At 66.8% G+C, this 56,772-nt stretch carries 55 protein-coding genes and 4 tRNA genes (1 of these 59 only partly in view); 44 read left to right on the top strand and 15 right to left on the bottom strand.

Features of this window, described 5'->3' with window-relative positions:
- A protein-coding gene (locus AC1M0F_RS14740; protein WP_480239016.1) for a malate dehydrogenase crosses the window boundary here: on the bottom strand, positions 1–342 show its 5' portion. Its footprint begins 645 nt before the window's first position; only the first 342 of its 987 coding nucleotides appear in the window; the start codon lies at positions 340–342; its stop codon lies off the left edge, out of view.
- Between the two features lie 79 nt (positions 343–421).
- Here AC1M0F_RS14740 and pip point away from each other — a divergent pair, with 79 nt between their 5' ends.
- The 13 genes from pip to AC1M0F_RS14675 all read left to right on the top strand — a co-directional run bounded on the left by pip (position 422) and on the right by AC1M0F_RS14675 (position 15,773).
- The gene (gene pip / locus AC1M0F_RS14735; RefSeq protein WP_480239015.1) at positions 422–1,378 is read left to right on the top strand and encodes a prolyl aminopeptidase; all 957 of its coding nucleotides are present in this window, start codon (positions 422–424) and stop codon (positions 1,376–1,378) included.
- 65 nt (positions 1,379–1,443) lie between these two features.
- Positions 1,444–2,331 (top strand): KPN_02809 family neutral zinc metallopeptidase, encoded by an 888-nt coding sequence (ypfJ, locus tag AC1M0F_RS14730; RefSeq protein WP_480239014.1) that lies wholly within the window; start codon positions 1,444–1,446, stop codon positions 2,329–2,331.
- 99 nt (positions 2,332–2,430) lie between these two features.
- Positions 2,431–3,363 carry an ABC transporter ATP-binding protein gene (locus AC1M0F_RS14725; protein WP_480239013.1) on the top strand — a complete coding sequence of 311 codons (933 nt, stop codon included), beginning with the start codon at positions 2,431–2,433 and terminating at the stop codon, positions 3,361–3,363.
- Positions 3,360–4,196, top strand: a complete 837-nt coding sequence (locus tag AC1M0F_RS14720) for an ABC transporter permease (protein WP_480239012.1) — start codon at positions 3,360–3,362, stop codon at positions 4,194–4,196. The genes AC1M0F_RS14725 and AC1M0F_RS14720 overlap by 4 nt, the downstream gene beginning before the upstream one ends.
- A gap of 77 nt (positions 4,197–4,273) precedes the next feature.
- Positions 4,274–5,446, top strand: a complete 1,173-nt coding sequence (locus tag AC1M0F_RS14715) for a sensor histidine kinase (RefSeq protein ID WP_480239011.1) — start codon at positions 4,274–4,276, stop codon at positions 5,444–5,446.
- Complete coding sequence (locus AC1M0F_RS14710) at positions 5,443–6,096, top strand: response regulator (protein WP_480239010.1); 654 nt, start codon at positions 5,443–5,445, stop codon at positions 6,094–6,096. The genes AC1M0F_RS14715 and AC1M0F_RS14710 overlap by 4 nt, the downstream gene beginning before the upstream one ends.
- A gap of 257 nt (positions 6,097–6,353) precedes the next feature.
- Positions 6,354–7,871: a sugar transferase gene (locus AC1M0F_RS14705; protein ID WP_480239009.1), complete on the top strand. Its 1,518-nt coding sequence runs from the start codon at positions 6,354–6,356 to the stop codon at positions 7,869–7,871.
- Positions 7,871–8,362: an FAD synthase family protein gene (locus tag AC1M0F_RS14700; RefSeq protein WP_480239008.1), complete on the top strand. Its 492-nt coding sequence runs from the start codon at positions 7,871–7,873 to the stop codon at positions 8,360–8,362. Before AC1M0F_RS14705 ends, AC1M0F_RS14700 begins: the two co-directional genes overlap by 1 nt.
- Positions 8,359–9,024, top strand: coding sequence for a hypothetical protein (locus AC1M0F_RS14695; protein ID WP_480239007.1), 666 nt, complete (start codon positions 8,359–8,361; stop codon positions 9,022–9,024). Before AC1M0F_RS14700 ends, AC1M0F_RS14695 begins: the two co-directional genes overlap by 4 nt.
- Positions 9,021–12,209 (top strand): fibrinogen-like YCDxxxxGGGW domain-containing protein, encoded by a 3,189-nt coding sequence (locus AC1M0F_RS14690; RefSeq protein WP_480239006.1) that lies wholly within the window; start codon positions 9,021–9,023, stop codon positions 12,207–12,209. The genes AC1M0F_RS14695 and AC1M0F_RS14690 overlap by 4 nt, the downstream gene beginning before the upstream one ends.
- On the top strand, positions 12,209–12,940 hold the full coding sequence (locus tag AC1M0F_RS14685; protein WP_480239005.1) for a CDP-alcohol phosphatidyltransferase family protein: 732 nt from the start codon (positions 12,209–12,211) through the stop codon (positions 12,938–12,940). The genes AC1M0F_RS14690 and AC1M0F_RS14685 overlap by 1 nt, the downstream gene beginning before the upstream one ends.
- 3 nt (positions 12,941–12,943) lie before the next feature.
- Positions 12,944–14,275, top strand: coding sequence for an O-antigen ligase family protein (locus AC1M0F_RS14680; RefSeq protein WP_480239004.1), 1,332 nt, complete (start codon positions 12,944–12,946; stop codon positions 14,273–14,275).
- On the top strand, positions 14,265–15,773 hold the full coding sequence (locus AC1M0F_RS14675) for an MATE family efflux transporter (protein ID WP_480239003.1): 1,509 nt from the start codon (positions 14,265–14,267) through the stop codon (positions 15,771–15,773). Before AC1M0F_RS14680 ends, AC1M0F_RS14675 begins: the two co-directional genes overlap by 11 nt.
- Before the next feature lie 15 nt (positions 15,774–15,788).
- Here the strand turns inward: AC1M0F_RS14675 and AC1M0F_RS14670 are convergent, their stop codons facing one another.
- Genes AC1M0F_RS14670 through AC1M0F_RS14660 form a run of 3 tightly spaced genes read right to left on the bottom strand, consistent with a single transcriptional unit; the run spans position 15,789 to position 17,719 of the window.
- Positions 15,789–16,355: a glycosyltransferase gene (locus AC1M0F_RS14670; RefSeq protein ID WP_480239002.1), complete on the bottom strand. Its 567-nt coding sequence runs from the start codon at positions 16,353–16,355 to the stop codon at positions 15,789–15,791.
- The gene (locus AC1M0F_RS14665) at positions 16,352–16,801 is read right to left on the bottom strand and encodes a UDP-N-acetylglucosamine--LPS N-acetylglucosamine transferase (protein ID WP_480239001.1); all 450 of its coding nucleotides are present in this window, start codon (positions 16,799–16,801) and stop codon (positions 16,352–16,354) included. Before AC1M0F_RS14665 ends, AC1M0F_RS14670 begins: the two co-directional genes overlap by 4 nt.
- 3 nt (positions 16,802–16,804) lie before the next feature.
- A complete protein-coding gene (locus AC1M0F_RS14660; protein WP_480239000.1) occupies positions 16,805–17,719 on the bottom strand; it encodes a glycosyltransferase family 2 protein in 915 nt (304 codons plus the stop codon).
- A gap of 184 nt (positions 17,720–17,903) precedes the next feature.
- Here AC1M0F_RS14660 and AC1M0F_RS14655 point away from each other — a divergent pair, with 184 nt between their 5' ends.
- Positions 17,904–19,025 carry a Gfo/Idh/MocA family protein gene (locus AC1M0F_RS14655; protein WP_480238999.1) on the top strand — a complete coding sequence of 374 codons (1,122 nt, stop codon included), beginning with the start codon at positions 17,904–17,906 and terminating at the stop codon, positions 19,023–19,025.
- A gap of 29 nt (positions 19,026–19,054) precedes the next feature.
- Positions 19,055–19,954 carry a hypothetical protein gene (locus AC1M0F_RS14650; protein WP_480238998.1) on the top strand — a complete coding sequence of 300 codons (900 nt, stop codon included), beginning with the start codon at positions 19,055–19,057 and terminating at the stop codon, positions 19,952–19,954.
- A 73-nt stretch (positions 19,955–20,027) separates the two neighbouring features.
- Here the strand turns inward: AC1M0F_RS14650 and AC1M0F_RS14645 are convergent, their stop codons facing one another.
- The 6 genes from AC1M0F_RS14645 to AC1M0F_RS14620 form a co-directional block, all read right to left on the bottom strand.
- The gene (locus tag AC1M0F_RS14645; protein WP_480238997.1) at positions 20,028–21,374 is read right to left on the bottom strand and encodes a phenylacetate--CoA ligase family protein; all 1,347 of its coding nucleotides are present in this window, start codon (positions 21,372–21,374) and stop codon (positions 20,028–20,030) included.
- A gap of 41 nt (positions 21,375–21,415) precedes the next feature.
- On the bottom strand, positions 21,416–22,327 hold the full coding sequence (locus tag AC1M0F_RS14640) for a hypothetical protein (RefSeq protein ID WP_480238996.1): 912 nt from the start codon (positions 22,325–22,327) through the stop codon (positions 21,416–21,418).
- Between the two features lie 183 nt (positions 22,328–22,510).
- Positions 22,511–22,583, bottom strand: a tRNA-Phe gene (locus AC1M0F_RS14635).
- A gap of 61 nt (positions 22,584–22,644) precedes the next feature.
- A tRNA-Asp gene (locus tag AC1M0F_RS14630) sits at positions 22,645–22,718 on the bottom strand.
- A gap of 36 nt (positions 22,719–22,754) precedes the next feature.
- A tRNA-Glu gene (locus AC1M0F_RS14625) sits at positions 22,755–22,827 on the bottom strand.
- Between the two features lie 162 nt (positions 22,828–22,989).
- Entirely contained in the window at positions 22,990–23,484 is a 495-nt protein-coding gene (locus tag AC1M0F_RS14620; protein ID WP_480238995.1) for an inorganic diphosphatase, read from the bottom strand.
- Between the two features lie 44 nt (positions 23,485–23,528).
- On the opposite strand from AC1M0F_RS14620, the gene tilS reads away from it, so the two are divergent.
- The 21 genes from tilS (at position 23,529) to cls (ending at position 41,883) form a co-directional block, all read left to right on the top strand.
- Positions 23,529–24,533, top strand: coding sequence for a tRNA lysidine(34) synthetase TilS (gene tilS / locus AC1M0F_RS14615; RefSeq protein ID WP_480238994.1), 1,005 nt, complete (start codon positions 23,529–23,531; stop codon positions 24,531–24,533).
- A gap of 9 nt (positions 24,534–24,542) precedes the next feature.
- Positions 24,543–25,094, top strand: coding sequence for a hypoxanthine phosphoribosyltransferase (gene hpt / locus AC1M0F_RS14610; RefSeq protein ID WP_480238993.1), 552 nt, complete (start codon positions 24,543–24,545; stop codon positions 25,092–25,094).
- 130 nt (positions 25,095–25,224) lie between these two features.
- Positions 25,225–27,225: an ATP-dependent zinc metalloprotease FtsH gene (gene ftsH, locus AC1M0F_RS14605; RefSeq protein ID WP_480238992.1), complete on the top strand. Its 2,001-nt coding sequence runs from the start codon at positions 25,225–25,227 to the stop codon at positions 27,223–27,225.
- Between the two features lie 26 nt (positions 27,226–27,251).
- Positions 27,252–27,833, top strand: coding sequence for a GTP cyclohydrolase I (gene folE / locus AC1M0F_RS14600; RefSeq protein WP_480238991.1), 582 nt, complete (start codon positions 27,252–27,254; stop codon positions 27,831–27,833).
- Positions 27,826–28,638, top strand: coding sequence for a dihydropteroate synthase (gene folP, locus AC1M0F_RS14595; protein ID WP_480238990.1), 813 nt, complete (start codon positions 27,826–27,828; stop codon positions 28,636–28,638). The genes folE and folP overlap by 8 nt, the downstream gene beginning before the upstream one ends.
- A gap of 101 nt (positions 28,639–28,739) precedes the next feature.
- Entirely contained in the window at positions 28,740–29,342 is a 603-nt protein-coding gene (locus tag AC1M0F_RS14590) for a biotin transporter BioY (protein WP_480238989.1), read from the top strand.
- On the top strand, positions 29,339–30,586 hold the full coding sequence (locus AC1M0F_RS14585) for a class I adenylate-forming enzyme family protein (protein WP_480238988.1): 1,248 nt from the start codon (positions 29,339–29,341) through the stop codon (positions 30,584–30,586). Before AC1M0F_RS14590 ends, AC1M0F_RS14585 begins: the two co-directional genes overlap by 4 nt.
- Entirely contained in the window at positions 30,579–31,736 is a 1,158-nt protein-coding gene (locus AC1M0F_RS14580) for a thiolase family protein (protein WP_480238987.1), read from the top strand. The genes AC1M0F_RS14585 and AC1M0F_RS14580 overlap by 8 nt, the downstream gene beginning before the upstream one ends.
- The gene (locus AC1M0F_RS14575; protein ID WP_480238986.1) at positions 31,736–32,419 is read left to right on the top strand and encodes an energy-coupling factor ABC transporter ATP-binding protein; all 684 of its coding nucleotides are present in this window, start codon (positions 31,736–31,738) and stop codon (positions 32,417–32,419) included. The genes AC1M0F_RS14580 and AC1M0F_RS14575 overlap by 1 nt, the downstream gene beginning before the upstream one ends.
- Complete coding sequence (locus tag AC1M0F_RS14570; RefSeq protein WP_480238985.1) at positions 32,419–33,021, top strand: energy-coupling factor transporter transmembrane component T family protein; 603 nt, start codon at positions 32,419–32,421, stop codon at positions 33,019–33,021. The genes AC1M0F_RS14575 and AC1M0F_RS14570 overlap by 1 nt, the downstream gene beginning before the upstream one ends.
- Before the next feature lie 44 nt (positions 33,022–33,065).
- Positions 33,066–33,461, top strand: a complete 396-nt coding sequence (gene folB / locus AC1M0F_RS14565) for a dihydroneopterin aldolase (protein ID WP_480238984.1) — start codon at positions 33,066–33,068, stop codon at positions 33,459–33,461.
- Complete coding sequence (gene folK, locus AC1M0F_RS14560; protein WP_480238983.1) at positions 33,458–33,994, top strand: 2-amino-4-hydroxy-6-hydroxymethyldihydropteridine diphosphokinase; 537 nt, start codon at positions 33,458–33,460, stop codon at positions 33,992–33,994. Before folB ends, folK begins: the two co-directional genes overlap by 4 nt.
- Positions 33,991–34,464 carry a DUF3180 domain-containing protein gene (locus AC1M0F_RS14555; protein ID WP_480238982.1) on the top strand — a complete coding sequence of 158 codons (474 nt, stop codon included), beginning with the start codon at positions 33,991–33,993 and terminating at the stop codon, positions 34,462–34,464. The genes folK and AC1M0F_RS14555 overlap by 4 nt, the downstream gene beginning before the upstream one ends.
- Positions 34,427–35,044, top strand: a complete 618-nt coding sequence (locus AC1M0F_RS14550) for a PH domain-containing protein (protein WP_480238981.1) — start codon at positions 34,427–34,429, stop codon at positions 35,042–35,044. Before AC1M0F_RS14555 ends, AC1M0F_RS14550 begins: the two co-directional genes overlap by 38 nt.
- Entirely contained in the window at positions 35,041–36,762 is a 1,722-nt protein-coding gene (locus AC1M0F_RS14545; protein ID WP_480238980.1) for a PH domain-containing protein, read from the top strand. The genes AC1M0F_RS14550 and AC1M0F_RS14545 overlap by 4 nt, the downstream gene beginning before the upstream one ends.
- Entirely contained in the window at positions 36,759–37,514 is a 756-nt protein-coding gene (locus AC1M0F_RS14540) for a Rossmann-like and DUF2520 domain-containing protein (RefSeq protein WP_480238979.1), read from the top strand. The genes AC1M0F_RS14545 and AC1M0F_RS14540 overlap by 4 nt, the downstream gene beginning before the upstream one ends.
- A complete protein-coding gene (gene panC, locus AC1M0F_RS14535) occupies positions 37,511–38,371 on the top strand; it encodes a pantoate--beta-alanine ligase (protein ID WP_480238978.1) in 861 nt (286 codons plus the stop codon). Before AC1M0F_RS14540 ends, panC begins: the two co-directional genes overlap by 4 nt.
- A 64-nt stretch (positions 38,372–38,435) precedes the next feature.
- Positions 38,436–39,953, top strand: coding sequence for a lysine--tRNA ligase (gene lysS, locus AC1M0F_RS14530; RefSeq protein WP_480238977.1), 1,518 nt, complete (start codon positions 38,436–38,438; stop codon positions 39,951–39,953).
- A gap of 13 nt (positions 39,954–39,966) precedes the next feature.
- Complete coding sequence (locus AC1M0F_RS14525) at positions 39,967–40,116, top strand: hypothetical protein (RefSeq protein ID WP_480238976.1); 150 nt, start codon at positions 39,967–39,969, stop codon at positions 40,114–40,116.
- A 30-nt stretch (positions 40,117–40,146) separates the two neighbouring features.
- Positions 40,147–40,350, top strand: a complete 204-nt coding sequence (locus AC1M0F_RS14520) for a hypothetical protein (protein WP_480238975.1) — start codon at positions 40,147–40,149, stop codon at positions 40,348–40,350.
- Between the two features lie 54 nt (positions 40,351–40,404).
- On the top strand, positions 40,405–41,883 hold the full coding sequence (gene cls / locus AC1M0F_RS14515) for a cardiolipin synthase (protein ID WP_480238974.1): 1,479 nt from the start codon (positions 40,405–40,407) through the stop codon (positions 41,881–41,883).
- Positions 41,884–41,886: 3 nt separating this feature from the next.
- Here cls and AC1M0F_RS14510 read toward each other — a convergent pair whose 3' ends face one another.
- Positions 41,887–42,111, bottom strand: a complete 225-nt coding sequence (locus AC1M0F_RS14510) for a helix-turn-helix domain-containing protein (protein ID WP_480238973.1) — start codon at positions 42,109–42,111, stop codon at positions 41,887–41,889.
- Positions 42,111–42,728 (bottom strand): hypothetical protein, encoded by a 618-nt coding sequence (locus AC1M0F_RS14505; RefSeq protein ID WP_480238972.1) that lies wholly within the window; start codon positions 42,726–42,728, stop codon positions 42,111–42,113. Before AC1M0F_RS14505 ends, AC1M0F_RS14510 begins: the two co-directional genes overlap by 1 nt.
- 161 nt (positions 42,729–42,889) lie before the next feature.
- On the opposite strand from AC1M0F_RS14505, the gene AC1M0F_RS14500 reads away from it, so the two are divergent.
- Together AC1M0F_RS14500 and AC1M0F_RS14495 are read left to right on the top strand one after the other, a co-directional pair.
- Complete coding sequence (locus tag AC1M0F_RS14500) at positions 42,890–43,618, top strand: ZIP family metal transporter (RefSeq protein ID WP_480238971.1); 729 nt, start codon at positions 42,890–42,892, stop codon at positions 43,616–43,618.
- Between the two features lie 123 nt (positions 43,619–43,741).
- Positions 43,742–46,270: an ATP-dependent Clp protease ATP-binding subunit gene (locus AC1M0F_RS14495; protein ID WP_480238970.1), complete on the top strand. Its 2,529-nt coding sequence runs from the start codon at positions 43,742–43,744 to the stop codon at positions 46,268–46,270.
- Between the two features lie 60 nt (positions 46,271–46,330).
- On the opposite strand, the gene AC1M0F_RS14490 is transcribed toward AC1M0F_RS14495, so the two are convergent.
- Positions 46,331–47,257, bottom strand: coding sequence for a Ppx/GppA phosphatase family protein (locus AC1M0F_RS14490; protein ID WP_480238969.1), 927 nt, complete (start codon positions 47,255–47,257; stop codon positions 46,331–46,333).
- A gap of 33 nt (positions 47,258–47,290) precedes the next feature.
- On the opposite strand from AC1M0F_RS14490, the gene AC1M0F_RS14485 reads away from it, so the two are divergent.
- From AC1M0F_RS14485 to AC1M0F_RS14470, 4 genes are all read left to right on the top strand, one after another.
- Positions 47,291–47,809, top strand: a complete 519-nt coding sequence (locus tag AC1M0F_RS14485) for an amino-acid N-acetyltransferase (protein WP_480238968.1) — start codon at positions 47,291–47,293, stop codon at positions 47,807–47,809.
- Positions 47,810–48,005: 196 nt separating this feature from the next.
- Positions 48,006–52,496: an ExeM/NucH family extracellular endonuclease gene (locus AC1M0F_RS14480; RefSeq protein ID WP_480238967.1), complete on the top strand. Its 4,491-nt coding sequence runs from the start codon at positions 48,006–48,008 to the stop codon at positions 52,494–52,496.
- 114 nt (positions 52,497–52,610) lie between these two features.
- On the top strand, positions 52,611–53,231 hold the full coding sequence (locus tag AC1M0F_RS14475) for a hypothetical protein (RefSeq protein WP_480238966.1): 621 nt from the start codon (positions 52,611–52,613) through the stop codon (positions 53,229–53,231).
- A gap of 37 nt (positions 53,232–53,268) precedes the next feature.
- Positions 53,269–53,658 (top strand): SseB family protein, encoded by a 390-nt coding sequence (locus AC1M0F_RS14470; RefSeq protein WP_480238965.1) that lies wholly within the window; start codon positions 53,269–53,271, stop codon positions 53,656–53,658.
- A gap of 7 nt (positions 53,659–53,665) precedes the next feature.
- Here AC1M0F_RS14470 and radA read toward each other — a convergent pair whose 3' ends face one another.
- The gene (radA, locus tag AC1M0F_RS14465; protein WP_480238964.1) at positions 53,666–55,024 is read right to left on the bottom strand and encodes a DNA repair protein RadA; all 1,359 of its coding nucleotides are present in this window, start codon (positions 55,022–55,024) and stop codon (positions 53,666–53,668) included.
- A 102-nt stretch (positions 55,025–55,126) separates the two neighbouring features.
- Here radA and AC1M0F_RS14460 point away from each other — a divergent pair.
- Positions 55,127–55,214, top strand: a tRNA-Ser gene (locus AC1M0F_RS14460).
- A gap of 201 nt (positions 55,215–55,415) precedes the next feature.
- Entirely contained in the window at positions 55,416–56,315 is a 900-nt protein-coding gene (locus AC1M0F_RS14455) for a hypothetical protein (RefSeq protein WP_480238963.1), read from the top strand.
- Between the two features lie 113 nt (positions 56,316–56,428).
- On the opposite strand, the gene AC1M0F_RS14450 is transcribed toward AC1M0F_RS14455, so the two are convergent.
- On the bottom strand, positions 56,429–56,772 hold a 344-nt coding region (locus AC1M0F_RS14450), incomplete at its 5' end, for a hypothetical protein (protein WP_480238962.1).

Raw genomic sequence — 56,772 nt, 5'->3', positions numbered from 1 at the left:
CTGCGGCCCGAAGATCGCGCCGTTCGCCGCCAGAAGGTCTGCGCGTTCCATGCCCGGACCCCGCGGCCGCGATCCGACCAGGAGGGCGACGTTGGCGCCGTCGAAAGCGGTCGCCGCACTGTCGGTGACCGTGACGGCGTCGAGAAGGGGGAACGCGGAATCCTGCAATTCGAGGGCGGCTCCTTCGGCGGCCGCGAGCCCGGCGGGGATCTCGAGGAGATTCAGCCGGATGCGTGTGTCCGGTCCGAGCAGCTGGCCGGACGCGATCCGGAACAGCAGTGCGTAGCCGATTTGTCCTCCCGCCCCTGTCAGTGTCACCGTCGCGGTCGTCGGTGCGGTCATGGCAAGCCTCCTCGGTTCCGATGCGCACAGCATACGCGCGGCAGGTGCCGTGCGGAACGGTCCGCGATACGGTCTATTCATGCGCAGCATGTATCCCGAAATCGATCCGTTCGACTCCGGCCATCTCGACGTCGGAGACGGGCAGTCCGTCTACTGGGAGACGAGCGGCAATCCCGATGGCAAGCCTGTCGTGTTCCTCCACGGCGGCCCGGGTGGAGGAACCACGCCGGCCCACCGCCGCCTGTTCGACCCGGCGAAGTACCGCATCGTCCTGTTCGACCAGCGCGGCTGCGGCCTCAGCACGCCGCACGCCAGTGCGCCGGACGCCGACCTCAGAGCGAACACGACCTGGCACCTCGTCGCCGACATCGAAAGACTCCGGGAGCACCTCGGCATCGATCGGTGGCAGGTGTTCGGAGGGTCGTGGGGGAGCGCACTGGCCCTGGCCTACGCCGAGACCCACACCGATCGCGTGACCGAGCTCGTTCTCCGCGGGATCTTCACCCTCCGTAAGGTCGAACTCGACTGGTTCTACGAGGGCGGAGCATCGGCCCTGTTCCCGGACCTCTGGGAAGGTTTCCTCGCTCCGGTGCCCGAGGACGAGCGCGGCCACCTCATCCGCGCGTACTCGACCCTGCTGAACGACCCGGACCCCGCCGTGCACGGACCCGCCGCCGTCGCCTGGTCGCGCTGGGAGTCATCGACGATCACCCTCCTGCCCAGCGCCGAGACCATCGCCCGGTTCACCGAGCCGGCGTATGCGGTGGCGTTCGCCAGGATCGAGAACCACTACTTCATGAACGGCGGCTGGTGGGAGGACGGTCAGCTGATCCGGGATGCCGGCAGGCTCAGCGGCATCCCCACCGTTCTCGTCCAGGGGCGATACGACATCTGCACGCCGCCGATGACAGCGTGGGCGCTCGCGCAGGCCCTCCCGGAAGCCGAACTGAAGATGATCCCCGATGCCGGCCACGCCTTCGACGAGCCGGGAATCCTCGACGCCCTGATTGAGGCGACCGACCGTTTCGCCTCCTAGCCACAGGGCGGCCGGCTGCGCAAGGCGCTGGCTGAGCGCTGCCGGGTGGGGATAGGTTGTGGCTCGTGACCTTCAATCCTGATTCAGACATCTCCGGTGGCAACGTCAAACGCAGGGGCCGCGGTGTCGCCGTCGGCGGCGGAGTCGGCATCGTCGGAGTGATCGTCGTGTTCGTCATCTCGCAGCTGACCGGAGTCGACCTCGGGGGATTCATCGGCGGAGGGGCGCAGCCTGGCCCTGCGGCCAGCGATGAGGCCATCGCCGAATGCAAGACCGGTGAGGATGCCAACGAGAGCGTCGACTGCCTGATGAAGGGTGCGGCGGCATCGATCGAGGACTACTGGGTCGACGCCTATCCGACGGTCGCGAACAACGAATACGCCACCCCGGAGTTCATCCTGTTCGACGCATCGACGACCACCGGTTGTGGCGCCGCGTCGAGCGCCACAGGGCCGTTCTACTGCCCGCCCGACCAGACCATCTACATCGACACGAGCTTCTTCCAGCAGCTCCGCCAGCCGCCGTTCGACACCACGGGCGGAACGCTCGCGCAGATGTACATCGCCGCCCACGAGTGGGGTCATCACATCCAGAACATCTCAGGGGTCATGGATTCCGCCGACCGCAGCGGGACCGGCCCTGACTCTGACTCGGTCCGCATCGAACTGCAGGCGGACTGCTTCGCCGGCGCGTGGGTGGCTGCGGCGTCGGAGACGGAGGATGCCGAGGGGGCGAACTTCCTCGAGGTGCCGACAAGGGAGCAGGTCGCCGACGCGCTCGACGCCGCTGCCGCCGTCGGAGACGACCGGATCCAGCAGGGTTCAGGGCAGGGCGTGAACTCGGAGGCGTGGACCCACGGGTCGAGCGAACAGCGCCAGCGCTGGTTCACGGCCGGCTACGAGAACGGCGCTGCCTCCTGCGACACCTTCGCGGTCGAGGGCTCACGGTTGTAGGAGGTCAGCGCAGAAGCGGTACCAGGGTACGACCCTGGAGCCAGGAAACCGGCCTCGCGGCCGATGCCGGGCGGTACGCGCCGTCCGTAACCTCGGAGCATGATCGAAGCACACTCCCTGACCAAGACATACGGCCCCAAGACGGCCGTCAACGACATCACCTTCACCGTCCGGCCTGGGGCCGTCACCGGCTTCCTCGGCCCGAACGGCGCTGGCAAGTCCACGACCATGCGAATGATCGTCGGACTCGACCGTCCGACGGCCGGCCACGTCACCGTGAACGGGCGGAACTACCGCGACCACCGGTCGCCGCTGCACGAAGTCGGGATCCTCCTCGACGCGAAAGCCGTGCACACCGGCCGCAGCGCCTACTCGCACCTGCTCGCCATGGCCGCGACCTCCGGGATCGGCAAGCGTCGCGTCGACGAGGTCATCGACCTCACCGGACTCGGATCGGTTGCCAGGAAGCGCGTCGGTGGCTTTTCACTCGGCATGGGCCAGCGGCTGGGCATCGCCGCAGCGCTGCTCGGCGACCCGCAGACCCTCATCCTCGACGAACCCGTGAACGGGCTCGACCCCGAGGGGGTCCGCTGGGTCCGTTCGCTCGTCCGTGGCCTCGCCGCAGAAGGCCGGACGGTCCTGCTCTCCAGCCACCTGATGAGCGAGATGGCGCTGACCGCCGACCACATCATCGTCCTGGGGAAGGGCAGGGTGATCGCAGACGCGCCCGTCGGCGCCATCGTCGACGGTGCTGCCATCAGCACCGTCAGGGTGCGGAGCCCACGGGCATCCGAGCTCGTGGCCGCTCTCGCCCACCAGGACGTCACCATCAGCCAGGTCGAGCAGAACCTGCTCGACGTCGTCGGAGTGGACGCAGCCGCCATCGGCGAGCTGGCCGCTCGCAGCGGCATCCCGCTGCACGAACTCACCCCGATCACAGCCTCCCTCGAAGAGGCCTACATGCAACTGACACAGGACGACGTCGAATACCGCACCGGCGCCGCCGCATTTCCCACGGAGGTTTCACGATGACTGCCCAGCTTCTCGACCGGTCGACGGATTCCGCGGCCTCCGATCCCCGCATCCGGCTCAGCGCCGCCGGAATCCTTCGGTCCGAATGGATCAAACTGATCAGCCTGCGGTCGACCGTCTGGTCGTACGCCGTACTCGTCCTTCTGTCGCTCGGGCTCGCCGCCCTCATGGCGGCCACCCTTGCCCCTGAGGCGGGCGTCGCGATTCCCGACGAGGCGCAGGTCGGCTTCATCTCACAGGTGAGTTCGTTCCCGGTGGTTCTCGGGCAACTCATCGTTGCCGTGCTCGGTGTGCTGCTCATCTCCGGCGAGTACGGAACCGGAATGATCCGGTCGACGTTCAGCGCCGTCCCCCGGAGGCTCCCCGTTCTCTGGGCGAAGAGCGCCGTTCTCTTCGTGAGCACATTCGTCGTCGGGCTCGTCGCCACTGTCGGCAGTTACCTGGTGGCCAGCCCCATCCTCGCGGCGAGCGGCGTGTCGGCTCCGATCACGGATCCGGACGTCCTCCGCGCCATCGTCGGTGGCGCGCTGTACCTGAGCCTCGTCGCCCTGTTCGCCCTCGGTGTCGGGACGATCGTGAGGAGCTCGGCCGGCGGCATCGCCGTCGTGCTCGGTATCATCCTCATCCTGCCGACCGTGCTCCAGCTGATCCCCGCCGACTGGGCGCACGACCTCATCCCCTACCTCCTCTCCGATGCGGGCCTCGGCCTGCTCGGCCTAGAATCGGATGTCCCCGGCGGCCTCGAGCCCTGGCAGCAGCTGACCGTCGTCCTCGGCTGGGTCGTCGCCTCCCTGGCAGCAGGGGCCATCCTGATGAAGCGGAGAGACGCCTGACCGATACGCCAGCGAGCTCCCCGCCGCACCCGGATCAGGGTGCGGACGGGGAGCTTCGCCTGCCGCGGGCGCCCGGTGTGATCCGTCTGTTCTGGGCGAGGCACACGCGCGTGGCCGACACGATCGTCGCCCTGATCTACGCAGTGCCCGAGGGCATTGCTCGCATCCTCGCCTACATCGACGGCGCCGTTCCGCCTGCGCTGAACACCTTCGAGCTCCTGCTCGGTGCCGTGACGGCAGCAGCGCTCTTCGACCGCAGGCGCCGGCCGATCACCGCCCTCGTGCTCGCACTCGCCACGACGGCGCTGTTCCTGTGGAACCCGACCGCGATGGGTGGCATCGCCCTCGTCATCGCGCTCTACTCGGTGGCCGTCCATCACAGCGTCCGGGCATCCTGGATCGGACTCGGAGCCACAGCGGCGGTCCTCACCCTTGCCGGCTTCATGACGGCGGCCCTGTTCGAGGACCCCTGGTTCAACGACGTGCTGACCACCGTCGTCCTCTGCCTCTTCGCCGTCCTCGTCGGCATCAACATCGGCAACCGGGTCCGCTACATCGGCGCCCTCGTCGACCGCGCAGCGCAACTGGCGCGCGAGCGCGATCAGCAGGCGAAGCTCGCCGCGGCATCCGAACGCGCACGGATCGCCCGTGACATGCACGACATCGTCGCCCACAGCCTGTCCGTCATGATCCGCCTTGCCGACGGCGCCGAAGCGATGGTCGACAAGGATCCTGAAGCCTCCCGCGAGGCGATTCAGGCCATCGCCACGACAGGGCGGGCATCCCTCGCCGAGATGCGCCGACTGCTCGGTGTGCTGAGGGATGAGTCTGACAGCGGCGCCGACTGGTCGCCGCAGCCGACGCTCGACAACCTGCCCGAGCTCGTCGAGAGCTATCGCCGGGCCGGTCTGCCGGTGACGCTGCAGACGATCGGCGCCCTCCCGACCGGTTCGGGGGTCCAGCTCGCCATCTATCGCTCCGTGCAGGAGGCCTTGACGAACGCCCTCAGGTACGCCGGCCATCCGACAGAGGTGCTCGTGCGGCTGGATTGCTCAGGCCCAGGCGTCGACCTCACGGTGCGTGATGACGGTACAGGAGGCGCTGCCCAGGCATCGATCGGCGCTGGGCGCGGGCTGATCGGGATGGGTGAGCGCGCCGCGTTGTACGGTGGCATCGTCGAAAGCGGTCCGCTGGGATCCGGCGGCTGGAGAGTACACGTGACGATGCCGCAAGCGGGGGAGGACTCATGACGATCAGGGTCATGCTCGTCGACGACCAGGACCTCCTGCGGATGGGTCTGGCGATGGTGATCGCCGGCGAATCGGACATGGAGGTGGTCGGCGAAGCGGCCGACGGATTCTCCGCAGTAGAGCGGGCGCGCGAATTCCAGCCGGACGTGATCCTCATGGACGTCAGGATGCCGTCGCTCGACGGGATCGAGGCGACCCGGCGCATCGTCCAGGAGCGGCCGGACGCCCGGGTGATCATCCTGACCACCTTCGACCTCGATGAATACGCGTTCGGCGGCCTCAACGCCGGGGCCAGCGGCTTCCTGCTCAAGGACGCCCCGCCGGCGGAGCTGTTCGCCGCGGTGCGCGCCGTCGCCAGCGGGGAGGCCAGCGTGTCTCCGAGAATCACGCGCCGGATGCTCGATCTCTACGGCGGCAAACTTCCCCTTGACGGATCGGCGGCAGGTTCAGGGCGCCTCGACGTACTCACCGAGCGGGAGCGGGAAGTCTTCATCGCCATCGGCAGAGGGCTGTCCAATCCGGAGATCGCGCAATCCCTTTTCTTGTCGGAGTCGACAGTGAAGACGCACGTCGGGCGGATCCTGCAGAAGCTCGACCTCCGCGACCGCGTGCAGGCCGTCATCCTCGCGCACCACGAGGGCCTCGGCTGACCTTCCGTTCGATCCGGCCGACGTCTGGCCGCTGACGCGGCCGCTGTTCCTGGTGTCCTCGCCGACCCCTCTGACGCGAGCTCTGTGCCCCTAAGGGGGGCGCGCAGTCCTCAAACGTGAGGAATACTCTGATACCACCAAACTGAGGAATCATCACATTGCGTGGTGCGGATCAGCCCGCTCGATACGCGGCAGCGATCCGACACCGACCCGGGTATCGAGGGATTTGACGTTATGAAGTTGTTGCAGGGCATGTCATGACGAGAGTCGAACCCCACCCTACGCCGCTGGACGTCCTCCGTGACGTCTCCATTCGCTTCGGCGAACGAGGCAGGCGGGCGCTCTCCGCCCCCGGTGTCGCGTGGACGAGACGGTATCGAGCGAAGCTCCTCGTCACCGACTGCCTGATCGTCTTCGCTGCGATCGCCATCAGCGCGTTTCTCCGGTTCGGCACCGACGAGCACGTCATCTACGTAAGCGGCTTCCCGGTCAACGAGTGGTTCATCGCGCTGGTGATGTCACTGTGCTGGATCGGCGCGCTCGGACTGTACCGCACCAGGGAGAGCCGCGAGCTCGGAGTCGGGGCCGCCGAGTACAAGCGGGTGGTCTCCGCAAGTGCCATCACCTTCGGTCTGCTGGCCATCACCTTCCTCCTCCTCCAGGTCGACATCGCGCGTGGCTTCTTCCTCGTGTCCCTCCCCCTCGGTGTGTCCGCCCTCCTCCTCGGCCGCTGGTCGTGGCGGCGCTGGCTTACCCACCAGCGGCTGTTCGGCAATTACCTCAGCCGCGCGCTCGTCGTCGGGGACCGGGCAGACGTCGGTTACGTGGTGCGTCGCATCCACCACAGCAGCGGGGCTGCATACACGGTCGTCGGCGCCGCCCTGTACGGAGACGCCACCGCCCCGATCGTCGAGGGCCGCACCGTCATCCCTGTCGTCACAACCCCTGACCGCGTCGCCCAGGTCGCCGACGAGATCGGGGCGGACACCGTCATCGTGGCAGGCGGCTACGCGAGCGAATCCACGTACATCCGCGACCTCGGCTGGGAACTCGAGTCGACGGGGGCGGAACTCGTCGTCGCCTCGCGACTCACGAACGTCGCCGGACCGCGGATCCACTTCCGTCCGGTCGAGGGCCTCCCGCTCATGCACGTCGAACTGCCGAACTACGACGGGCCGAAGCACACCTTCAAACGCGTGCTCGACGTGCTCATCTCGGCGTGCGCGCTGATCGTGCTCGCGCCTGTGATGCTCGCGATCGCCGTCGCTGTGAAGCGGGACGGCCCAGGGCCGGTGATCTTCAGCCAGGAACGGGTCGGCCGCAGGGGCGACACCTTCCGGATGCTCAAGTTCCGATCCATGGTGGAGACGGCTGAAAGCGACCTCGCCGCGCTCCTCGACAAGAACGAGGGTTCAGGTCTGCTCTTCAAGATGAAGGACGACCCCAGAGTCACCCGCGTCGGCCGCTTCCTCCGTGCATACTCCCTCGACGAATTGCCGCAGTTGTGGAACGTGCTCGTCGGTGAAATGAGCATCGTCGGACCGCGGCCGCCTCTCCCACGTGAAGTCGCCGACTACGAGGGTCACGTCCGCCGCCGCCTCTACATCAAGCCGGGCCTCACCGGAATGTGGCAGGTGAACGGGCGCTCGGACCTGGACTGGGAGGAGAGCGTGAGGCTCGACCTGTACTACGTCGAGAACTGGTCACTCACTGGCGACCTCATGATCATCTGGCGCACGTTCCGCGTGCTGATCCGACCGGTGGGAGCCTACTGATGTCCGCACACGCACATGGCGCCCTCCGCGTCGGCTACGCGGCCGGGGCGTTCGACCTGTTCCACGTCGGCCACCTCAACATCCTCAAGCACGCGAGAAGCCAGTGCGACTTCCTCATCGCCGGGGTCGTCTCCGATGAGATGCTCGAACTCACCAAGGGCCGCCCGCCGATCGTCCCGCTCTTCGAGCGGCTCGAGATCGTCCGCAACATCCGTTTCGTCGACGACGCCGTCGCGGAGGTCGTCCCTGACAAGCTCGACACCTGGCGATCGCTCCGGTTCGACGTGTTCTTCAAGGGCGACGACTGGCGGGGCACCGAGAAGGGCGAACGGCTCGAAAGGGAGTTCGCCGCTGTCGGTGTCGATGTCGTGTACTTCCCGTACACAGTCAGCACCTCGAGCACCGAGCTGAGACGCGCACTCGATGTTCTCGAATCGGGGCGCCAGTCAGATTCCGCCCACAGCTCACGCGAATCCTCGGTGAACTCATGACGGCGTCAGAGCAGCCCCCGGGCGGGACGCGCATGCGCGGACGGATCCCGCGGCTCGCCGTCGCCGTCGCCGTCTTCGTCGTCGTGGTCGGACTCGTCCTCACCCTCGGTCTCGTCAACGGCTGGTTCACCTTCGGCGGAGCCGACGCCGGAAAGCCGGCGGCCACATCGACACCGACCCCTGCGCCTCCGAAGCCACTCACCCTTCCGACGCCAACCCCTGCACCGATCGGGGACAAGACCGACTCGGTCGAAGCCGTCGACTCGACACTTGACTCCTTCATCCTCGCAACGAACCAGGTGCTCCAACGCGGAGACGGAAGCATCGACGGTGCAGAAACAGTTGCCGCCGGATTCGTCCTCGGCGAACTCCAGGCACTCGCGGCGGAGCGCAAAGCCCTCGGTTACAAGCAGGTGGGCGACGCGAAACTGACGGACGTCACCGTCGGGGCCGTCGACCTGACCGCGAAACCGCCAGCCATGACTCTCAGCGTCTGCGTCGACACGTCCGATGTCGACGTCGTCGATGAGAACGGCAAGTCCCTGAAAGACCGCATGTACACCCCAGACCACCCTGTCCAGCACACTTACGGCGCCCAGTTCCTCAACGGGCTCTGGAAGATCGTCACCCATGAAATACCCGATAAAGGAACGTGCTCATGAACCCCTATGGAGCTCCAGCGATCAGTCGTCCACCGCGTCAACCAGGCGCACGAAATCGCGTCGGGCGGGCGAAAGCGGCCGCCATCCTCGCCACGGTCCTCGCCCTGGGGGCGTCGCTCCTCACCGCGGCGCCGGCAACGGCGGCCGATCCGTTACCGACAGGGCAATCGCTCGCAACAGCGGCCGGTTCCTGCTGGGAGGTCAAGCAGAACGTTCCGTCAGCGACGGACGGCACCTACTGGCTGCTCACCCCTGCGCTCAAGGCACCTGAGCAGTTCTACTGCGACATGACGACGGACGGCGGTGGATGGGTACTCATCGCTCGCGGCCGTGAAGGGTGGAAGGAGCTCTACGGCGGGCTGCGTCCTAACGAGGTCCGCACGACGGTCTCCGGAACAGGGGCGTTCAAAACCGCACAGCTCCAGGCTGTCAAGGTGGATGGACTCCTCAACAACGGCCGCGTCGATGCGCTCACCGACGGCGTCCGCGTCCGTAGGGCGTCGAACGCGACAGGCACCGCATACCAGGAGGTGCGCTTCAAGTACCAGGTTCGTGACCGCTGGGTGTGGACCTTCGCCGCTGAGCACCGGGTCTCGACCTATAGCTTCAACGGCGTCACCGGATCAGGCGGGCAAACCAGGAACTTCGGCAACAACAGCGGCCTGAACCGCTTCGATACGACCTATACGGCCGCGCAGGGGTGGACCGCAGGAATGGCGTACGGTTCGCAGATCACTGGCACCAACAGTGCAACGACCTACCTGTACACCAGCACGAACGGCAACGGCGGAGCCCGCCCGTTCGCTCAGATGTACCTGCGGCCGAAGCTGAAGATCGCCGAGATGAACTTCGGAACGATCCCGGATGCCGGCGCGCCGGCGACCGCGCAGATCCCGCTCGCTGAGAGCGACGCACAGCGCACGGTCTGGGGAGTCTCCGGCCTCGCCAACGGGCGTACCGGTGAACTCAACACCGAGGTCAGCGCCTTCGGCCAGTCAGGCACGAGCTTGTACGTGGGAGGCAACTTCCGTTACGTGCAGCGAGCCGAAGCATCCACAGGCGCGGACAAGGTCGAACGTCCGTATGTGGCCGCATTCAACGTGGCCGACAGCCAGTTCCGCCCCGCATTCGCCCCCGTGCTCAACGACCAGGTGAAGGCCATCGCGGCACTGCCCGACGGTCGGGTCGCGCTCGGCGGAATGTTCAGCGTCGCGAACGGCGACAGTCACACCGGCATCGTCATCGTCGATCCGACTACCGGCGCCACGACCGGTTGGCAGGTCGATGCGGAGAACCGCACAACGGGTGGTGTCGCCCAGATCCGGGGCTTCTCTGTCCAGGGAAACTGGCTCTACATCTCCGGTTCGTACACGCACCTCGTGCGGCAGGGCGGGATCACCGCCTCGAGCTGGAACGGCGGAAGGATCAACCTCACCACGGGCGTGCCAGACGTCAACTGGAACCCGATCATGAACGGGACGAGCGTCGGTGTCGACGCCTCTCCGAGCGGCGACCGGACCTACTTCTCCGGATACTTCCGCCAGACGGAAGAGACGCAGACGCTCAGTGCGAACGCACTGTCGACTGCGGCAGGCGCCGACCCGGTCACCCCGCTGTGGGCGCCGATCTTCTCGAAGCCGGGCGTGAACAACACCGGAAACATCTGGCAGCTCGGTGTCCGCGAAGCGGGCGGCAAAGTCTGGATCGGCGGATCTGAACACAGCCTGTTCAGCTACGACCGGAACAACTTCGTCAGGCAGAGTGGCTCGATCACCAAGGCGGGCGGTGACTTCCAGGTCGTCAGCTCGACCGGGAACGTCGTCTACGCCGGGTGCCACTGCGGCGACTGGGTCTACGAGAACGCGTTCTTCTGGGACGGCGTCGGCACCAACTGGACGCAGGCGGACAAGATCAGCCTCGTCGGGGCATGGGATGTCGCCACCGGTCAGGTCCACGAAGATTGGAGCCCGTTCATCCAGGCCCGCGCAGGGTACGGCGCGTGGGGGCTCTTCACTGACTCGACCGGCGTCCTGTGGACGGGTGGTGACTTCTCACGCACTCTGAGGGCAGGGGAAGTCAGCCAGTGGTCCGGCGGATTCGCCAGGTTCGCTCCGAGGGACGCGGCAGCGCCGAGCAAACCGGGGGCGCTCACCTCCACGCGCCTGGACTCGACGACCGCCCGCCTCAACTGGGGAGCGTCGACCGACAACAAGGCCGTGACCGGCTACGAGGTTCTCCGCGAGAACAAGGTCGTCGCCGTCACCACGTCGGGCGTCAGAACGGTGAACGTCCCGATAGAAGCGGCGGATGTCCGCTACTTCGTCAGGGCCGTCGATGCGGCCGGCAACCGGTCGGCAACCACTGCGGTCGCGCTGGTGTCGCCTCCGGCGGCAGCGCCTGCGGGCGTGACGGTGACGGGTGAAGCCACGGACAGCACCACTGTCCAGCTCACCTGGACGCATCCGTCGGGGTCATCGGCCGTCGAGTATCGCGTGTCCCGAAACGGCACACAGATCGGCACCGTCCCGGCATCCGCTCCCGGATACACCGACTCCGGTCTCTCCGCGTCGACGAGTTATAACTACAGCGTCGTCGGGGCGGATTCGTCCGGCCAGACAGGACCCGCAGGTACCGTGACCGTCACGACACCTGCCGGTCCTCCTGACCCCCAGGTGACCCTGGTGCAGGACTCAAGCAGCTGGAAATGGCGGTTCCACACCGACGCTCTGGCTGCCGGCTGGCAGAACCCGGGATTCGATGACTCGGCCTGGGCGTCAGGCCCAGGTGTGCTCGGGTTCAACACCGCAGGGATCGGAACCGACATCAGTGTCGGGGCGCCGACGCCACGGCCGCTGAGCGCTCAGTTCCGCGGCACGTTCGAGACGCCTGATCCGGGTGAGTTCGAAAGCGTGGCCCTCTCGGTGATCGCGAATGACGGCGTCATCGTCTACGTGAACGGCACCGAAGTGGGCAGGGCGAACCTGCCGGCCGGCGCTATCACGCAGAACAGCTACGCGACAGCTGCACCGCGATCGGCCACGGCCGCTGCGAACCGTGTCACCTTCAATGTCCCTGTGGCTCTGCTGAACGCGGGGACGAACACGATAGCGGCGGAGACGCACGCGAATTATCGGTCGACCCCCGACCTGACGTTTGCGCTCACCGGTGTAGGTACGCGCGGCTGATGAACAGATACAGGGTGGCGACGGCCGAGCTGGCCTCAGCGCAGAAGTCGGGTGCAGGAGTACCCGCCTACCTGCGCTGGGTCAACCGGGGCCTCGGACGACGGGCGGCAGCAGCCGCGTACGTCGTCGGGCTCTCCCCGAACGCCGTCACCCTGATCAGCGGGGTCGTGTCCGCGGGGGGAATGGCCGTCCTGGTCTTCCTCCCGCTCACGCCCGCCGCCGCGTTGGCAGCGATGCTTCTGTTCCTGGCCGGGTACGCACTCGACTCAGCGGACGGGCAGCTCGCCCGGCTGACGAACCGGGGGAGCAAGGCGGGGGAGTGGCTCGACCATGTCGTCGACTCCGTCCGCCTGCCCCTCGTCCACCTCGCCATCGCCGTCTGCCTCTGGCGGGCGGGGCTCCCGCTGTGGTCGGTTGCGGTGGCGCTCCTCTTCCTCGTCCTGTCGTCCGCCTGGTTCTTCGCCCAGACGCTGGCCGGGAAACTCTCGGCCGCCGCTTCCGACGACGGCTCCGCGGCGGAGGGCACGCCCGACTGGGTGTCGTTCGCGAAGATCCCCTACGACGTCGGGACCCTCTACGTGACAATCGCGGCGCTCGCCTACCCTCCACTCTTTCTGGTCCTCTACACGGGGCTCTTCGTCGTGACGGCAGGGGTCGCCGCGCTCTCGCTCCGTCGCAAGTACCAGGCCCTCATCGGGGAACAGCCGCGAGACCGCGTGCGGGAGGGCTGAGGCATGTCCCTCCTCACCAGGCTGACGGGTCCTCGACCGACCGCGTCGGACACCCGCCTGGCCGGCCCGCTCCCTGATCTCCCCGCCTGGCCGGTCCTCATCCTGCTCTGGGGGATGGGCGTCTGGTGGGCTTTCGGCCTGCTGCCGTTCTACACGGCGATCATGGCCGTCGTGATGGTCGCCTTCCTCTTCCAGCGCGGCCGGGTCGAGATCGTTCCAGGCTCGCTGTCGTTCTCGGTCTTCGTGGCGTGGATGCTTCCGTGTGCGCTGATGCTGGACTCCGCTGGCCGGCTGCTGGGCTTCGGCGTCCGGTTCGCTCAATTCGCCGCCGTCGCGGTCATCATCGTCTACGTCGTCAACGCTCGGAAAACGCTGACGGTATCCCGGCTCCTCGCCGGACTCACCGCGATGTGGGTGTTCGTCATCTTCGGAGGCTACCTCGGACTGTTGTGGCCCGAAGGCGAGCTGCGGAACACGATCGGCCTCCTCCTCCCGTCGTCCATCCTGCAGAACGAGTACGTCAGCGACCTGGTGTTCCCCCAGTTCGCCGAGATCCAGACACCGTGGGGAGCTGTCGAACCGTTCCTGCGGCCGTCGGCTCCGTTCGCGTACACGAACGGCTGGGGAGCGGCGATCACCATTCTCACGCCCATCGCCGTCGCGTACGCCATCGCGGTTCGAACAGCGAAGGCAACCATTCTGCTCGTCATCGGCATCGCCCTCTCCATCCCGCCGGCGATCGCGACGAGCAACCGGGGCCTGTTCATCGGAATCGCTGCGGTCGTGGCTTACGTGCTGGTGCGCCTCCTGTTCCGGGGCAAGTGGGTGCCGTTCCTCTGGCTCACCTTCCTCGGAGCGGCCCTCACCGTCATCCTTCTGTTGTCAGGGATGCTCGACCGCATCACCGAGCGCCAGGACACGGTCGACACCACGGAGGGCAGGGGAGATCTCTACGCGGAGACCTTCGAAAGGACGCTCGTCTCGCCACTCTTCGGCTACGGCGCTCCGCGGCCGTCGTTCACGAGCGAGATCACCGTGGGGACCCAGGGCACCCTGTGGAACCTGATGTTCTGTTTCGGCTTCGTCGGGCTCGCGCTCTTCGCCTGGTTCCTCCTCGGCGGAGTAGCTCGAACATGGGCCGCCCCGAATGTTTCAGCGCTGTGGCTGCACGGATCCCTCGTCGGAGCCGTGGTCATGAGCATCTTCTACGGTCTCGACCGGCACCTGCTCGCTATCGGCATCGTGCTCGCTCTGATGCTCAGGGAGCGGTACGCGCCGTCCTCGGACTACTGGACGAGGCATCCGAGGCCGTTCGGGTCGGCCCATGCCGACTGAACGGCTGGCCAGGAGCGGATCGATCAGCCTTTTCGGCTCGGTCTTCGCCGCCGCGGCCGCTTTCGTCCTCACCGCATTCGTCGGCAACGGTGCTGGGGCATATGGCACGGGTATCTTCTTCCAGGCGATCGCCATCTTCACCATCGTCAGCCAGATCCTCCGGCTGGGGACGAGCACGGGGATCGTCCGGTTCCTCGCAGGCCAGAACGCGTTCGAGCGGCGGGGTGAGGCGTGGAGGACGGTCCTCATCGCCGTCGTACCCGTCGCCGTCGTCTCCGCGGTCGCCGGGGTGGCCCTCACCGTCTATTCGCTCCCGATAGCGACCTGGTTGTCCGCACCGGGGGAGGAGGAGGCGCTGGCTTCCCTGCTGCGGACCATGGCACCCTTCATCGTCGTTGCCGCCGTGCTCGGAGTGCTCCAGATGGCGGTGCGGATGGTCCGGGGTGTGAAGACGTTCACCCTGCTGCAGAGCATCCTTCTGCCTGCGTCGAGACTGGTCGCTGTGGCGACCGTGATCTGGCTGGTCGGCACCGTGTCGCAGTACGTCATGGCCTGGATGATCCCCCTCCCTGTCTGGCTCGTCGTGACGTGCGCCGTCCTTGCCGGGCCGCTCCTGCGGGACTGGCGCTCCCGCCGTGAGGCGAGCAGCCGATTCCGGGATGACGCCAGATCGTTCTGGGCGTTCAGCGGTGCGCGCGCCGTCGGCGCCGGGCTGGAGACGGCGCTCGAGTGGTCCGACGTCCTGATCGTCGCCGCGCTGGCCTCTCCCACCGAGGCCGGGATCTACGCGGTTGCGACTCGGACCATCCAGGCCGGCCAGGTCGTCGACCGCTCGATGCGGGTTGCAGTCAGCCCGACGATCTCCGGACTGCTGGCCCAAGGGCGGCTGGAGGAGGCCAGCACCCTCCACACGCGTGTCACGCGGGCCATGATCCTCACCACCTGGCCGTTCTACCTCCTGCTGGCCACTCTCGGTTCCGCCGTGCTCGGGATCTTCGGGCCCGAGTTCCGCGAGGGGGCGATCGTGCTCTCGATCCTCGCGGTTGCGATGATGGTCCAGTCGGCAGCCGGCATGCTGCAGAGCATCATGCTCCAGGGCGGCAGGAGCTCATGGCAGATGTACAACAAGTCCCTCGCGCTCGGCGTGAACATCGGGCTCAACCTGCTGCTGGTCCCGGTCATCGGTATGGTCGGGGCTGCGATCACCTGGGCGGTCGGGATCATCGTCGAGACCCTCGTTGCGTCCTGGCAGGTACACCGACGGATGGGTGTGCGGCTGGCCCCGCGTCGGCTCGCCTTCGCGATGGCGCTGGCTGCCGTCGTCTACGGTGTCGGAGGCCTCGCTGCACGCCTGGCGTTCGGCGATTCGCTGCTCGTGCTGATCGTCGCGGCCACGGGGCTGAGCGTGATCTACGGCGTCATCCTCTGGGCGCTGAGGGCGAGGCTGGACATCAGGGCGTTGTGGGCCGAGTTGCCCGGGCTCAAACGCTTCGCGTAGCCCAGGCGACCTGGCTCAGTGGCGGTGCAGGATCAGCCCGGCGGCCGCGATCTGGCGACGGAACCGTGTGCGGGCACCCAGTTTGTGCGGGGGGCGGGTGAGCAGGTCGCTCACGCCGTCGACCCCAGGCGTCGCCTCAGCGTGATCGACACGGGTCACCAGCGATCCGGCGACGGCTTCGTCCAGACGCGCCCAGAGGTCGTCCCGACTCGTCACACGGTGGATGAGCCCCAGTTCTGCCATCTCCTCGGTGAAGAGGAGCTGGTGGTCGTCGACGACCTCGTCGTCCTTCGGCACCCGGGGAACGACGATGGGCACCCGGCCGAGCGCACGCATGTCCATGATGCCTCCTGCGCCGCCCTGGAGCACGATGGCGTCAGCGGTGGAATAGAGGGCGAGGAGTTGGTCATAGGCGAGGATCTCGTGGTTCTCCGCGCCCCTGACAGGCGTGCCAGGGCCGTGTTGCATGACGATCCTGACTCCCGGATGGGCATCCGCCCACGGCTGGACCCATTCGCTCAGTCGGTGGAAGGGGAGATGGTAGGTGCCGGCGCTCACGACGACGGTGCTCTGCCGAGTCACAGGACCACCCCCGTTCTCGTCGCATCCGGATAGATTTTCGTGAGCTGGGGCCATTGAACGAGGATCTCGTCTGCGAACGGGTAGACAAGCAGGCCGCTCAGCGACGGAGAAGCGATCCTGTCCACCGGTTCGAGAAAAGCTGTTCTGGCACCGAAGTGTCCGGCCTGAAGAAAGAACGGAAGCGCGATGGCCGCACCGGTGCTGAAGACGAGGTCTGGTCGCTCTGCGGCGAGGACGTGCCTGGCCAGACCGAAGTTGCGGATCAGGTTCGGCACGTTGCGAACGGTCGGATAGTGGGCTTCGACCATCCGTTCGTCTGCGAGCCTCGACCGTGCGTCCTCGGTCGGGAGTGTGACCCATGAACGCTCGTGGTTGCCCCACCAGGAGCGAAGCGCCAAGGCCTGGGTCAGGTGCCCGCCCGACGAACACACGATGAGGATGCGCACGAGTCAGATCCCCTTCCCGAAGCGCCGGACAACGCGTATCACCTGAGGAGCCGTGACAAGCCCGGTTGAGATGGCCAGCGCGAGCGCCGCCTTGACCTGCCCGGGGTCGTTCTTGAGAGCCCGTCGTGCCCACGACCTGGCCTCCGTCTTCTGCCCGCTGGCCGCGAGCGAAAAGGCGACCTGCGACTGAATGCGTCCGATGGCCTTCTTGTTCGATGCAAACTCCGGATGTTTCGACAAAAGGTACTGGAGCGCCTCGGCGTACAGCGCCCATTGGCCGAAGAAGTACGACTGTCCCTGCCACGTCACATTGACGAGAGGCCGGTTGACGACGGCGACGGGATGAAGAGCGGACGCGCGGAGGAGGAGGTCGTAGTCCTCTCCGTAGCTCCGCGGCAGCAGTTCGTCGACAAGGCCGAGGTCGCCGAGGAGTCGCTCGCGACGGAAGAGAAGACTGGACGAGTGCAAGCCTGCGAGCCCCTTTTGAACAAGGTCGCTGTGACTGATGACGTCGCCAGACATCAGCCGCTCATGGGTGCGCTGGCCATCGTCCACGACCATCGCTGTCCCGACCAGGATGGCGTCGGGCTGGCGTTGGAGGACCTCCATCTGTGCCGCCAACTTGCCCTGGAGCCAAAAGTCGTCGTCGTCGAGGAACGCGACGTAGTCGGTGCCTGCTTCCATGATCCCCGTGTTGCGCGCCCCCGCGAGCCCTCTGGCCCGCGAATTCTTCACGCCGCGCAGGGTCTGGCCATCGCGGAGGGAGATGTCGGGCAGTTCGACGTCGCATGCATCGAAAACAACCAGGATCTCGAGCGGACCCTCGTAGTTCTGCTCCGCGATACTCGTCACGGCACGTTTCATGAGCTCCGGGCGGTTGTGCGTCGGCACCACCGCGGTCACCGGAGGCGCCGTCATCGTCGACTCCGATGCCAGGCTGCGTGAGCCCGCCGGGGGGACCCTTCCGCCGGCGTTGCGCTGGTCCATCACGCGACCTCCAAGGGTGCGCCCCGAATGGGGCATGCTGTCCGTGTCTCTTGGTGGCTAGCATAATGTGAGGAATCCACACTTTCCAGAACTTGACCCGTCTTGGGGGTAGGCAATGCTCAGAATCGCAATCGTCGGTGTCGGCAAGATGGGGCTGTCCCATCTGGCCATGGTGAACGCGCATCCCGACGTCCAGGTCGTCGGGGTCTGCGACTCCATGGTCTACATCCTGGACGTGCTGTCGAAGTACACGGGTGTGGCGACATTCACCGACTATCGCAAGATGCTCGACCGAGTCGACGCGGATGCCGTCATCATCGCCACCCCGACGTCGTCCCATTACGCACTCGTCTCTGAGGCGCTCGACCGGGGCATCCACGTCTTCTGCGAGAAGCCGCTGACGCTCTCGTCCCAACAGTCGGAGGAGCTCGCCGCCAGAGCGCAGTCAGAGGGACTCGTCACACAGGTCGGGTACCACAACCGGTTCGTCGGGGCTTTCCGCGAGGTGAAGCGACTCCTCGACCTCGGGGCGATCGGTGACGTCACGCACGTCAGTGCGGAGGCATACGGACCCGTCGTCCTCAAAGAGAAGGGGAGCACCTGGCGCAGCAAGCGGGACAGCGGCGGCGGATGCGTCTACGATTACGCGGCCCACCCGCTCGACCTGCTCAACTGGTACTTCGGCTCTCCGACCGGCGTCGGCGGGACCGTCCTCGGCAGTGTCTTCTCCGCCGAAACCGACGACGAGGTGTTCACCACCCTGTTCTTCCCCCAGGGGATGACCGGCCAGCTGTCCGTGAACTGGTCGGACGAGTCCTTCCGCAAGATGACGACACAGCTCACCATCTACGGCAAGAAGGGCAAGATCTCCGCCGACCGGCAGGAGTGTCGTGTCTATCTCAACGAGTCGGCCGCAGTGCCGGACGGCTACCGCCACGGCTGGAACGTGCGGTACACCACCGAACTCACCGATCCGGTGTGGTTCTACCTGCGCGGCGAAGAGTACAGCGCGGAACTGGACTACTTCGTCCGGTCCGGGCTGGACGTCCCGCTGGTCGAACGCGCCCACCGGGAGAACAACTTCGCCATCGCCGCAGGCACGGACCGCGTCATCGAGATGCTCATCGCTGACGCCGCCGTCGGACCGTCGACGTTGCGCGAGCAGGCGGCGCCAGTGCCGGCCGCTCCCGCACGGGCGCCATTCTGGCATCGACGAACCCGCGCATCCGTCGCCTGACGTCGCGCCCATTTCACCCAGGAGGACCAGTGGACCGCTTACTGCTCGGAGACAATCAGTTCTTCGGCGTCAATCACATGTCGGAGGAGAAGGCGCGTGCCCAGGCCGTGCGCTTCCAGGACACGGCAGCCATCATCGAGGTCATCGATGCGGCGTACGCCGAAGGCATCCGAACCTTCATGTGTACGACGCACGAACGGATCGCCGAGGTCTGTGATCACGTACGCGCGCACCCGGACCGGTACCCGGACTACCAGTTCTATCCGTGCATGCCGTATGCCCACAAATATGCGAACGCCGTCTCGGAGTACGGGATGCTCGGCGCGCTGAAAGCGTTCCTGCCGGATGAGGGCCTGCTCAACGCTGCTGTGCGCGGAGGCAAGTCGTTCGCCACCAAAGACATCGAAGGCATCATCACGCTGCTCGTCGACGCAGAGATGAAGATGTTCCGCGGCCTGTCGACCCCGGTGATCTTCCTGCAGAACGTGGTCGTCGACCTCCTGCTCGGCCTCGGCTTCGTCGACGCGTTCCGGATGTTCGCCGACCACGTCAGGGCCAGGTACGGCGCCGAACCCGGGTTCATCACGATGAACCTGCCCCGACTGCTTGTGATGCTCGAACGCGCGGGTGTCGAGAACCCGATCGTCTGCTCGAACATCAACAAGATCGGTTTCCGTGTGTCCGGCGGTGCCGAGGCATACGGCTCTGCACTGTCCAGCGGGCAGTTCCGGCCGATCGCCATGTCGGTGTTCGCCTCGGGAGCGATCCCGCCCCGCGAAGCACTGGAGTGGATCCACAGCCAGCCCGGCATCGAGTCGATCGTCTTCGGCGCCTCGTCCGCGTCGCACATCCGCAGCACGGTGAGCATCGCCCGCGAGCTGTGGGCAGAAGATTCGGTCGCTCAGGTCCCCAGGCTCGCCAGGGCCTGAACCGGCCCCGAGGGCAACACACAGCGGCGCCGCCTCCGGAAATCGGAGGCGGCGCCGCTGTCTGTGCTGGACGTCAGGACGGGACAGGGGAAGCGACATCGCAGACGACGGTTCTCGCCTTGCCGCGGTCGTGCGCGATGAACTCCACCGGCTCGAGCACGACGGGCACGGCGTGCTCGACGATCACCGCAAGCCGTTCGGCGGCGTCTGCGACGGCCGCCTCGGCGCCGGGGCTGTCACTCGGCACGTAGCGGAGGGCGATGCTGTAGTCGGCGTGCTGGTGGATCTGGAACTGGCGGACGGCGTCCGGTCGTGCGTTGAAGAGGGCGTTGAGGCCTCCGGCGACGCTCATTCCGTTGGGGAGGCGCAGTACGTCCGAAATGCGCCCGGAGATGGGTGCGATGCGGGTCAGCGACCTCCCGCACGGGCATGGCTCGTCGATGATGTGGGTGAGGTCGCCGATCTCATAGCGGATGAGCGGGAACACCCGGTTGCAGAGGTCGGTGACGACGACGTTGCCGTGCACACCGGCGGGGACCGGCTTCCAGTCGTCATCGGTGATCTCGAGCATGCGCAGGTCGGAGAGGACGTGCAGGGCCGACTTGTCTGCGCACTGCGCTGCGACCCAGGGCACCTCCGCCGTGCGGTACTGGTCGTACACCGGAGCGCCGAGCACGGACTCGATGAACGCGCGCTGCGACGGCGTGACCGGTGCAGATGTGACTCCGATCGCGTGTGGTGCGTGGATCGACAGGCCGTTCTCGAAGACGTACGAGGCGAACTCGTGGACTCCGCCGATGTAGCCGTTCAGGAGGCGCGGAGCCACCTCGGTCCACGTCTCGTGGAATTGCTCCATCGATGAGGGTGACATCCCGCGGGAGTCCAGGACGACGTGCCTGCTCGGCCACCACTCGAGCGCCTCGCGACGCTGGGTCGCCGGCGTCCGCCGTTCCCGATGGATGAACGCCATGTCTTCCCAGGGCTCGATCCCCCACCAGCGGTAGACCCGCCACCACATGGCGGCGACGGGGGAGAGCTTGTCGTGGAAGAGCGAGACGGGGACCCCTGTGCTTCCCCCGGTGGCGCTGGTCAGCCGGCGTGACACAGGGACGCCCTCGGAGAGGAAATCGTCCCTGCGCTCCCTCAGGTCGGACTTCTGCACGACGGGCAGGTCCGCGAAGACCTCAGGGTCATACAGGTCGCGCCGGTTGATGCCCGCCTCACGGTAGCGGTCCCGGTAGAACGGTGTGGTGTCGAACGCATAGCGGGCGAGCTCCATCGTCGTCGCACGCTGCCGCTCTGCGGCGACCTCGGGGTCGACGAGTTCGTTCGCGCGCAGCGTGCGGTCGACCGCCCGGATGCCCCGTTGCGCGATCCGTGTCTTGATTCCAAAGGCGGTCGATGCGAATCGCGCGGTCACGGGGGCCTCCAGGAGCGGTCAGGAGCGGGGGATGCGGAGAATCAGCGCTTGTTCGCCGGGCCAGGAAGGAGCAGTTCGGCACGGTCCTTGTCCGAGGGGAAACCCTCGTCAGGCAGGATGAGCGTGCGCGGGGGCACCCATTCCTGGTCTTTCTTCGTCTTCTGCCTGGGAGTGGAGGGCCTGGCCGGACGTTTGGCGGGGAGCGGTTCAGCCTCCTCGGCGACAGGCTCGATGACCGGACGCTGGTGCAGGCGTCTGCGCCCATAGAGCAGGGCGCTGAACGAGCCGAGGAACAGTCCGATGAACAGGCCGCCGGCGACGAATACGGCCACCGAAGGCCTCGTCGACGACGACGGTTCGACGGCTGGACTGATGAGCGCTCCCGAGTAGAACGTCGTCGAGGTGAGTGCCGCCTGGCTGTTCTGGAGGGAGACGATCTGCGCCTGCAGGGTCTGGGTGTTCTCGCTCTGCGGGTCAGCGGCCGCCAGTTGCGTCTCCAGCTCAGCGATCCTGCCGGAAAGGAAGGTGATGGCGTCAGCGACAACTGCTTCGGCGTTGGCGACACGGCGCTCGCTGTACGCGTTCGCGATCGCGTTGGCCTGCTGCGCGGCCGTCATGGGGTCTTCGGCCGTCACCGTGAATGCGAGAACCTGCGATCCCTTGGGAACGGACACGACGACCCCGTCGCGGAGCTCGCTGATCGATTGAGTGCCCAGGGCTTTCGCCGCAAGAGTCAGCACCTCACTCGAGGTCGCGACGACCCGTTCCGTCTCCATGTTGACATCGCTGCCCGATCCCTGGCTGGCGGAACTGACCGTGAGCGGCTCAACGGTCATGACGGCTGTCGCCTCGAACTTCTGCGGCCACAACTGGTATGCGCCGAGCGCGAGGACGGCGAAAGCTATCGCGAAGGCGACCAGCAGGAGCCAGCCGCGCGCGATACTTCGATACAAGTCCTCAAGTGTCCATGCGGTTTTCACAGCGGCATCCCCTCGATCGGTAAACATGACTATACGTCACGTTTCGAGGTGGCCATGCCCCCAGATTGCGGTGCAAAATGCCGATGGATGTCGGGATCTGTCAGGTTCCGGACATGAAGAAACCCCCATCATGTAGAAGCTAGACAGGGGTTTCAGTGGCTCCGACGGGCGTCGATCCCGTGACCTCACGATTTTCAGTCGTGCGCTCTACCAACTGAGCTACAGAGCCGAACGGCTATAGCCGCTGGAAGGGAAAAAACCCTTCCTTTCGGAAGGGCTCTTCACTTCAGCGACCCTGACCGGACTTGAACCGGCGACCTCCGCCGTGACAGGGCGGCGCGCTAACCAACTGCGCTACAGGGCCTTACTTTTTTACTTGTTCTCACTCTAGTAGTTATCGTGACCCCAACGGGATTCGAACCCGTGCTACCGCCGTGAAAGGGCGGCGTCCTAGGCCACTAAACGATGGGGCCGCGAGCCTGTGAGGGCTCCGTAACTACCGAGAAGTAAGCATACGGGTCGATTCGCGATTTGCCAAAACGAGGTCGGCCGACCGGGAAAACCTGCCTCCGAGGACACGAAACCCCGCAGCCGGACGTGGCTGCGGGGCGTCGGATGTCTCGGGGGACGGACGCCTAGTGGCCGCCTTCTTCGCGGAGTTTGACGATCCCGGCCTCGACGATGGCTTCGGCTTCGGCGGCATCGCCCCAGCCCTCGATCGTGACCCACTTGTTGGGCTCGAGGTCCTTGTAGCGGGCGAAGAAGTGCTCGAGCTCCTTGCGCGTCTGCTCGGGGACGTCGGAGATGTCCTGGATGTGTGACCAGCGGGGGTCCTTGTACTGGACGCAGACGACCTTCGCGTCAGAGCCGGCCTCATCGGTCATGTTGAGCACGCCGACGGGGCGGACCTTGATGCCGACGCCGGGGAAGACGGGGTACTCGAGAAGGACGAGGGCGTCGACGGGGTCTCCGTCGAGTCCGAGCGTGTTCTCGAAGTAGCCGTAGTCCACCGGGTAGCTGAAGGCGGTGAACAGAACGCGGTCCAGGTAGACGCGACCGGTTTCGTGGTCGACCTCGTACTTGTTGCGGCTGCCCTTGGGGATCTCTACGACGACGTCGTAATCGGCCATGAGTGTGTTCTCCCTTATCTGAAAGTCTGCAATAACGTTACTTGATGCCTACCGAGAGTTCGCCCCGCCGCCCGCCGCTCGACCCCGCGGTCGCCGAGGTGCGCCTGGCCGTCCGTCGGTCGCTCGGTTCAGCGCTCGACGAGGGGGACCTCGTCCTTGTCGCGCTCAGCGGTGGGCCGGATTCGCTCGCGCTCGCTGCGGCGACCGCGTTCGAGGCGCAGAGGCTCGGCCTTCGCGCCGGCGCCGTCGTGATCGACCACGGTCTCCAGGGCGGGTCTGCGCAGGTCGCTGCGTCCGCGGCGGCGTCAGCGCGATCACTCGGGCTCGACCCGGTCGTGGTCACGCGGGTGGAGGTGCGCGGGAGCGGCGGGCCGGAAGCGTCAGCGAGGTCGGCGCGGTACGCGGCGTTCGAAGCCGCGCTCGCCGACACCGGTGCATCCGCCGTCGCGATCGGCCACACGCTCGACGACCAGGCGGAGACCGTGCTGCTCGGACTCGCGCGTGGCGCAGGCGCAGGCAGTCTCCAGGGGATGGCGCCGGTCACCGGCCGCTACCTCCGGCCCCTGCTCACCGTCAGGAGGTCCACGACACACGCCGCATGCGCCGCCGAAGGGCTCGACGTGTGGACAGACCCGCACAACACGGACCCTTCCTTCTCTCGCGTGCGTGTGCGGGCGAACGTGCTCCCGGTGCTCGAACGGGAACTGGGGCCCGGGATCGCCGACGCCCTCGCCCGCACTGCCGAACAGCTGAGGGAGGACGCCGAGGCGTTCGACGCGATGATCGACGAGTTCATCGAAGAGATCTGTGAGCCAGCAGAAGCGGGGATCGCCGTGTCGGTTGCTGCGCTCGCCGCGAACCCTGCGGCGCTCCGCAATCGCATCATCCGCATCGTCGCGGCCGGTGAGTTCGGCCAGTCCCTGTCACGTGTGCACACGCTGGCGATCGCCTCCCTCGTCACCGACTGGCACGGACAGGGGTCTGTCGACGTCCCCGGCATCTCGGTCTCCCGTGAAGGTGGCCGAATCGTGTTCACGGCGCGCGGATAAGATGAGCAAATGGAATCGAGCGACATCTCAAGCGACCTCACGACCATCCTCGTCACCGAGGAGCAGATCCACGACAAGTTGGCCGAGCTCGCCGCGCGCATCGATGCCGACTACGCGGGCAAGGACCTCCTGCTCGTCGGGGTGCTGAAAGGCGCCGTCATGGTGATGGCAGACCTCTCCCGCGCGCTGACCAAGCACGTGTCGATCGACTGGATGGCCGTGTCGTCATACGGCGCAGGCACGAAGTCCTCAGGTGTCGTGCAGATCCGCAAGGACCTCGACTCCGATCTCACCGACCGCCACGTGCTCATCGTCGAGGACATCATCGATTCCGGCCTGACGCTGTCCTGGCTGCTCGACAACTTCGCCTCCCGTGGAGCGGCGTCCATCGAGGTCTGCGCACTGCTTCGCAAGCCGGAGGCCGCGAAGGTCGTGATCGACTGCAAGTATGTCGGCTTCGACATCCCCACCGACTTCGTCGTCGGCTACGGACTCGACTTCGACGAGCGCTACAGGAACCTCCGTGACGTCGCCGTCCTGGCGCCCCACGTTTACGCCTGATTCGCTCTCGTTCGGCTTGCGGCGAACATAGAGGCGTCGCCCAGCCTTCTGGCGATACCCTTGACTTCACGGGGCGTCAGACGCTTCGCCGTACCTTCAGAAAGGTGTTGGGCTTCCGCTCATCCGCACTATGAATTTCAAGCGCATCTTCAAAGGCCCACTGCCTTACATCCTGATCGCCATCATCGTTTTCTGGGTGGGGTCGAGCCTGCTGAACGTGAACGGATTCCGCGAGGTCTCAACCGACCACGGGCTGGAACTGCTGAAGGACGGCAAGGTTTCCGAGGTGACGCTCACCGAAGGCGACAACCGCGCCGACCTCACCCTGGCCAAGGCCGACGGTGACAACGGCACGATGGTGCAGTTCTACTACCTCACTGCCAGGGCAGACGACGTCGTCGCGGCCGTGGACTCGGCCGCGCCGAGCAAAGGCTTCACCGACAAGGTGCCGCAGCCGAGCTGGTGGCTGTCGATGCTCGGCCTGCTGCTCCCGCTCATCCTCATTGGTGCGTTCTTCTGGATCATGCTCTCCGGCATGCAGGGAGGCGGAAGCAAGGTGATGCAGTTCGGCAAGTCCAAGGCCAAGCTCGTCTCCAAGGAATCCCCGAAGGTCACGTTCGCGGATGTCGCCGGAAGCGAAGAGGCGATCGAAGAGCTCGAAGAGATCAAGGACTTCCTCAAGGAGCCGGCACGCTTCCAGGCCGTCGGCGCCCGTATCCCGAAGGGCGTGCTGCTGTACGGCCCCCCAGGAACAGGCAAGACGCTTCTCGCCCGCGCCGTCGCAGGCGAAGCCGGTGTCCCGTTCTATTCGATCTCCGGTTCGGACTTCGTCGAGATGTTCGTCGGTGTCGGCGCCAGCCGGGTGCGCGACCTGTTCCAGCAGGCCAAGGAGAACTCGCCCGCCATCATCTTCGTCGACGAGATCGACGCCGTCGGCCGTCACCGTGGAGCAGGTATGGGCGGTGGCCACGACGAACGCGAGCAGACCCTCAACCAGCTGCTCGTCGAGATGGATGGATTCGACCCCAAGGCGAACGTCATCATGATCGCCGCGACGAACCGTCCAGACATCCTCGACCCCGCTCTGCTCCGTCCGGGCCGCTTCGACCGCCAGATCGGTGTCGACGCCCCCGATCTGAAGGGCCGCACACGCATCCTCGAAGTCCACGCCAAGGGAAAGCCCATGGCTGAGACGGTCGATCTCGATGTCCTCGCACGGAAGACGCCAGGATTCACCGGCGCCGACCTCGCCAACGTTCTCAACGAGGCGGCGCTGCTCACCGCTCGCTCGAACGCGCAGATCATCGACAACCGTGCCCTCGACGAGGCCGTGGACCGTGTCATGGCAGGCCCACAGCGCCGTAGTCGTGTGATGAGGGACCAGGAGAAGCTCATCACGGCGTACCACGAGGGTGGACACGCCCTCGCCGCTGCCGCGATGCGCAACACGGACCCGGTCACGAAGGTGACCATTCTTCCGCGCGGCCGGGCCCTCGGCTACACGATGGTGCTCCCGCTCGAAGACAAGTACTCCGTCACGCGCAACGAGTTGCTCGATCAGCTCACCTACGCGATGGGCGGCCGCGTCGCCGAGGAGATGGTGTTCCACGACCCGACCACCGGTGCGTCGAACGACATCGAGAAGGCCACGGGAATCGCCCGCAAGATGGTGACCGAGTACGGCATGAGCGCCAACGTCGGAGCGATCAAGCTCGGCCAGTCCAGCGGCGAGGTCTTCCTCGGCCGAGACATGGGCCACCAGCGCGATTACTCCGAGCAGATCGCTGAGACCGTTGACGCCGAAGTGCGTGTGCTCATCGAGCAGGCACACGATGAGGCCTGGCAGGTGCTCAACGACAACAGGGAGATCCTCGACAAGCTCGCCGCAGAGCTCCTCGAGAAGGAGACGCTCGACCACAACCAGCTGGCCGACATCTTCGCCGGCATCAAGAAGCTCCCGCCGAGGCCGCAGTGGTTGTCGAGCTCGAGCCGACCGGTCTCGGAGCAGCCTCCGATCGCCGTTCCCATCGCGAAGGCGCCGATTGATCCAGGGGTGACGGACGGTGGAGTCGAGAGCGACTCCAAGCCGACTCGCGCACCCCAGGTGAACCCGCGCCCGGCAACGGCGTAGCCTCGGTGGCCATCGAGGAGGGCCGGATGGACAGGGAGCGGATCGAACGTGCCGTGACCGAACTGCTGCTCGCGATCGGTGAGAATCCGTCCCGTCCGGGGCTCGAGCGGACACCTGAGCGGGTCGCGGAAGCCTACGAGGAGTTCTTCGGCGGGCTCGGCGTCGACCCGGTCAGCCACCTGACCGATGCCGTGGCTGTCGGCGACGGCGGACCTGGCGAAGCCGTCGTGGTTCGTGACATCGCGTTCCGATCGATCTGCGAACACCACCTTCTGCCCTTCCTCGGGCACGCCCACATCGCCTACTTGCCGAACGAACGCATCGTCGGACTCGGTCGCCTGCCCCGCGTTGTCGACACCCTCGCGTCGCGTCCGCAGATCCAGGAGCGGCTCACAGAGGAGATCGCCGACGCCATCGAGCGTGGCCTCGGCGCACGCGGCGTGCTCGTCGTCCTCGACGCCGTGCACGGCTGCGTCTCCGCCCGCGGTCCGCGCCAGACGGCATCCTCGACCCTCACGATGGCCAGCCGCGGCGTCCTCGCCGAACCGGTCAGGCGGGCAGAGATCATCGCCCTCATCGGACGTGGGGGTACCCCGGTCCATGGCTGATGCCGCCACGGGGCGACCGATGCTCGTGATGGGCATCCTGAACGTCACGCCGAACTCGTTCAGTGACGGAGGCCAGTACCTGGACTATGCCGCCGCGATCGAACATGGCAGGCGGCTCGTTGCGGACGGCGCAGACATCGTCGACGTCGGTGGCGAGTCCACCCGGCCGGGTGCGCAGAGGATCGGGAGCGACGAGGAACAGCGCCGCATCCTGCCGGTGATCCGCTCGCTCGCAGCCGACGGCATCCGCATCTCCGTCGACACGATGAACGCAGACACGGCCCTGGCCTCTGTCGAGGCAGGCGTCGAGATCATCAACGATGTCTCGGGCGGCCTCGCTGACCCGCGCATGGCCGAGGTCGCTGCCCGGACAGGGGCGTTGTTCCTGCTCAGCCACTGGCGGGGACACAGCACCGAGATGGACTCGAGAGCGAAGTACGGCGACGTCGTGCAGGACGTCCGTTCCGAACTCGTGGCCCGGCTCGAGGCGGTCGAGGCGGCAGGAGTCCGCCGCGACCGCATCGTGCTCGACCCGGGGCTCGGCTTCGCCAAGCAGTCCGAACACAACTGGCAGATCCTCTCCCGGATCGGCGAGCTCCAGTCGATCGGCCTGCCCGTCCTGGTCGGGGCCTCCAGGAAACGGTTCCTCGGCGCGCTGCTCGACGAATCGGCGACCATGGCGGATCGCGACCTGCCGACTGCCGTGCTGAGCGCGCTTCTCGCCGACTCCGGACTGTGGGGTGTCCGCGTGCACGACGTGAGCGCGACCGCCGTCGCGCTCGAGGCCTGGAGCCGGCTGCGCTGACCCGCGCACGCTCGGTTTTTGGATGAGGTCCACAAAAGCGGTCGTGACACGTTGCGTCATTCCGGTGCGCGGTAAGCACGAGGTGCTGGCACTCTGGACAAGTGACTACTGAGAAGCAAGCCTCCCTCCAGGACCTGACCCGCATCGCCACCTTCACGGCGATCATCGCCGTACTCGGACTCCCCGGCGCGATCTCGCTGTTCGGCAACGCGGTGCCCATCACACTGCAGACCCTCGGCGTGATGCTGGCCGGCGCGATTCTCGGCTGGTGGAGGGGTGCCGCAGCCGTCCTCGCCCTCCTCGCCCTCGTCGCGGCCGGGCTTCCCCTGCTCTCAGGCGGGCGCGGAGGCATCGGGGTGTTCTTCGGCCCGTCGGCCGGCTACCTCATCGGATTCGTGTTCGGCGCAGCGGTCACCGGTCTGATCGTGCACGCAGGAGCCGCGAAACCGACCTGGCTGCGCGTCGCCATCGGCTCGTTCATCGGAGGAGTCCTCACGGTCTACCTCTTCGGCATCCCGATCCAGTCGCTCGTCACCGGCGTCCCGCTTGCTGGCACCGCAATCGCCAGCCTGCTCTTTCTGCCCGGCGACCTTCTCAAGGTCGTGCTGTCGACCGTCCTCGTCATGGCGGTATGGCGCGCGTACCCGCGGGCATTCAGCTTCTCGACCAGACCAGCGCCAGCGGTTCTCGCGAAGACCGCATGACCCCTGGCCTCGCCCTGATCTGCGGATCGACCCGGCTCCCATCGGTCGAGCTGAGACGACGCGTCGCGTCGTGGGCGGATGCCACGGTGTCGGAGCGCAGGATCGTGCCGCTCCGGTCGGCGGACGCGGCGGCGCTCGTGGTCGCCGTGCTCGCCGTGCGTGAACGCGGAGGAGTGCCCGCGATCGGAGACGCGCGCTGGAGTGACCAACACTGGGGTCAGCTCGCCGGGTCCGTCTCAGGCGTGATCGCTCCTGACGGAACGGCGTGGGCGACGTTCAGTTCTGGCAGCACGGGGGCGCCGAGGGTCATCCTGCGGAGTGCCGAGTCGTGGTCCGCGTCATTCGCCGCCGTGACGCAGCTGATGGATCTGACCCCTGACGATGTCGTGCTGCTGCCCTCCCCGCTCGTGTCGTCGCTCTCGATGTTCTCGATCGCCCACGCGCGTGACGTCGGGGCGACAGTGCTCCTCCCCGCCGCCTCGAGGGTGACGCCAGACGACTGCGGAGCGGCCACCATCCTGCACGGAACCCCAGGCGCGCTCGAGAACGTCCTCGACCTCATCGACGACGGCGCTCCGACGCTGCTGCGCCGTGCCCTGATCGGCGGGGCACACCTGGAGCACGGACTGCGCGATCGCGCCGAAGCCGCAGGAATCCGCGTGGTCGGCTACTACGGCGCGGCTGAGCTGTCCTTCGTGGCCGCCGACCGCGACGGAGACGGGCTTCGCGCGTTCGACGGTGTCGAGCTGCGCGTCGCCGACGGTGAACTGTGGAGCCGATCGCCGTACGCCGCACTGGGCTACCTGTCAGGGGGGACCGGTTCGTTCCGCACGGACGCCGACGGCTGGTCGTCGGTCGGTGACCTCGCCGACCTGACCGCCGATGGCATCCTCACCCTTCGGGGCAGGCGCGACGGCGCGATCCTCTCGGCGGCGGCGACGGTTGTGCCTGAGGATGTCGAGGTCGTCTTGCGTACACTCGATGGAGTGAAGAACTCCGTCGTCTTCGGTGCGCCGCACCCGCGGCTCGGCGCACTCGTCTGTGCCGTCATCGAGCCGGACGACCCCCGCCACCCGCCGACGGCCGCCTCCCTCCGCGCCGCCTGTCGTGCCCGGCTCGGGATCGCGCAGGTGCCGAGGCGCTGGTACCTCAGCATCGAACTCCCGCTCACATCGACAGGGAAACCCGCGCGCGCGAGCATTGCGCAGGATGCCGCCGCCGGACGGACGCCGAGACTTGAGTAACGCCGTCGTCACCGTCATCGCGGCCAGGCGGACCCCGATCGCCACGGTGGGCCAGCGCCTCTCCGCCCACTCCGTCGACGATCTCGCCGCAGCGAGCATCCGCGCGACCGTCGACGACGCCCTCCTGCTCCTGGGTGCTGACCTGCCGATCGGGGACGTCGTCATCGGCAATTGCATGGGACCCGGTGGCAACACGGCTCGAGTGGCATCGCTCGCAGCGGGGCTCGACGTGAGGGTGCCGGGCCTGACGGTCGACCGTCAGTGCGGGTCTGGGCTCGCAGCGATAATCGTCGCCGGAGAGCAGATTCTCGCGGGGGACCACCGGATGCGGCTGGCCGGGGGAGCGGAAAGCGCGTCGACCGCGCCGACCCGGGTCGCCGCGACAGGGGCATACGCCAGGGCCGCATTCGCCCCAGGAGGATTCGCCGACCCCGAGATGGGACCTGCAGCCGAAGCTCTCGCCTCCGCTCGGGGAATCTCCCGAGAGCGGCAGGACTCCTTCGCGCTCCGCAGCCACCAGCTCGCGCTCGCGGCCCGCGACGCCGGTCGGTTCGACGACGAACTCGTGGGGATCGGCGAGATCGTCATGGACGACGGACCCCGGGCGCTCAACCGCGCCGTGCTCGGGCGGTTCACTCCGGCCTTCGCGGAGAACCGTCCAGGCGAGGGCACCGTCACCGCCGGCAATGCATGCCGTGTGAGCGACGGAGCCGCAACGGTTGCGCTCGTGCCTGACACCGATCGCGGTTCCGCACCGGGGCTCGCGCTCGTCGGAAGCGCCGTCGTCGGGTGCGACCCAGCCACCCCTGGCCTCGGGCCGGTGTTCGCCATCGAATCGCTGCTTGGACGAACCGGCGTCAGCCTCGACGACGTCGCCGCGTTCGAACTCGTCGAGGCGTTCGCCGCCCAGGCACTCGCCGTGCTCGACACGATCGGACTCGCATCGGCCGACCATGTCGACGACCGGGTGTGCTCCGATGGCGGCGCGCTCGCCCTCGGGCATCCCTGGGCCGCCAGCGGTGCTGTCAGCGTCGTCAGGCTCTTCTCGCGACTCGTCCGCTCCGGTGCTCCTGCGGGAACCCTCGGCCTCGCGACCGCGGCCATCGGCGGGGGCATGGGCGTCGCCGCCCTGTTCAGGGTGGTGCGCTGATGACCAGGGAGATCGCGCTGTCCGGCGTCACCGTCGATTTCGGCGACCGGCTCGCGCTCGACGACGTGACAGTCAGGCTCGACGAGCATCGCATCGCCGTGATCGGGGCGAACGGTTCAGGCAAGTCGACGTTCGCCCGGCTCCTCAACGGCCTCGAGACGCCGACCTCGGGAACGCTGAGCGTGCACGGGCTCGACCCCGTTCGTCAGGGCAAACAACTCCGGCGCAGCGTGGGCTTCGTCTTCACGAACCCGGACGCCCAGATCGTCATGCCGACCGTCGCGGAGGATGTCGCATTCTCGCTCCGCGGCAGGGGATTATCGAAGGACGAGATCGCTGCACGTGTGGCATCCGTCCTCGCCGCCTACGGGCTCGGCGACCACGCCGACGCCGCCGCACACAGCCTGTCAGGCGGACAGAAGCAGCTTCTCGCCCTCTGCTCGGTCCTGGTCACCGAGCCCGAACTGCTCGTCGCCGACGAGCCCACCACCCTGCTCGACGCCGCGAACACCAGGCGGATCGCCGATCTGATCGCCGGGCTGGGTCAACAGGTCGTGCTGGTCACTCACAATCTCCGGCTCGCTGAACGATGTGACATCGTCCTGCGGTTCGACGAGGGAAGGCTCGTCGAACAGGGAGACCCCGTCGACGTCGTCGGCCGCTACGAACGCGAGTTCGCGTGATGCAGGCCCTGGGACTCTACCGGCCGGGGACCAGTGTGATCCACCGGCTGTCGGCAGGGACGAAACTGTCCGCGTTGTTCGTGCTCGCGCTCGCCGTGTCCGTGCCGCCGCCCACCGTCTGGCTTCTCGGCACACTGACGCTTCTCGTCGTCGCCCTGTACCTGATCGCCGGGCTCGGCCTCGTCGAGCTCGGACGCCAGGTCGTGATGATCCGCTGGCTGATCCTCTTCGTCACCATCACCGGCGTCCTGTTCCTGCCGCTCGATGTCGCGATCGCGAACGTCACACGGATGGTGCTCGTCATCGTGCTGGCCGGGCTCATCACGCTCACCACGCGCACGTCGGCCATCCTCGACGCGTTCGAACGCGGGCTTTCGCCCCTGCGCCGGTTCGGCGTCGATCCGGCACGGATCAGTCTCGTTCTCGCGCTGGCCATCCGGACGGTGCCCGTCATCGCCGGATTCGCGCGCCAGCTCGGCGACGCGCAGCGCGCGAGAGGCGGCAGGGTCAGCGTCCGCGCGTTCGTCGTTCCTCTGCTCGTGCTCTCCCTGCGTCATTCGGACGACCTCGCAGACGCCCTCGTCGCGCGCGGCGCCGACTGACCACTCCCGGCGCGGCCGACAGCCGTGCACCGTAGAGTGGAACCGTGACTACCGGCGACACGATCACCCTCAGCGGACTCCGCGTTCGGGCACACCACGGTGTGTACGACTTCGAGCGCGAGAACGGTCAGGACTTCGTGGTCGACCTCGTCGTGGGGATCGACCTCCAGCCGGCTTCGACCAGTGACGACGTCGCCGCGACCATTCACTACGGGGAGCTGGCCGAGAAGGTCGCTGCCGCCGTCGCTGCCGACCCGGTCGACCTCATCGAGACGGTCGCCGAGCGGGTGGCCGACCTCGTGCTCGCCTACCCGGCCGCCATCAGCGTACGCGTCACGGTTCACAAGCCGGATGCCCCGATCTCCGTTCCGTTCGACGACGTGGCCGTGAGCATCCTTCGGTACGCAGCGACGAGCGTGCAGCGGTCGACGCGGTCATGACCCCGATCCCGAAGCCGCACATCCACCCGCCGGTCCGTCCGCTGACGGGCAGTAAGGCCGTGCTCGCCTTTGGCAGCAACCTGGGCGACCGTGAAGCGACGATCAGGGCAGGACTCGACGCCCTCGCCGCTCACGGTATCCGCATCTCTGCGATGTCGACCCTCGTGGAGTCCGTCGCCGTGAAACCGGGCGGAGAAGACGAGGCGGCACCGCGCTACCTCAACGGCGTCGCACTCGTCAGCACCATTCTGGCTCCGCATGACCTGCTCCGCACGATTCACGCCGTCGAAACCGAGCTCGGCAGGGTGAGACTCGAGCGCTGGGGCGACCGGACACTCGACATCGACATCGTCGCGTACGGGGATCTCGTCCTCGACGACCAGGACCTCATCCTCCCTCACCCGCGCGCCGCCCAGCGAACCTTCGTCCTCTCGCCCTGGCTCGAACTCGATCCTGACGCCGTCCTGCCGGGCTCCGGCCGGGTCGACGCCCTGCTCGCGGCCCTGGAAGCGCAGCCGGGAGCAGACGCGTGAAGCGAACGCATGCGACGCCGCTGATCGGGCTGGCCGCTCTCGGGTTCGTCGCGGGATTCCTGCTCGAATACGGCGCGGAGTCACTCGGCCGGCCGCTTCTGATCCCTCCCCTCACGTTCCCGCTCACCCTTCTCGCCGCCGCAGCGATCGTGCTCGGTTTCGCGATCCCGATCCGGCGCACGGTGACGGGCAAACGCGCGAAGCCGATCGATCCGTTCCAAGCGATGCGGATCGTCGTCCTCGCAAAGGCCTCGAGTCATGTCGGGGCTCTCCTCACAGGGGCCGGCCTCGGCGCGGTCATCTACTTCACGACCCGCCCCGTGCTGCCCGCGATAGGCTCGATGTGGCTCGCGATCGCCTCCTGCGTTGGCGCGGCGGTGCTCACGGCCGCAGGACTGCTTGCCGAACACCTCTGCACTCTGCCGAAGGACGATGATGACGACGCACCCGGAGTACCCCACGATTCCTGAGCCGCCTGTTCCGGGCGCCGCTCCGGAGACGGCCGTTCCCGGAACGGCGGCAGAGCCCCCCGTCGAGCGCCAGGAGGCTGCCTCCCGTGCCGGCTCCCCGCGGCGACTCGAGCTGACAGACACCGACTGGCACCGGGTCTCGCCGAAGTACATCGTCGTCGACCTCATCGGGGCAGGGATCTTCGCCCTCGTCGTCGTCGGTGCAGCCATCGTCATGGCCGTCGTGTTCGAGCAGACCTGGCCGTTGTGGGCGATGGCAGGGCTTCTCGTCGCAATCCTCATCGGTGCCGTGTTCACCCCGCGTCGCATCCGTTCGATCGGTTACCAGCTCCGCCAGGACGACCTGCTGTTCCGGCGCGGAATCATGTGGACCAGGATCGTGGCCGTCCCGTACGGCAGGATGCAGCTCATCGACATCAACCGCGGCCCTGTTGCCCGTGCTTTCGGGCTCGCCGAACTCAAATTCGTCACGGCGTCAGCCGCGAGCGCCATCGTGCTGCCCGGTCTCCCCGAGGATGAGGCGGAGCAGCTGCGCGACCACCTCGTCACCGTCGCCGAGAGCAGGCGGACCGGCCTATGACCGGAGAACCGGATGCCGGTCGCTCGCCACTGAACGATATCGCTGCTCCGACGGCGAACCCGTCGTCCGGGCGGCGGAGCCTCACCGACGGCGAATGGCACCGCCTCCACCCGGCGACGCCGCTCCTTCGCGGAGGCATCGCCGTGCTCGCCATCGTCGGTTTCGTCATCGCGAACCTCAGGGAACGCCTCGTCGAGCTGTTCCTGCCCGGCGCGGGAGAGTATGACCCCGAAGATTACGACCCCCTCACCTATGTCTGGGAGCACGGGTACGTCGGACTCGCACTCCTCGCCGTCCTCGTCGTCCTCGTCGTGGTGCTCGCTGCGTTCTTCCTGTCCTGGCGCATGCACACCTTCCGCGTGACGGAGGAAGCGGTCGAGGTGCGCAGCGGCATCCTCTTCCGCACCCACCGCAAGGCGAAACTCGACAGGATCCAGGGCGTCGGGATCTCCCGGCCGTTCCTGCCGCGGATGTTCGGGGCGGCCAAGATGGAAGTCAGCGTCGCCGGCCAGGATGCCAGTGTGAAGCTCGAGTACCTCTTCTCCCGTGACGCTGACGACCTCCGCCGTGACGTCCTCACCCTCGCGTCAGGGGTCCGGCTGGCCGAACAGGGCCTCGCTCCCGCCCCGACGGTGGGCCCAGAGGGCGTCGTCTCCGGAACGGATGCGGCCCTGTCGCGCATCGTGAACGAGCGCGTGAACGAGTTCCTCGCGCCCGAGCTCGACCCGTCCGTCGCCCCGCCCGAGTCGATCGTGCGGATCCCGGTCGGCCGGCTGATCGGCTCGACCATCCTGAGCTGGGTGACTCTCGTCATCCTCGTCCTCGCTGTCGTGATGATCGTCTCGGTCGTCAACGGCCAGTTGTGGGCACTGTTCTGGTTCATCCCGAGCGTCATCGGTATCTTCAGTTATTTCTGGTCGACGATCACCAAGTCGCTCCGGTACTCCATCGCCGGTACCCCCTCGGGCGTGCGGATCGGGTTCGGGCTGTTCTCCACGAGCAATGACACGCTTCCCCCCGGGCGCGTGCACGCCATCGAAGTCTCGCAGTCGGTGCTCTGGCGGCCGTTCGGCTGGTGGCAGGTCAAGATCAACAAGGCAGGGCTGAGCGCGGAGGCCGCCGCCGGCGGCAAGGGAAACACCACCGTGCTGCCGGTCGGCACGCTGGTCGACGTCTCCCGTGTCGTCGACCTTCTGCTCAGCGGCGTCACCCCTGTCGACCTGCACGCCGAACTCGACCGTGCGATCAGGGACCCCGGCCACTCCGGATTCGTCCTCGCCCCGCGTCGCGCTGCCTGGCTCGGTCCGTTCGCCTGGCGCCGCACCGGCTACACCATGCACGACGGGCTCCTGATGTTCCGCCGCGGCGTCGTCTGGCGCAGGGTCGATCTCCTCCCGCTCGCACGGCTGGTGAGTTTCGCCATCTCGCAGGGACCCGTTGAGCGGATGCTCCGCCTCGCGTCGGCACGCGCCCACACCGTCGTCGGACCGATCACGGCGACGCTGCCCATCATCGGAACGGCAGAGGCCACCCGGTTGTTCGACGAGGTCTCCGCCGGGATCGTCAGGGCCTCGCGCTCCGACCACAGCCACCGCTGGGCCGAGTCCCGGCAGGACGACCTCGCGCAGGTTCAGCCGGTGGCGGCTCCGACGGCGCACGAGCACGTCGCGCCCACAGAACCCCAGCCCGGGCCGATCCAGAGTGGGGACCACCGGTGAGTGCGCGGGCCGGACGACTCGGCATCGGCATCATCGGCGCCGGAAAGGTGGGCCCGGTGCTCGGCGCAGCGCTCGCCGGTGCAGGCCACGCCATCACGGGGATCAGCGCGGTCTCCGATGAGAGCCGCGACCGTGCGGAGGCGATGCTCCCCGCCGTTCCTGTGCTCGACATCCCGAGCATCGTCGAGCGCAGCGAACTCGTTCTCATCGCCGTCCCGGACAGCGAACTGGAATCGCTCGTCGCCGGTCTCGCCGCCACCTCGACGTGGCAGGCCGGCCAGCTCGTCGTCCACACGGCAGCAGGTGTCGGCACGTCCGTCCTCGCGCCGGCCCAGGCGCTCGGCGCCATCCCGCTGGCGATCCACCCGGCAATGGACTTCACGGGGACGAGCATCGACATCGCCCGTCTCGCCGAGAGCTGGTTCGCCGTCACGGCGCCTGCTCCCGTCCAGCCGATCGGCCAGGCGCTCGTCGTAGAGATGGGCGGGGAACCCGTCATCATCGCCGAATCCGATCGCGCCGCGTACGCGGAAGCCATCGACATCGCCACCACGTTCTCGCGATCGATCGTTGCGCAGGCCACCGGCATCCTCGGTGGAATCGGCGTGGAGCATCCCGGCGGCTTCCTGTCGTCGCTCGTCCGCTCATCGGTGGACAACGCCCTGCAGGAGGCGGGCAGGGCTCCCTTCGACACCGGCGCATTCGGCCTCGATGACGAAGGCGCTCCGCCGCCCGGTACCATCGGTGGGTGACGAACAGTATCGCTGACATCCGCTCGCGCATCGCCGAAGCCCGCCGGGCGGCGATCGAAGCGGGAATCGCAGACCCCAGGGTCGTCCTCGTCCCGACGATGGGTGCGTTGCACGACGGCCACATCGCCCTCGTCGACAGGGCCGCGGAGCTCGGCGAGATCGTTGTCGTCTCGATCTTCGTCAACCCGCTGCAGTTCGGCCCGAAAGAAGACCTTTCCAGCTATCCGCGAACCCTCGAGAGCGATGTTCAGAAACTCGCGGAACGTGGCGTCACCCTCGTCTTCGCGCCGACCGCTGCCGAGATGTACCCGGACGGCGACGCCGCAGTCCGCGTCAGCGCCGGCGACATCGGCACCCGCTACGAGGGGCGCACCCGCCCCGGCCACTTCGACGGTGTGCTCACCGTCGTCGCCAAGCTCTTCCACATCATCGAGCCGGATGCCGCCGTCTTCGGCGAGAAGGACGGCCAGCAGCTGTTCCTCGTGAAGCGGATGGCCAGGGACCTCAGCTTCCCGGTCGACGTCCAGGGCGTCGAAACGGTGAGGGCGGATGACGGACTCGCGCTCTCGAGCCGCAACGTCTACCTCGATGACGCCGAACGGCGTTCGGCACGCGTGCTTTCGACGGCACTCGAGGCGGCCGCGTCGTCTGGCGACCGAGGCATCGACGCCGTCCTGGCCGCCGCGCAGTCGGTGATCGTCGGCGAGCCCCGGGTCGAGCTCGACTACCTTGCCGTCGTCGACCCCGCCACCTTCCTCCCCGTCGACGGCAACCACCACGGCACGGCCGTCGCGCTCGTCGCGGCTCGCGTCGGCACCACGCGTCTCATCGACAACCGCACCCTCTTCGTCAACTGACGCGGGAACCGCCGCCCCGGCGGCATCGTAAACTGGGATGACCCACAAGGAGACGTTTTTCGCCATGACAGCCCCCACCCCCGACCAGCCCGCAGAGCCGACCGCTGAGGAGATCTTCGAGCAGAAGGCCGTTCGACTGGCCAAACGGGAGCGTCTGATCGCGAACGCCGCCGATGCAGCAGGCGGTGCGTACCCCGTCTCCGTCCCGATCACCACGACCATCCCTGCCGTTCGGGAGAAGTGGGGCCACCTCGCCGCTGACGAAGCATCCGGTGACGTCGTGGGCATCGCCGGGCGAATCGTCTTCCTTCGCAACACAGGCAAGCTGTGCTTCGCCAGCCTCCAGTCCGGCGACGGCAGTCGCATCCAGGCGATGGTGTCGCTCGCAGAGGTCGGCGAGGAGTCGCTTGCCCTGTGGAAGGAACTCGTCGACCTCGGCGATCACCTCTTCGTCTCCGGTGAGGTGATCTCCAGCCGCCGCGGTGAACTCTCGATCATGGTCACCGAGTGGACGATCGCGTCCAAGGCGATCCTGCCGCTGCCCAACCTGCACAACGAACTCAGCGAGGAGAGCCGCGTCCGCAGCCGCTACCTCGACCTCATCGCGCGCGAGCAGGCCAGGCGGAACGTCGTGCAGCGGTCACAGGCAGTCTCCAGCCTGCGACGCACCTTCACCGACCGCGGCTACCTCGAGATCGAGACGCCGATGCTCCAGGTGATGCACGGCGGGGCATCCGCGCGCCCGTTCGTGACCACGTCGAATGCGTTCGACACCGAGCTGTTCCTCCGGATCGCGCCGGAGCTGTATCTCAAGCGCGCCATTGTCGGCGGAATCGACCACGTGTTCGAGATCAACCGCAACTTCAGGAACGAAGGCGCCGACTCGACGCACAGCCCCGAGTTCGCGATGCTCGAGGCCTACGAAGGATATGGGGACTACAACTCCATCGCCGAGCTCACCCAGACCCTGATCCAGAACGCGGCCCTCGCGGTCGCCGGATCCCACACCGTCACCTGGGCGGACGGGACCGAGTTCGACCTCGGCGGCGAGTGGGACAGGATCTCGATGTTCGGCAGCCTGTCCGACGCCGTCGGACGTGAGATCACCCCCGAGACGCCGATCGCCGAGCTCAGGGAACTGGCCGAGAAGGAGGGCATCGTCGTGCCCCACCCGATCCACGGCAAGTACATCGAGGAACTCTGGGAGCACTTCGTGAAAGGCGCGCTCGTCCGCCCCACCTTCGTGCGCGATTTCCCCGTCGACACGTCACCGCTCGTGCGGGCCCACCGGTCGATCCCCGGTGTCGTCGAGAAGTGGGACCTCTACATCCGCGGCTTCGAACTCGCCACCGGATACTCGGAGCTCATCGACCCCGTCGTCCAGCGTGAGCGTTTCGTCGAGCAGGCACGACTGGCCGCAGGCGGAGACGTCGAGGCGATGCGCCTGGACGAAGAGTTCCTCCGCGCGCTCGAGCACGGCATGCCACCGACCGGCGGCATGGGGATGGGCATCGACCGGCTGATGATGGCTCTCACCGGTCTCGGCATCCGCGAAACCATCCTGTTCCCCCTCGTGAAATGACCCAGGTGACCCGATGAACGACTACCTCCCGAAGAATGAGCTCGACCCGCAGGATCCGAAGAAGCCGTCGGCGAACCGGATCATGGTCTGGATCGTCGTCGCCGGCGTCGGGCTGTACCTCGTGATCTCAGGCATCGTCGGCATCATCGCCAAGGGAAGCTGACCGGTCCGGTCGGGGTATCCTTAACCTGTCATGGACAATTACTGGCTGAACGCCCTCTGGTCGATCGTGCCGACGCTGCTCGTCGGGCTGATCTTCTGGGCCGTCATGCGCGCCATCATCCGCGCCGACCGTGACGAGCGGGCTGCGTACGCCGACCTCGAGGCCGCCGAACGGGAACGCCTCGGACTGCCTCCAGCCGCACCGAAGAACACAAGCGAGTCCGTCGAGGCGTAGCCGTGCCGCCGCCGATAGGCTGGCAGCATTCTCACCGAAGACAGGAGCCCGTTCGTGGATCTAGCTGCCTTCTGGGCGACGCTGTCCGGCGACTGGAGGGTCATCCTCTTCTTCGCCATCGACTTCGTGATCCGCGTCATCGCCGTCATCGTCGTGCCCAGGAACCGTCGGCCGACCGCCGGCATGGCGTGGCTGCTCGCCATCTTCCTGATCCCATACGTCGGGGTCATCGCCTTCCTGCTCATCGGCAACCCGAAACTGCCACGTAAGCGACGCGAGCTCCAGAAGGACATCAACGAATTCATGGCGGTCGCGGCGAAGGAACTCCCGGCGCAGGACCTCCAGCCCGGCGCGCCCGACTGGCTCAAGTCGCTCGTCACCCTCAACCGCAACCTCGGAGCCCTTCCCGTACTCGGGGGCAACGAAGCCGGACTCATCGGCGACTACGAACTGTCGCTCGCCGCCATGACGGAAGCCATCGATGCCGCAGAGAAATTCGTCAACGTCGAGTTCTACATTCTCAGTTGCGACCGCACGACAGAGCCCTTCTTCGCCGCGATGGAACGGGCCGTCGCTCGCGGGGTGAAGGTGCGGGTGCTCCTCGACCACGTCGCCAACCTGCGCACCAAGGGTTACAGGGCCACGAAACGCCGGCTCACCGCCATCGGCGCCGACTGGCATCTCATGCTCCCCGTTCAGCCGTTCAAGGGCACGTTCCAGCGGCCAGACCTCCGCAACCACCGCAAGGTGCTCATCATCGACGGCCTCGTCGCCTTCATGGGTTCCCAGAACGTCATCGACCGCAGCTACAACAAGCGTGCGAACATCCGACGCGGTCTGAAATGGCAGGAACTCGTCGTGCGGGTCGAGGGGTCGGTCGTCGGCGGCATCAACGCGATCTTCTTCAGCGACTGGTACTCAGAGACCGGTGAACTGCTCGCCCGCGACGTCGACATGACCGACTTCGATCCCGAGAACGGCGACCTCGACTGCCAGGTCGTGCCGAGCGGCCCGGGCTTCGACGGCGAGAACAACCTCCGCCTCTTCCTCGGCCTGCTCTACGCAGCGCAGAAGCGCATCGTCATCACGAGCCCGTACTTCGTCCCTGACGAGTCCCTTCTCTACGCGATCACCACAGCGGTGCAGCGCGGGGTCCCCGTGGATCTCTTCGTGTCTGAGATCGGTGACCAGGCCCTCGTCTACCACGCCCAGCGTTCCTACTACGAGGCCCTGCTCCGTGCCGGGGTTCGGATCTACCTGTACCCGGCACCGTACATCCTCCACGCCAAGCACTTCACCATCGACGACGAGGTCGCCGTGATCGGCTCGAGCAACATGGACATGCGTTCCTTCGGCCTCAACATGGAGGTCTCGCTCCTGGTGCGCGGCCGGTCCTTCGTCGACGAGATGCGCTCGGTAGAGGACGTCTACCGCCTGAAGAGCCGCGAGCTCACCCTCGACGAGTGGATGAAGCAGCCGCTGCGTTCCACCGTTCTCGACAACCTGGCGAGGCTCAGCTCGGCGCTCCAGTAGGCGTCACGCTCGTACGAGCAGGTCGCCCACGTCGCATCCGACCGCGTCGCAGATTGCGGTGAGGGTAGAGAAGCGGATGGCGCGGGCCCTGTCGTTCTTGAGCACCGACAGGTTCACCACGCTCACCCCCACCCGTTCGCTCAGCTGGGTGAGGGTCATCGAGCGCGCGGCAAGCAGTTCGTCGAGCCGGCAGTGGATGCCGGTGGGTTCGTCGTCCGCGGCCGCCATCAGACGAGGCCGTCCGTGTCGCGCTGCAGCCGCTCGCCGACCGCGAACGCCGTGGCGATGATACCGAGGACGAGTCCGACGACGACCGGCGTCGAATCGAGGTGCATCATCATCGGGAAGGAGGTGCCGATCGGATCGTGGTTGAGTTCGGTGGCGACCTGGAAGTTCCCGAAGCCGTAGACGGCCTGTCCGAGGATTCCGCCCGCGAGCACGACGAGTGCGGATGCCGTGAGCAGCTTCCGGATGGCCGGGGCGAACGGCCGGCCGGCGAGGAGCTGCCTGCACAGGGCGACGACGGCGATGGCGACCGTCACCTGGACGAGTACGAGGAGGAGGGTCCCGCTCCCGAGGAGAAGCCTCGCGGCGATGCTGAGCCCGGCGAGCGACAGCTCGGCCTGCGTCACCTCACCGCTCGCGACGGATGCCGTTCCATCGGTGGCCAGGCCGGTCACGTCGACGCTCACAGGCTGGCTGACCGGGACGGTCTCGCTGGACAACATAAAGACGAACCCGAAGACGCCCCAGATGAGGGCGCAACCGGCGAAGAGGACGCCGAGGACGGAGACGAGGCGGAGTGCACCGCTGTCCAGCCGCTGACTGAGAGTGGTGCCGCCCATGGATACCCCTAACGATTATCGATAATAACGAATATCGATACGATAGCGGTCTGGCGCAGCGGCCGTCAAGCGTGGGACACAGCCTCGCGACGGGCGGCAGCCCTCGATCGGGCACTCGCGAAACGAGGGGGCTGTCGCCCCTGATGCCATACTCTGGCCCCATGGCTGGATGGATGGCACTCGGTGCTGGGGCGCTCGCGGGTGGAGCGCTTCTCGTCGGCGCCCTGATCGCGTGGTTCGTATCGGTTCCCAGACGTGTCGTCGCCACGATCATGGCCTTCGGTTCAGGGGTACTCATCTCGGCGCTCGCCTTCGACCTCGTCGAGGAGGCCGCTGAGGGAGGCGGATTCTGGCCGGCCATGGCCGGCTTCCTCGCAGGAGCCGTGGTCTACGTCGGCGCCAACCTGCTGCTCGACCGCGTGAACGCACGCAACCGTCGCGGCTCGGGGGAGTCGCCAGGCACGGGGACCGGGATCGCCGTCGGGGCGCTCCTCGACGGGATCCCCGAAACCGCCGTCCTCGGGCTGAGCATGGTGGCAGGGGGACAGGTCTCCATTCCGGTGCTGGTCGCCATCGTCATCTCGAACGTTCCAGAGGGTCTCGCGTCGACCGCTGAACTTAAGGCCGACGGCCGCGGCCCGCGCTACGTCTTCACCCTCTGGGTGGGAATCGCCGTCGCCTGCGCGCTCTCATCGCTGGGGGGATTCGTGCTCCTCGAGGACGTCCCTGCGAGCGTGACGGCGTTCGTGACGGCCATCGCCGCGGGTGCCATCCTTGCCATGGTGTGCGACACGATGATCCCCGAGGCCTTCCGCGACGCGAAGGCATTCACCGGTCTCATCGCCACTGTCGGGTTCTTTGTGAGCTTCGGGGTGCACCAGCTCAGCTGAGCGCGAGGCGCAGCTCCAGCTCTTCCATTAGTGCTTTGAGCGAACAGAGGAGTTTTCCGAAGGCGCGGTGGTTACTCTTTTTGTACGGCACCCCATCCCTGCCCGGGTGCCCAAGGAGCGAACATGTTTGAGAGATTCACCGATCGCGCTCGTCGCGTCGTCGTCCTGGCCCAGGAAGAGGCCAAGATGCTCAACCACAACTACATCGGAACCGAGCACATCCTGCTCGGTCTCATCCACGAGGGTGAAGGCGTCGCAGCCAAGGCCCTCGAATCGCTCGGTATCTCGCTGGATGCTGTCCGCGAGCAGGTCCAGGACATCATCGGCCAGGGCCAGCAGCAGCCGACCGGTCACATCCCGTTCACGCCGCGTGCCAAGAAGGTGCTCGAGTTGTCTCTGCGTGAGGCTCTCCAGCTCGGCCACAACTACATCGGTACCGAGCACATCCTGCTCGGTCTCATCCGCGAGGGTGAGGGTGTCGCCGCACAGGTCCTCGTCAAGCTCGGCGCGGACCTCAACCGCGTGCGCCAGCAGGTCATCCAGCTCCTGAGCGGGTACCAGGGCAAGGAGACCGCGGCCGTCGGTGGCAACACGACTGAGACGACCGCGCAGGGCGGATCCCAGATCCTCGACCAGTTCGGACGCAACCTCACGCAGGCCGCGCGCGACAACAAGCTGGACCCGGTCATCGGCCGCGAGAAGGAGATCGAGCGGGTCATGCAGATCCTCTCCCGCCGTTCGAAGAACAACCCTGTCCTGATCGGTGAGCCCGGCGTCGGCAAGACCGCCGTCGTCGAGGGACTCGCCCAGGCGATCGTCAAGGGCGAAGTGCCCGAGACCCTGAAGGACAAGCAGCTCTACTCCCTCGACCTCGGTTCGCTCATCGCCGGAAGCCGCTACCGCGGTGACTTCGAAGAGCGCCTGAAGAAGGTCACCAAGGAGATCCGCACCCGCGGTGACATCATCGTCTTCATCGACGAGATCCACACCCTGGTCGGAGCGGGTGCTGCTGAGGGCGCGATCGACGCCGCCAGCATCCTTAAGCCGCTCCTGGCACGTGGAGAGCTGCAGACCGTCGGCGCGACGACCATCGACGAGTACCGCAAGCACTTCGAGAAGGATGCAGCGCTCGAGCGCCGGTTCCAGCCGATCCAGGTCGCTGAGCCGTCCCTGCCCCACACGATCAACATCCTCAAGGGGCTCCGTGACCGCTACGAGGCCCACCACAAGGTGTCCATCACCGACGGTGCCCTCGTCGCCGCTGCCAACCTCGCCGACCGTTACGTCGCCGACCGGTTCCTGCCTGACAAGGCCATCGACCTGATCGACGAGGCCGGAGCACGCCTCCGCCTGTCGATCCTGTCGAGCCCGCCAGAACTGCGCGAGTTCGACGAGAAGATCTCGGTGGTCCGCGGTGCCAAGGAGACGGCGATCGAGGACCAGGACTTCGAGAAGGCCGCATCGCTGCGTGACGAGGAGAAGAACCTCCTCGGTGAGCGGCTGCGTCTCGAGAAGCAGTGGCGCTCGGGCGACGTCAAGACCACGGCGACCGTAGACGAAGGTCTCATCGCCGAGGTACTCGCGCAGGCCACCGGCATCCCGGTCTTCAAGCTGACCGAGGAAGAGTCGAGCCGTCTCGTCTTCATGGAGAAGGCGCTGCACCAGCGCGTCATCGGCCAGGAAGAAGCGATCTCGGCTCTGTCGAAGACCATCCGTCGCACACGCGCCGGCCTCAAGGACCCGAAGCGCCCGTCAGGCTCGTTCATCTTCGCCGGCCCGACCGGTGTCGGAAAGACGGAGCTGGCCAAGGCGCTCGCCGAGTTCCTGTTCGACGACGAAGACGCGATCATCTCGCTCGACATGAGTGAGTACGGCGAGAAGCACACGGTCTCGCGACTGTTCGGTGCTCCTCCCGGGTTCGTCGGCTTCGAAGAAGGCGGGCAGCTGACCGAGAAGGTCCGCCGCAAGCCGTTCAGTGTCGTGCTGTTCGACGAGATCGAGAAGGCGCACCCCGACATCTTCAACTCCCTGCTCCAGATCCTGGAAGAGGGACGGATGACGGACGGTCAGGGGCGCCTCGTCGACTTCAAGAACACCGTGATCATCATGACCACCAACCTCGGGTCGAAGGGGATCGCCGGCGGCCCCGTCGGTTTCCAGGTCGAGGGTGACACCACGGCCACATACGAGATCATGAAGGCCAAGGTCACCGAGGAGCTCAAGAAGCACTTCAAGCCCGAGTTCCTCAACCGCGTGGACGACACCATCGTGTTCCCGCAGTTGTCGAAGCCTGAGCTCCTGCAGATCGTCGACCTCTTCACCAAGCGACTGAGTGACCGCCTGCTCGACCGCGACATGACGATCGACCTGACCCTCTCCGCCAAGGAACGTCTCATCGAGGTCGGTTTCGACCCGGCTCTCGGTGCACGGCCGCTGCGTCGCGCGATGCAGAACGAGGTCGAGGACCGTCTCAGCGAGAAGATCCTGCACGGCGAACTGAACTCGGGAGACCACATCCACGTGGACTTCGCCGACGGCGAGTTCCTGTTCGACACGAAGCCGCGCGGCGAGACCGTCGGCGCCGGCCTCAACTCGGGCCGTTCGCTCGGCACGGGTGCTGCGACGCCCGACCTCGCGATCACCAGCGACTAACGCAGGAACAGACGAAGGGCCGGGGGAGTGATCCCCCGGCCCTTCGTCGTGCCGGCCGCGTCAGGCGAGGCGGTCGAGGTACCGCAGCAGGATGCCCTCGCGCGTCGCCCACGGTGAGACGTCGAGTTCGCGGACGTTGAACGCGGCCATCGTCTCGCTCAGAACGATGCCGCCCGCAACGATCTGGAACGTCCTGTCCGTGGTGATCCCGGGCAGCGCCGGCCGGGAGTCTGCGGGGATGCGCGCCAGGCGCGGAACCCAGTCATCGAGCCTGCTGCGCCTGAGCGTCAGCCGGTCGTCCTCGCCCACGCCGTCAGAGACCGACCCTGCGAGCCGCGCGAGCGATCGGATCGTCTTGGACGAGCCGACGATCTGGCCGGGTTTACCCCGCCCGACGAACTCCCGCCTGGCCTCATCGAGCACTGCCCTTGCGTGCTCCCGGAGGTCGTTCTGCTGGGCCTCGGTAGGAGGGTCGTCGTGCAGGAAGCCGATCGTCGACCGTCCGGCCCCGAGGGGAAGCGAGAGAGCGACATCGGGCTCCTCGTCGTCTCCGAGCGCGATCTCGAGCGACCCGCCGCCGATATCGAACAGCAGGATGTTCCCTGCCGACCAGCCGTACCAGCGCCGCACGGCGAGGAACGTCAGTTTTGCCTCGTCCTCTCCGCTGAGCACCTGCAGGTCGAGTCCCGTCTCGCGTCCGATGAGGGCGAGGACCTCAGGGCCGTTCGCCGCCTCACGGATCGCCGATGTCGCCATCGGCAGCAGGTCGTCGAGGTTGCTCTCCCTGGCGATCCGCGCAGCGTCGCCGATGGAACGCACGAGCATCGAGACGCCTTCGTCGGTGATCGCGCCACTCTCATCGATGTATCGCATCAGCCGGAGGACCGACTTGTGCGACGCCTCCGCGACCGGGCGCGCGCCGCGGTGGGCGTCGACGATGAGCAGGTGAACAGTGTTTGAGCCCACATCGAGCACTCCGAGTCGCATATCGACAGGCTACCGCTCGCTAAACTGGCGCTCATGACCCAGAGCGCTGCGCCCGCATTCGTCGTCCGTCGCGCACGCACGTCGGATGTGGCTGCGATCCGGGCACTCATCGAGCCTCTCGTCCAGCAGCGCATTCTGCTCGGCAAGGAGCGGGTGGTCTTCTATGAAGCGGTCCAGGAATTCCGCGTCGCCGAGGCATCCGACGGAACGATCGTCGGTTGCGGCGCCCTGCACGTCATGTGGGAGGACCTCGGCGAGGTGCGCACACTCGCGGTCAGCCCGGATTGGCTCGGCACAGGCGTCGGCCGGGCACTGCTCGAGCGACTTGAATCGGATGCCCGTGAACTCGGGCTCTCCCGGCTCTTCTGCCTCACGTTCGAGGTGTCGTTCTTCACCCGTAACGGGTACGGGGTGATCGGTGAGGGCGTGATCGACCCGGAGATCTACTCGGAGATGGTGAGATCCTCCGACGAGGGTGTCGCTGAGTTCCTCGACCTCGCACGGGTCAAGCCGAACACGCTCGGTAATTCGCGGATGCTCAAACGTCTCTGAGCCTGCTCATTTGTTGCCCCTCTTGTGGGGGTGGAAACCGCCGGATAGCTTTTACCCACTGTTTACTCTTCGGGTGAAACGGCGTCACACGGTTTCCCTAGCCTTGCTGGGTCGCCGTCGCTATCCCGGTCAGCGTCGCGACGAAGCGCACTGCCCGTGCGCCGCATTCATTCGACGTCGAACTTCGGGGAGATCAATGTTGCTGTCCAAGCGCCTCTGGCGTACCACCGCCCTCGCATCCCTGCTCGGTCTCGCGGCCGCACCCCTCGCGGTGCTTCCCGCAGCGGCCAGTACAGATGGCACAGGGGTGGTGATCAACGAGGCCTATCTCTCCGGCGGAAGCGCCGGTGCGGCATACACGCACAAGTTCGTCGAGCTGTACAACCCGACGGATGCCGCGATCGACATCGGCGACTGGTCACTGCAGTACCGGCCGGCCGGCGGCACAGCGGCGTCGTCAAGCGTCGTCGACCTGACCGGCAGCATCCCCGCGAAGGGCCACTACCTCGTCGGCGGAGCGGCCAACAACGGGGGAGCCGTCGGAGCAGCGCTACCCGCGACGGACGCAGCGTCAACCGCACTGAACCTCTCCGGCAGCGCGGGCACCATCATCCTGGCCAACGTGCCGACAGCGATCACGGTCCCGACCGGGTCCGTCGTCGGAAACGCCGCTGTGGTCGACCTCCTCGGCTACGGCACCTCCAACACCTTCGAGACGGCTGCCTCTGCGGCACCCGCGGGCAACACCGACGTCAAGAGCCTCAACCGCACCGCCTTCGCCGACACCGACAGCAATGCGGCCGACATCACGCTCTCCGCGACGATCACCCCGCAGAACACCGCGGGAACCGATCCGACCGACCCCACCGACCCGACCGATCCCACTGATCCGACCGACCCGCCCGTCGAGCCGGGCAGCATTGCCATCGCCGAGATCCAGGGCACGGGGGATGCAAGCACGAAGGTCGGAACGACCGTCACAACCACCGGTGTCGTCACGGCCGCGTATGGGACAGGTGGCTTCCAGGGTTACTACCTGCAGACCGCAGGGACCGGCGGTTCGGTCAGCGGACAGACCGCATCCGACGCCCTCTTCGTCTACTCTCCTGCCACCGCGGCGTCCGTCGCCGTCGGCCAGTACGTCGAGGTGACCGGCGTCGTCTCCGAGTACTTCGGACTGACCCAGATCACCGTCGCAGACGCGGCAGGGCTCACACAGCTCGACGCATCCACGGTGACCGCACCGGTCGCAGCAGCGATCGGCTACCCCGCTGACGACGCTGGGCGCGAACGCTTCGAGGGAATGCTGCTGGCGCCGACGGGCGACTTCACCGTCACCGACGTATTCAGTACGAACCAGTACGGCGAGGTCGGGCTGGCCGCGTCGAGCACGCCCCTCGTGAACCCGACCGTCCTCGGGCTCCCCGGCACCGCCGAACACGCCGCAGCGACGGCCAGGTTTGCGGCCGAACTGGTCACCCTCGACGACGGTTCGACACTGAACTTCCTCAGCACGGCGAACGGAGGGGCCAACAAGAACATCCCGTTGCCCTACCTGTCGACGGATGCGCCCGTCCGTGTCGGCGCGCCGGTCGCGTTCACCGCTCCGGTGATCCTCGACTACCGCAACAGCAACTGGAAGTTCCAGCCCACCACTCAGCTGACGGCCGAGAACGCCGACACGGTGCAGCCGGTCACCTTCGCGAACACGCGGACCGCAGCACCGGAGAACGTCGGAGGCGACGTCACCCTCGCCACCTTCAACGTGCTCAACTACTTCGCCACGACGGGTGCCGACCGCACCGGCTGCACGTACTACACGGACCGCGCGGGCAACCCGATCACCGTGAACAATTCGGACGCAGCGGGCTGCGGTGTGCGTGGCGCCGCCGACTCGGCGAACCTGGCCAGGCAGCAGGCGAAGATCGTCACCGCGATCAACGCCCTCGATGCAGACATCGTTTCGCTCGAGGAGATCGAGAACTCCGCCGCCGTCGGCAAGGACCGCGACTATGCGCTCGGTGTCCTCGTCGACGCCCTGAACGCGGACGCGGGGAGCGACGTCTGGTCGTTCGTGGCGTCACCGACTGCCGTCCCCGAGAACGAGGACGTCATCCGGACCGCGTTCATCTACAAGGCCGAGACCGTCGAGACCGTCGGCGAGAGCCGCATCCTGCTCGACTCCCCGGCATTCGGCAATGCCCGCGAGCCGGATGCGCAGGCCTTCCGGCCTGCCGGTGGCGCAGCATCCGACACCTTCCTCGTCATCGCGAACCACTTCAAGTCGAAGAGCGACTCCGGGGCCACGGGAGACAACGTCGACACGGGGCAGGGCGCGTACACGGGCGACAGGACCCGTCAGGCCGAGGCGCTCGTCGCCTTCGCGGACGAGTTGAAGACCGAACTCGACACCGATCGCGTGTTCCTCGTCGGGGACTTCAACTCCTACGCAAAGGAGAGCCCGATCGGGGTCATCGAAGCGGCCGGCTACGTCAGCCAGGGCGCGAAGACGGGTGAGCACACCTACCAGTTCGGCAAGGCGGTCGGTTCACTCGACTACGTGTTCGCGTCAGAGGAAGCCGACGCATCGGTGACGGGCGCGGACATCTGGAACATCAACTCGGTCGAGTCGATCGCGCTGGAGTACTCGCGTTACAACTACAACGCCACCGATTTCTACGCCGAAGACCCGTACCGGTCGAGCGACCACGACCCGATGCTCATCGGGATCGACGCGAGCCCGACCACATCCATCGTCAACCTGCTGAACATCAACGACTTCCACGGCAGGATCGACGCCAACACGGTGAAGTTCGCCGGGACCATCGAGTCGTTGAAGGCGCAGTTCGACGAGGGGCAGTCACTGTTCCTCTCAGCCGGTGACAACATCGGGGCGTCGCTGTTCGCGTCCTCGTCGCTTCGTGACCAGCCCACCATCGACGTGCTGAACGCTCTGGCGCTCGCAGCATCCGCGGTCGGGAACCACGAGTTCGACCAGGGCTACGACGACCTCGTCGACCGGGTGATCGACGGTGGCGAGAACGCCAGGTTCGACTACCTGGGGGCGAACGTCTACCTGGACGGCACGACAACACCCGCCCTCGACGAGTACGCGATCTTCGAGGTCGACGGCGTCGATGTCGGAGTGATCGGTGCGGTAACCCAGGAGACCCCGACGCTCGTCTCGCCCGCCGGGGTCGCCTCCCTGGACTTCGGCGACCCCGTCGAGGCCGTGAACCGGGTCGCGGCGCAACTGTCCGACGGCGATGAGTCGAACGGAGAAGCAGACGTCCTGGTCGCCGAGTACCACGAGGGCGCAGGGGCCGGCATCCCGGACGGGTCGACGCTGGAGGAAGAGATCCTCGCCGGCGGCGCCTTCGCCGACATCGTGTCGAAGACCACCGCAGAGGTCGACGCGATCTTCACCGGTCACACGCACAAGCAGTACGCGTGGGATGCTCCGATTCCCGGCCGTGACGGCGAGACTCGCCCGATCCTGCAGACCGGGAGCTACGGCGAGAACGTCGGACAGATCACGCTGACCGTCGACAACACCGACGGTGACGTCACCGGGTACGACGCGCGCAACGTCGCCAGGGTAACCACCGCTGACGACGTGCTCATCGCCACCTACCCGGCGGTCGCCGAGGTGGACCGCATCGTCGACGCGGCCATCGCCGAGTCGGGCGTGATCGGCAACCAGGTCATCGGGAGCGCGACCGCACCGATCACCACCGCATTCGCGAACGGTCTGCGCGACGACCGGGCGTCTGAATCGACGCTGGGCAACTTCGTGGCCAACGCGCTCGTCGAATCGCTGGAGTCCGCCGACAGGGGAGGCGCCGAGATCGGTGTCGTGAACCCGGGCGGCCTGCGGGCAGACCTTGCCGCCGGGAACATCACGTACGCTCAGGCGAACGCGGTGCTGCCGTTCCTCAACAACCTGGGAACCACGTCGCTGACCGGCGCACAGTTCAAGACCATGCTCGAGCAGCAGTGGCAGACCAACGCAGACGGAACCATTCCGTCGCGCCCCTACCTGCAGCTCGGTCTCTCGGACAACGTGTCGTACACCTTCGACCCGGCGCGCGCCCAGAACGACAGGATCACGAGCGTCACCATCGACGGCGCTCCGCTCGATCCGGCGGGTAGTTACCGGATCGGGACGTTCAGCTTCCTGCTCGCGGGGGGAGACAACTTCCGGATCTTCACAGACGGAACCGACACGCGTGACTCGGGTCTTGTCGACCGTGACGCCTGGATCGCCTACCTGACGGCCAACAGCCCGGTCTCGCCGAGCTTCGACCGTCGCTCCGTCCAGGCCACCGGCATCCCCACCGAACCTGTCGTCGAGGGGAGCTCGGTCACGGTGAACCTGTCGAAGCTTGACCTCACGTCGACGGGCAGCCCGGTGAACACGCAGGTGGACGCAGCCATCGACGGAGTGAGCGTCGCGACCGCTCCGGTCACGGCGGGCGCGGCGACCGTCACGTTCACCGTCCCGGCCGGGCCGGGTGAGAAGACTCTCACCATCACCGCCGCTGAATCGGGGACGACGGTGACGATCCCGCTCACGGTCGAGGAGGACGAACCTGAACCGCCGACACCGCCGACACCGATCGAGAGGATCATCAAGATCATCACGGAATTCATCAACTGGCTGGCGAAGTTGTTCGGCTGGCGATGACGCTGAGTCCCTGAACCCGGGTACGCCGGGGGACCAGGACGCGCGGAGGGAAGCAATTGCGACCCTCCGCGCGTCTTCGTCTGCCGGAATCCGGGCGCTGGTTATCCTGAAGCCATGTCGACGAACGAACGCCACGGCCGCGAACCGCGCAGCGTCTATGTCCGTCGCCGACTCTGGGTGCTTGCCGGCCTCGTCGCGGTGATCGCCATCATCGCGCTGGTGATCTGGAAGCCCGGGTCCACCTCGGGTGCGGAGCCGGACCCGACCCCCGTCACGAAGAGCACGTCTTCGCCGTCGCCGACGCCGTCGGCCACCCCGGGGGAGCCGGGAGAGTGCGCAGACGACGCCGTCGTGGTCGAGGCCCTCACCGACAAGAGCAACTATGCCGCTGGGGAGCTCCCACAGCTGTCGCTGCGCATCACGAACACAAGCGATTCGGCCTGCAGCATCAACGTCGGAACCGCGGCGCAGGTGTTCACCATCACAAGCGGAAGCGACACGTACTGGACGTCGACCGACTGCCAGGTCGAACCGGCGGATGCCATCGTCGAACTCGCCGCCGAGCAGTCGGTTGAATCCACGGCCCCGATCGCATGGGATCGCACCCGGTCGTCGCCGTCGACGTGCGAAGGCGACCGGCCCGCCGTCCCCGCCGCCGGGGCCTCGTACCACCTGAGCACGTCGGTCGACGGAGTCGAGAGTGCGGAGTCGAAGCAGTTCATCCTCGTCGGCTGAGCGGACTGCCTTCGCGGCGGCTGCAAGAATAGACAGCATGCCGAAGAAGAAGCAGCCGTCGTTCCGTTCACAACCCCTCGCGGATGCGCTCGAACAGCAGGACATGGCCGCTGTCGCGTTTGCACTGCGCAATGATCGGGTGGTCGTGCCCCTCGTCACAGCAGGTCAGCGAGACAAACCGACGGATGCCGGCGAGGTGTGGACCTACCGCCAGCCGGAGACCGGGCGTCTGGCATTGCTTCTGTTCTCGGACGCAGCCCACAAGCCCGCTGCGCTTCCTCCGGTGGTCGGCCTGCAGGACGGGATCTGGTTGCACACGTTCCTCCGCACCCACGGTGATGAGATCGAAACGGTGTTCTTCGACATCGCCGGGCCCCACCCGATGCAAGCCACGCCTGACGAACTCCTCAGGGTCCTCGCGCTCTGAGCCTGGGTCAGAAGACCGCGTCGAGCTCCTTGTCGAACGACGAGCCCGCCGCTTTCTTCGCGGTATCGAGGGCGTCACGGATGCCGCCGGCCGCGGCGTCCACGATGGTCCGGTAACCGAGACGCGTCGCTTCGGCGCGACGCTGCCTGGCGGCCGTGACCGGGCGGACCTCGCCGGCGAGTGAGATCTCGCCGAACGCCGCGAAGTCGTGCGGCACCGGGTAGTCCATCGCAGCGGATGCGATCGCGATCGCGATGGCAAGATCCGCGCCCGGTTCGGTGAGCCGCACGCCGCCGACCGTCGACACATAGACGTCCTTGTCGTGGAGCTTGATCCCCGCGCGTTGCGCGAGCACAGCGAGGAGCATGGCGACCCGGGAGGCGTCGACGCCGTTGGTGACGCGGCGCGGGTTCGGGACGGACGTGTCGAGGACGAGTGCCTGGACTTCCACCGGGAGCGCGCGCTTGCCTTCCATCGACACGGTGACGCAGGTTCCGGAGACGGCGGCACCACGGCTGAGGAACAGCGAGCTCGGGTCGGAGACTTCGGCGATTCCGTCGCCGGTCATCTCGAAGCATCCCACCTCATCGGTGGGACCGAACCGGTTCTTCAGGGCGCGGACGAAGCGGAGGGATGTGTGGCGATCGCCCTCGAACTGGCAGACCACGTCGACGAGGTGCTCGAGCAGTCGAGGACCGGCGATGCTGCCGTCCTTCGTGACATGGCCGACGATGAGCACGGGCAGCGCCCGCTCTTTCGCGATGCGGATCAGCGTCTGCGCCACCTCTCTCACCTGGCTGGGTTGCCCGGCGATGCCGTCGGACTGGGCGCTGGAGACGGTCTGGACCGAGTCAACGATGAGAAGTTGCGGTTTCACGGCGTCGATCTGGCCGAGCACGACCCCGAGGTCGGTTTCGGCCGCGAGGAAGAGGTTGTCGCTGAGTGCCCCCGTGCGCCTGGCGCGGAGCTTCACCTGGTTCACCGATTCCTCGGCCGTGACATAGAGCACTCGTGACTTGGCCTTTGCCGCCTTCGCTGCGACCTCGAGCAGGAGGGTCGACTTGCCCACGCCGGGTTCGCCGGACAGCAGGATGGCTGCGCCGGGCACGATGCCGCCGCCGAGCACGCGATCGAACTCGTCGATGCCTGTGGGCCAGTGCGCGACATCCGCTTCGGTGATCGCCGTGATGGGCCGAGCTGACCGATCTGCGGAGACGGTCGACGCCGTCACCCGCTGGACGATGCCGATGTCAGCGGAGACATCGACGACGGTGCCCCACTGCTGGCATTCACCGCAGCGCCCCGCCCATTTCAGCGTCTGCCATCCGCATTCGGTGCACTTGAAAGTCGAGGTGGGCTTTGCCATGCCATGAGCCTAACCGCGACCGCAGACAGAGACCGGGACAGTCGTCGGCTGGGGACAACCGGCGATTCGCGCACATCCTGCGAATCAACTACACTCGACGGCGGTGACGTGTCCGAGCGGCCGAAGGTGCAACTCTCGAAAAGTTGTGTGCGTCTAAAGCGCACCGTGGGTTCAAATCCCACCGTCACCGCTCTGAGCAAGACCCCCTCTTCCGGTTCCCCGGGAGAGGGGGTCTTTTCGTTGTGCTCGTCGGTCTGGCCGGTGCGCTCCCGGGTTGTCCGACCGCGGACGGCGATCAGCCCACATGGGCCCTGTCGAGGGCGGAACCGGATCCAGAGGATCGCCAGAGCGGTGTGAGCGGGGTCGCGCGCCCCCGCCTTAGACTGGCGCCGTGAATGATGCTGCCCCCGTACTTGGACTCCTGCTCGACGTCGACGGCCCGATCGCCAGCCCGGTGAGCAGGAGCGTCGCCATCCCCAGCATTCCCCGTGACCTGGTCGAACTTGCAAACGGCGGCGTCCCCATCGCCTTCAACACCGGACGCTCCGACGCCTTCATCCAGGCAGAGGTCGTGCCGCAGCTGATCGCGGCAGGGCTCTCGGTCGACGCCAGAGTCTGGGCGATCTGCGAGAAGGGGGCGGTTGTCGTCCGCATCACGCCGGAGGGGCTCGGAGACATCGACGTCGACTCAGACCTTGCGGTCCCAGGGGCGTATGCCGATGCCATCCGCGAGCTCGTCGCGACCACATACGACGACGTCATCTTCTTCGACGAGACCAAACGGGCCATGGTGTCGGTGGAACAGCGGCTCGACGTCTCCGCCGAACACTTCGCGAGCAGGCGCGACGCCTTCGACGCGGACGCGGCCCGCCTGCTCGACGCGCAAGGGCTCGGTTACGAATGGGGGACGACGCTCGTCCTCGACGCGGCGGGCGATGCTCCGTTCCGGATCGACCCGACGATCATCTCCACCGACATCGAGTCGGTGCGGCTCGGCAAGGACCTGGGTGCGAGCAAGTTCCTTCGCCTGCTCGAGGCGGATGGCGCAGAGCTTCCGCTGGCCTGGCGGACCCTCGGCGATTCGCGAACCGACTACGCGATGGCCGACTGGCTGCACCAGCAGGGTCACGAGGTCGTGCACGTCGATGTGCGTCCGGCCGACGGGGTGCCCGAGACGGCGTACGCGGTGCGGCACCACACGACGCTCATCCACGATGAGGCTGGTGCCCTTTATCTGGCGGCGTGGGTGCGGATGCTGCGGGGCGAGACAGCAGACGACAGCGACGTCTGATTCCGGGCCGGTCGGCCCCGGATCCCCGGGATTCCGGGGGAGTCCGGGGCGACACGCCCGGGCCGCAGCCGCAATTTGCCAGCCATTCGCATCACACGTAAAGTACTTACTTGTCACCCCAAAGGTGCGGCAGAGCGGAACAGCTCGCCGGCCTCATGCGGGACCAATCCCAGGTAAAAGAACAGGCGCTCTTGAGTGTCGGCGTTCACTGCCTTAGGATATATAACCTCCACTCGAACAAGCTGAAGAAATTCAGGCGATGGTTTGGTGCGCCGACTTTCCGTCGGAGCCGAAAAATCCTCGATTTGACAAAAACTTCGAGAGTGGTAAGTTAGAGAAGTTGCCCTGCGGAGCAGCCCGGAAGGGTGAAAAGTGGGAGCATCCGATCCTTGAGAACTCAACAGCGTGCACAATGTCAAATGCCAAATACCCGTCGGCTTGATCTTTTTGGTCAGGT

The organism is Mycetocola sp. Y719 (assembly GCF_056713205.1).
This window is presented reverse-complemented; position numbering and strand designations above follow the sequence as displayed.

Bases quoted from the DNA above. Each gene is read 5' to 3' on its own strand.
- pip (WP_480239015.1), top strand. From the start codon at position 422: ATGCGCAGCATGTATCCCGAAATCGATCCGTTCGACTCCGGCCATCTC.
- AC1M0F_RS14725 (WP_480239013.1), top strand. From the start codon at position 2,431: ATGATCGAAGCACACTCCCTGACCAAGACATACGGCCCCAAGACGGCC.
- AC1M0F_RS14720 (WP_480239012.1), top strand. From the start codon at position 3,360: ATGACTGCCCAGCTTCTCGACCGGTCGACGGATTCCGCGGCCTCCGAT.
- AC1M0F_RS14710 (WP_480239010.1), top strand. From the start codon at position 5,443: ATGACGATCAGGGTCATGCTCGTCGACGACCAGGACCTCCTGCGGATG.
- AC1M0F_RS14705 (WP_480239009.1), top strand. From the start codon at position 6,354: ATGACGAGAGTCGAACCCCACCCTACGCCGCTGGACGTCCTCCGTGAC.
- AC1M0F_RS14700 (WP_480239008.1), top strand. From the start codon at position 7,871: ATGTCCGCACACGCACATGGCGCCCTCCGCGTCGGCTACGCGGCCGGG.
- AC1M0F_RS14695 (WP_480239007.1), top strand. From the start codon at position 8,359: ATGACGGCGTCAGAGCAGCCCCCGGGCGGGACGCGCATGCGCGGACGG.
- AC1M0F_RS14690 (WP_480239006.1), top strand. From the start codon at position 9,021: ATGAACCCCTATGGAGCTCCAGCGATCAGTCGTCCACCGCGTCAACCA.
- AC1M0F_RS14685 (WP_480239005.1), top strand. From the start codon at position 12,209: ATGAACAGATACAGGGTGGCGACGGCCGAGCTGGCCTCAGCGCAGAAG.
- AC1M0F_RS14680 (WP_480239004.1), top strand. From the start codon at position 12,944: ATGTCCCTCCTCACCAGGCTGACGGGTCCTCGACCGACCGCGTCGGAC.
- AC1M0F_RS14675 (WP_480239003.1), top strand. From the start codon at position 14,265: ATGCCGACTGAACGGCTGGCCAGGAGCGGATCGATCAGCCTTTTCGGC.
- AC1M0F_RS14660 (WP_480239000.1), bottom strand. From the start codon at position 17,719: ATGACGGCGCCTCCGGTGACCGCGGTGGTGCCGACGCACAACCGCCCG.
- AC1M0F_RS14655 (WP_480238999.1), top strand. From the start codon at position 17,904: ATGCTCAGAATCGCAATCGTCGGTGTCGGCAAGATGGGGCTGTCCCAT.
- AC1M0F_RS14620 (WP_480238995.1), bottom strand. From the start codon at position 23,484: ATGGCCGATTACGACGTCGTCGTAGAGATCCCCAAGGGCAGCCGCAAC.
- tilS (WP_480238994.1), top strand. From the start codon at position 23,529: ATGCCTACCGAGAGTTCGCCCCGCCGCCCGCCGCTCGACCCCGCGGTC.
- hpt (WP_480238993.1), top strand. From the start codon at position 24,543: ATGGAATCGAGCGACATCTCAAGCGACCTCACGACCATCCTCGTCACC.
- ftsH (WP_480238992.1), top strand. From the start codon at position 25,225: ATGAATTTCAAGCGCATCTTCAAAGGCCCACTGCCTTACATCCTGATC.
- folE (WP_480238991.1), top strand. From the start codon at position 27,252: ATGGACAGGGAGCGGATCGAACGTGCCGTGACCGAACTGCTGCTCGCG.
- folP (WP_480238990.1), top strand. From the start codon at position 27,826: ATGGCTGATGCCGCCACGGGGCGACCGATGCTCGTGATGGGCATCCTG.
- AC1M0F_RS14585 (WP_480238988.1), top strand. From the start codon at position 29,339: ATGACCCCTGGCCTCGCCCTGATCTGCGGATCGACCCGGCTCCCATCG.
- AC1M0F_RS14575 (WP_480238986.1), top strand. From the start codon at position 31,736: ATGACCAGGGAGATCGCGCTGTCCGGCGTCACCGTCGATTTCGGCGAC.
- AC1M0F_RS14570 (WP_480238985.1), top strand. From the start codon at position 32,419: ATGCAGGCCCTGGGACTCTACCGGCCGGGGACCAGTGTGATCCACCGG.
- folK (WP_480238983.1), top strand. From the start codon at position 33,458: ATGACCCCGATCCCGAAGCCGCACATCCACCCGCCGGTCCGTCCGCTG.
- AC1M0F_RS14550 (WP_480238981.1), top strand. From the start codon at position 34,427: ATGATGACGACGCACCCGGAGTACCCCACGATTCCTGAGCCGCCTGTT.
- AC1M0F_RS14545 (WP_480238980.1), top strand. From the start codon at position 35,041: ATGACCGGAGAACCGGATGCCGGTCGCTCGCCACTGAACGATATCGCT.
- lysS (WP_480238977.1), top strand. From the start codon at position 38,436: ATGACAGCCCCCACCCCCGACCAGCCCGCAGAGCCGACCGCTGAGGAG.
- AC1M0F_RS14525 (WP_480238976.1), top strand. From the start codon at position 39,967: ATGAACGACTACCTCCCGAAGAATGAGCTCGACCCGCAGGATCCGAAG.
- AC1M0F_RS14520 (WP_480238975.1), top strand. From the start codon at position 40,147: ATGGACAATTACTGGCTGAACGCCCTCTGGTCGATCGTGCCGACGCTG.
- AC1M0F_RS14510 (WP_480238973.1), bottom strand. From the start codon at position 42,111: ATGGCGGCCGCGGACGACGAACCCACCGGCATCCACTGCCGGCTCGAC.
- AC1M0F_RS14505 (WP_480238972.1), bottom strand. From the start codon at position 42,728: ATGGGCGGCACCACTCTCAGTCAGCGGCTGGACAGCGGTGCACTCCGC.
- AC1M0F_RS14500 (WP_480238971.1), top strand. From the start codon at position 42,890: ATGGCTGGATGGATGGCACTCGGTGCTGGGGCGCTCGCGGGTGGAGCG.
- AC1M0F_RS14495 (WP_480238970.1), top strand. From the start codon at position 43,742: ATGTTTGAGAGATTCACCGATCGCGCTCGTCGCGTCGTCGTCCTGGCC.
- AC1M0F_RS14490 (WP_480238969.1), bottom strand. From the start codon at position 47,257: ATGCGACTCGGAGTGCTCGATGTGGGCTCAAACACTGTTCACCTGCTC.
- AC1M0F_RS14485 (WP_480238968.1), top strand. From the start codon at position 47,291: ATGACCCAGAGCGCTGCGCCCGCATTCGTCGTCCGTCGCGCACGCACG.
- AC1M0F_RS14480 (WP_480238967.1), top strand. From the start codon at position 48,006: ATGTTGCTGTCCAAGCGCCTCTGGCGTACCACCGCCCTCGCATCCCTG.
- AC1M0F_RS14475 (WP_480238966.1), top strand. From the start codon at position 52,611: ATGTCGACGAACGAACGCCACGGCCGCGAACCGCGCAGCGTCTATGTC.
- AC1M0F_RS14470 (WP_480238965.1), top strand. From the start codon at position 53,269: ATGCCGAAGAAGAAGCAGCCGTCGTTCCGTTCACAACCCCTCGCGGAT.
- radA (WP_480238964.1), bottom strand. From the start codon at position 55,024: ATGGCAAAGCCCACCTCGACTTTCAAGTGCACCGAATGCGGATGGCAG.